Raw genomic sequence first — 57671 nt, forward strand, 5'->3', positions numbered from 1 at the left:
TGATCGTTGACCAGTGCAAAAATGGACCTGCTTACCGATACCCTGGGTTCCCGCAGGTGCCCTGCTTTTTTCCATGCTTCCCTGTACAGCCGGATCTGCTCCGCCTGCTGTACATGAAAAGGCTTTCCGCTTTCATCATATTTCAAAGTGGAACTCTGAAGGTGCATTCCGTTTTCTGCCGCCCAGACAGCAGTGGCATTTGAAGCAGCTCCCCACCAGATACGCTCCCGCAACCCCTCGGAGTGTGGTTCCAGGCGCAGCATACCCGGCGGGTTCGGAAACATGGGGTATGGATTGGGCTGTGCAAACCCGACGCCTTTCAGCTTATCGAGGAACTCAAGTGCTTTGCGGCGGCCCATGTCTGCATCTGTTTCGCCTTCGGCAGGTTCATAACCGAAATAACGCCATCCATCGATTACCTGTTCCGGTGAGCCTCTGCTGATCCCCAGCTGCAACCTTCCGCCGGAAATCAGATCAGCCGCACCCGCGTCTTCCACCATATATAATGGATTTTCATAACGCATGTCAATTACACCGGTTCCTATTTCGATTTTGCTTGTCCTGGCGCCGATAGCTGAAAGCAATGGAAACGGAGAGGCCAGCTGGGCCGCAAAATGATGTACCCGGAAATAGGCACCATCCAGACCAATCTCTTCAGCAGCGACAGCCAGCTCGATAGACTGAAGTAAGGTATTGGCTGCTGTCCGCGTACGATAAGCGGGGTGGTCGGACCAGTGTCCAAACGATAAAAAACCTATTTTTTTCATAAATCCTTTTTCAGGTTGCTGTGTTCCAAATTACGTAATAAAATCCTGAAGATAAATGAATGGATGGAAGTGAGAATTCAAGAAAATTTTGTCTGCAAATGCTTGTATTTAAATTTTCAAAATTAAGTTTCGAATTGTAAGCCGTTCACTGCAATTTTAACGTTAAACGCCTAAGGGCCTGGACTTCTGCCGGTGATGAACGAATTTAGCAGCAATCAATAAACCGCTGTAACGTTCAATGAAAGAACTAAGAGTAGATAAGTCGATCAGCAATCGTGACCACGATAGCCTTAAAGGTTATTTCAACGATATCAATAAATTTCCGCTGCTGAGCGCCGAAGATGAAGTATTGCTTGCTGTGAAAATTAAGGAAGGCGACCGGTCGGCATTTAATAAACTTGTCAATTCCAACCTGAGGTTTGTGGTATCGGTTGCAAAAAAGTATGAGGGAAATGGCATTCTGCTCACAGATCTTATCGCTGAGGGGAATATAGGGCTGATGAAGGCTGCGGAAAAATTTGACCCTACCAGAGGCTTTAAATTTATCTCATTTGCGGTCTGGTGGATGAGGCAGGCGATGATGCAGGCCATCAATGATCACAAGCGACTGGTGAGGCTGCCCGGCCACCGCATCCGCAACCAGCACGATGTATGGAATGCCGAATCGGTATTGGAACAGGTCTATGAAAGACCGGCTACTCATGAAGAAATTGCAGAATACCTGGAATTGCCACTGGAGCACGTAAAAGACACTTATATGGACAGTATGCACTCGACATCTCTTGATGACTATGACCCGGACCGGGATCAGCGCGGCCTGCTCGAGGTAATGGCACAAACCATGTTCAGTCCTGCAGACGCTGAGCTCATTGCAGAAAACATAAATACCGAACTGCATGCAATACTGATGAGCCTTCCCGAAAGGCAAAAACTGATATTACAGATGCAGTTTGGATTACGAGATGATTATACGATGTCTCTGGATGATATAGCGAGTCGTCTAGAAGTTTCGCAGCAATGTGTCAGTATAAACAAGAAAAAGGCAATAACGACGCTTGGGGAAAGTAGACGCATAAAAGCCCTGTTATACTGAAAAAGCCGGCTCTTTGGCCGGCTTCTTTTTAAAACACAAATTGTTTATTTGCTGTTTTTCTTTTCTGTGATCTCTGTACGGATTTCTTGCGCCAGTACTTTAATATCCTGAAGCGCCTTCCTTACACGTGTACCGGCAGCACCGTTTCCTGAATTGTAGAATTTACCGGCATCAGCTTCTGTAGCGGCAACAAGTTCCTTGAGTTTAGAAAATTTTTCCATATGGTTTGATATTAAATTAGTTGCAGTCTTCAGTATATCGAATATAGGTTAATTGACAGGAATTAAAATAGATAATTATCAAAAATGTGGAAAAAAAGCCAACTTGTTGACAATGAGCGGCTATTTTATTAAATGTTTATTTCCTTAACTTAGGGAAGCAGTTTATGGTTAGCTTCAAACAGAAAAAAATATGAACACGTTGACACCTAAACTCATCCTTCATTGGTTATTGTCTTTTATCGGGCTGTTCATCATATGGGCAGCGGGATACTTCTTTCTGGCATGGTATGTCATCAGCCAGATGGCCAGGTTCCGGAACAGCGGAAAGGGTTTTTGGGACTCTGTGGTTGCAGCAGATGTTTTCTGGCTGATACTTGCGCTGGGAGGTACATCACTTGTCATTTATTTTTTAAAATGGGTTGCCGGGAGATCACCTGCTCCAAATGCTGCCGTTATTGCATTTAGTTTACTGGTGACCGCCGTCACTTGTTATCTGGTGAGTTCACTGAGCTTCTCCGATTTTTCCTACAATGTAATTCCTCACCTGGCCATTAACCTGGCGATTGTACTCGGACTAAACATTGTGCATTTTTACAGTCGGGTAACGGATAATAATGATGAATAACCAACAAATATACGGTACAATTATTGCTGTAAATGGTGAGGAGGATTTTGCAATGAGCGAACCAAACGCTAACCCTGAAAAAAAGATAAAAAAACCACATCGATTCCCCGTAAGCCGTTATAGTCTTAGCGGAAAGCTCCTGGAAACCTATCAGAATGCAAGGGTGGCAGCAGAGGCCATGAACGGTTGTCATATGCATTTGTCGCTGGCTGCCAGGAATACACCAAAAATGCTCACAGCCTATGGCTATATCTGGCGCAGGAGCTCGGAGCCTGAAATAGATATCAATGTGCTTATCAAGAAAAAAGCACTGCCATCTTCTACCCCATTGTCTAAATTTCAGCCAAAAATCGGACAATATGACCTGGAAGGAAACCTGGTTGGAACTTTTTTAAACGCCAAACAGGCTGCAAAGGCTGTCGGCGTGCATTATCAGGGAATCCGGCAGGTTACAAGAGGCGAGCTATATACTTACGGAGGCTTTATCTGGAGCCGTACCATTAAACAGAAGATCAAGGTAGACCCTAAAGTGACCTATTTAAAAAGTGTGATCTCGCAGTATGACCTCGACGGACGCTGGATACGTTCGTTTAAAACGGGACTGGAAGCGATGAAGGTAACAGGTGTAGGCAACGAGCACATCTCGCAGGTGGTCCGCGGACAGTTGCTTACCGCAGGTGGCTTTCTCTGGCGGAAAGGACAGCAATTGAGGATCAATGTGAACGAACTTCGTAAGCACCCTTTATTTGAGACTTCTAAATTGCAGCACCACCTGAACCGCAAACGGAAAAATGCGAAGCAGAAACTGAAAGAGCAGGCAAACCATACAGAACAGTCTGTAAATAATCCTGATAATTTAACATCGGGTTAACAATGGCAGCTTACCTTTGCGCTGTAAATATTTGGTTAGTATTTATAAGTTTAGGTTTAGTTGATAAAAAAAGCCATGATGGATTTCATGGCTTTTTTAATTAAATGTCTTTATCATTTTTACTTACTTTTGCGGCAACTAACGGATTACAACTAGAAACTGATGCGGATCATTGCCAATTTTTTGCTGGGCGAGTACTTTACTGATGCCCTTCGCAACACGCTGTGTATCCTATTACCAATCGCTTTATTCTTTTTTTATGGAAAGGAAGATGCCGCAATCGGAACAGGCATAGGCGCCTTACTGATCAGTTTAACGGACCTGCCAGGCAACCGCAGCAACAAACAGCGTACTGCACTGCAGAGTATTGCGGTATTCTCAGTGACTGCACTGGTATTTTCTGTAAGCATGGGCGATGAATGGCTATTGGCTGGAGTCTTTTTTCTGATGACTTTCCTGCTATCGATGTTGTCTGTATTTGGTGGCAGAACCGGTCTTATTGGTACAATGGCAATTATCTTGAGTACTTTTATCCTGGGCCTGAAACCCGTATCGCCATGGAATTTCAGCTTCTATATCTTTGCAGGGAGTTGCTGGTACTATATAATAAGCCTTACTCAGACCGCGCTATCCCCCTACCGTTCCCTGAGGCATGCCATTTTCGAGTGCCTTAAAGTGACCGCAGCACTTTTGCGTTCAAAGGCGAAATGCTATGATCCCGATATACCGCTGGAGGACTGCTACCGCGAAAACATTGCTTTGCACATCCGGGTAAGCGAAAAACAGGAACTGGTGCGCAGCCTGCTGCTGAGTGACCGCAAGGCACTGAAACCGGGCAACAAAAAGGGCGGCCACATGTTAAACCTGGCCAGACGGGTCATTGAACTGTACGAACAGATCACGGCGATACATTATGACTATACCCTGGTACGCAAGGTTCTTGGTGAGAACGGGGCCTTGCCAGCGATCCGGACGCTGATCATCCTGCTTGCTGAAGAAACCGATGCCCTTAGCCGGTCCTTCCTGCTGCTACCAGGCGGCAAATGGAAGACAAAGGAAAAACAAACAGATAAACAGATCGAAAGGCTAAAGGACATTGCTGCCGGATCAGGAGAAACGGCTAAAGAAATACTGATACCGGTCATCAGAAATGCAGAAGAGATTCGGGATGAGGTATTTAACCTTAAGTCGGTCCACAGGAACATAGGGTTCGGGCAGTCCATTGATGCGGCGGCCTATCTGCCCTTTTTGGAACAGCCGGTTCTCAACTACGCTACCGTGAGGCAGCACCTTTCCCTGGGCGCTCCGGTTTTCCGGTTTTCGCTGAGACTGGCACTTTCACTGCTGGTGGCCTATCTGATTACGCTCCTGTTGCCTTCTGAAAAATATAGCTACTGGTTGCTGCTGACCGTGGTAATTGTGGCCAGGCCCCGTTTCGGCATTACCTGGAAGCGCAACAAAGAGCGTCTTTCGGGTACACTGATGGGGGTCGCACTGGGCTTTGTAATCTTGCTGCTCATTAAGCAGACCTTTATACTGCTCATCATTTCAGCAGTTTTGCTGCTGGGCTTTTTTGCTTTCAACAGGCCTAATTATACGTTAAGTGTAATGTGCATTACTCCTGCTGTTATTATTAGCCTGGGTCTGTATCAAAGCCATACGGAAACCATTCTGCTGGAAAGGGCTTTATTTACCATAGCCGGATGTCTGATCGCATTCCTCAGTCTTTATCTTTTCCCGATATGGGAATCGGGCCATCTGCAGTCGCAAATGGATATGGCCCTGCAAGCCAATACCAGCTATATGGAAGTAGTATCTGCCCGCCGGGAAGGCCGGCCGCTGGCACCCAGTACCATAGGACTTGCCAGAAAGCGCGCTTATTCAGCATTGGCCAGACTTTCAGAGACATTGCAGTTTATCGCTGCAGAACCCAGGAAGAACCGGTCGGATATTGAACAGGCTTATGTTCTTCAACAGGAAATCTACAGGGAAAACGCAAGGATAACGGCTGTACTGCTGACGGCACCGGATATAAAAAAGAGGCTGTCCGGAAAAACCGTATCCTGCAATGACAGGACGTTCTTTCCGGACAGCCTCCAATAAACCAAATGGCCTTTACTAAACCGCTTCGTTAACTCCTGACATGGCGATCTCTGTCAGTAATGAATCGGTACTTTTCTCTTCATCGAGCGTTTGCTGCAATAACGTTTCTGCTTCTTCATGCTCCATTAATTTCGCATACGTAACCAGACAGCCATAGCTCGCAATTTCATAATGTTCTACTTTTTGCGCGGCGGAGATCAATGCGGCATCCAGTACTTCACTGTCTTCAAAGCTGTCAATGATTTCGTCTGCTTCTCCAAGCAGGCCCTCCATCGCTTTACATTTCTTTGCACGGGCACGCATGCCCAAAGACTCAAAGGCCCCTTTTAAGCGTTCGATTTGTCCTTCTGTCTGTGTATAGTGCTCCTGGAATGCCTGTTTCAGCTTATCGTTGGTAGCCGCAGCAACCATTTTCTTAAGACCACTTAGCAATTGTTTTTCCGCCCCTAAAATATCACGCAGTTCGTCTACGAACAGCTCATGCAGGTGTGCATTGGGCATTTCCTGATTGTTCTTTATTGATGTTTTCATAGTTTGATGTTTATTTACTTGCTTAACCGATTACCCGGTAATTGGTTTGTGTAAATTCATCAACACGTATTTACCGCATCAATGGCCGAAGGTAATACCGTAGGAAATGGTCATCCGTTCGATAAGACGCGCGATATACTCGGGCGGAGGAGGCCCCTGCGGAGGGATAATGACCGGTTCGCCCATTGCGGGGGTACTGAATTCCATAAAGTAGTTCCATAATCTGCCTGGTGATATCATGGTAATAAAACGTGCTTCGCTGGTCAGTATCCTGAAAAGATGCGGTACCATTCTGACAGCAAAGACAGCGTCACCTGGTCCGGCTTCAAATTCTTCATCACCTATCTGAAAGTGCATCCTCCCCTCCAGCAGGTAAAAAGTCTCGTCTTCATTTGCGTGTGTATGCAACGGCGGCTCAACTCCCTGGGGAAGCGCCATTTCGATTAAAGCCAGTGCGCCGTCAGACTGTTCTGGCGAGATCAGGGTCTTAAAATACCCACCATGATAATTACGGTATTCGTTCATCTTGTAATTGAATTTTCCCCCTAAATTCCAGTTGGAAACCGGGGGATACAATTACTGTCGACATATACGCCTTTATGTCGACAAAAAGCCGGATAACGAAGGACTAATGTAGTTGTTAACTTACCTTATTTACAGATACTGCCCTGAACCCTTTTTCTGATTTTTCCCTTTCAAAGGTAACCTGATCGCGGTCTTTTACCGGACTTGAAAGCGCGCTGCCGTGTACGAATAATTTTTCGCCGGTTTTGGCATCTGTAATGAAACCATAGCCTTTGGTATCATCGTAGAACAATACTGTTCCTTTGCGGACGGTGTCCTCGGGAGCGATCGGCGTAGCGCCAAGTAAAATGTCGTCGGGATTGATCTCTTTTCTTTTGGTAGCTACCGGTGGTTGGTCTGTAAGATTTCCGTCCTCATCGACATAGGCCAACATATCGTCAAGTGATTTTGAAGCCGGATCAGCGTTTCTGCGCTCCATGATCTTTCTGATCTTTTCCTGCTTTTTCTGTGCTTTTTGTTTTGTTTTCTCTTTCTTGGAATAGGATTCCGCCATAGTTTATCTTAATAATTATAGAATACCTGCCAATTGTATGGCTTTGTTATACATGAAGCAATTTGCTGAAATTTGGAGCTGTAAGTGCGAAGACTAAAAAAGGAGAAGCTGCTCCAGCTAGATCATGTCCAACAAAGATACAAAAAATTACGTGATTTTTTAGTCCTTATATAACCTTGCCTGCCGCATGACGATCATTGAGGCCTGGCACTGGTTTCACTGGTAAGACTTTGACACTATATTTCCGGCTATCGCTGTTCGATTTCCTTCAGACTATCCATTTTCTTGTAGGCCAGAAAGCCTTTGATGTCTTCGAAGTGTTCCCTGACGCGCTTATTGCCAAATTCGAATACCTTCGTCACCAGCCCGTCTAAAAAGTCCCTGTCATGGGACACAAGGATCAGGGTGCCATCGAAATCTCTAAGCGCATCCTTGATAATGTCTTTAGTTTTCATATCCAGGTGGTTTGTGGGCTCATCGAGGATGAGTACGTTTACCGGTTCCAGCAGCAATTTGATCATGGCCAGACGGGTCCGCTCGCCACCGGAAAGCACCTTAACTTTCTTGGTTGTATCGTCGCCGCTGAACATAAATGCGCCCAGAAGGTCTTTAATCTTGATCGTACCGTCGCTTAACGGAATTTGATCTATCGTCTCAAATACGGTGAGGTTCTCGTCAAGCAATGCGGCCTGGTTCTGGGCAAAATACCCGATCCTGGCATTATGGCCTACTTTCAGGCTTCCTTCAAAATCAATCTCACCCATGATCGCTTTGATCATGGTTGACTTACCTTCGCCGTTTTTACCAACGAAAGCCACTTTCTCTCCCCGCTCGATTACCATTGATGCTTTTTCAAAAACCGTATGCTCGCCGTACCGCTTGGTGAGGTCTTCAACCATTACCGGGTATTGCCCCGAACGTGGTGATGGCGGAAACTTCAGTCTCAGCGCCGAAGTATCGACCTCGTCAATCTCGATAATTTCAAGCTTCTCAAGCATTTTTACCCGCGATTGCACCTGTAAGGTTTTGGAATAAGTTCCCCTGAACCGGTCAATAAATTCCTGGTTATCGGCGATGAAGCGCTGCTGTTCCTCGTAAGCTTTCAGCTGGTGCACGCGCCGCTCGGCACGTAACTGAAGATAATGACTGTATTTGGCCTTGTAGTCATATATTCTTCCCATGGTCACCTCAATCGTACGGTTGGTAATATTATCTACAAAAGCGCGGTCGTGCGAGATTACCATAACGGCCTTAGCCGAGTTGATCAGAAAATCTTCCAGCCATTGGATGCTCTCGATATCCATGTGGTTCGTCGGCTCATCCAACAAAATAAGATCCGGATTCTTTAACAGGATCTTGGCCAGCTCAATGCGCATACGCCATCCGCCTGAAAACTCAGAAGTCTGGCGATTGAAATCGCTCCGCACAAAACCCAGCCCCTTCAGCACCTTTTCCACTTCCGCATCATAATTGACCTCTTCTATCGAATAGAATTTCTCACTTAATTCTGATACCCGTTCTATCAGCTTCATGTAGTCGTCACTATCGTAATCTGTCCGGATGGTGAGTTGCTCGTTAAGCTCATCCAGCTCCTTTTTCATCAGATTGACTTCTTCGAAAGCCTTCATGGTTTCCTCAAAAACGGTCACTTTATCCTGTGTCAGCAAATGCTGCGGCAGATAAGCGACCACGGCGTCCTTCGGACCGGTGACGTTGCCGGACGTCGGTTTGGCAACGTCGGCGATGATCTTAAGAAGGGTTGACTTGCCTGCGCCGTTCTTGCCCATCAGCGCGATCTTATCGTTTTCGTTGATTGAGAAGGTAACATCGCTGAACAAGGTAGTTCCGCCAAAGGAAACCGAAATGTTATTTACATTAATCACAATATGTATTGTTAAAATTATCCGGAATTAAATAAAAAGCCCCTGATTCCCATCAGAGGCTTCTGTAAATGACAAAATTAAGGTTTACCTTGAACATATGCAACGATGAATTTGTCAACCCTTAACCGCGGCTGTGCGGATTCAGGATTTTCCGCCGAAAAATCCAGTCGGTGCATCTAATAGCAGGTCGATCATCATCTTAAGGTGGGATTGATTTTCTGCGCCAATCATAAAATCACTGAAAACGATGCGTCCGGTCTGATCAATCAAGAAATTTGTCGGTGCGGTTCCATAATTTTCGAGATTGCCTTTATCCCTTCCTTTAACCTCGGCCAACGGCGTAAAGCTGAAACCACTTGAGTTGTGAAAAGGAATGACATAGTCATCTTGCTCGGCGACAATATTGATCCCTACGTAAGCCAGCTGTGTATTTTGGTACTGCTTAACCACATTTTCAAAAAAAGGCATCTCGGCCCGGCATGGACCACATCCCGGAAACCAATAAGTTAAGAGTAATATTTTTCCCTTGTAATCGGATAACGACGCATTCCCTTCGCCAATGTATTTTCTCAGACTGAATGGTGTTGCCGGCTTGGCTTTCATTAAAAGATGCTGGTAGATGTCTGCTTTTACCGCAGCCTGATCTTTACCCAATTTAGAACCGTAGCTATATAATGCGGTTTGCAGCGCCGGCGAGGGATCAGCTGAGAACACCTTCATCAATAGTCCGTAAGCTGAAGCGTGATCACCTGTTTGATCAGTTGCTTCCGCTTTTAAGAACAAAAGATTTTCCCGCACAAATCGTGAATACTTCGGCAGTTTTATCTTGTTTAAAACAGTGAGTGCCTGTGCAGGCTGACGCTTATCGAGCAATTCCTTTCCCTGGATATAAAGATTGGCCTGGGCTAAAAGTTCAGTCCAGTTATCATCTTCAGCGAACTTGCTGGCTTTCATTTCAACGGCAAGGGCTCTGGCTTTCTGAGAATCTGTTGGCAAGAGGGCATCAAAATAAGAACTCATGTAGAATCCAACTTTTTCTGCCGGAAAATTGTCGTGAAGCATCTGATAACATTTTATGACATCCTCGGCGCTTGCAGACTGGCTGGCCAGATAACCTAATGCTCTGACCGCGTATTCAGACTCTGGAAAATCCTCTGCAAGCTTGAAACTTAATGCGGTGAATTTTTCCTGGTCCAGCCCCATGAATGATGTGGCATACCTGTACTGATATAAAGGATTTTTAGGGTCTGCAGCAATGGCCTTCTTTATATATTCCCACCCTTCCTCAAAACGCCCCCAGCGCTGAGCATCGACCCACAGGTTATACCAGGCCAGCGCGAACTGAGGGTCGGCTTGCACTGCTTTCAACAGGTAAGGCTTCGCTTTAGGGCTTTCCTTTTCAATATAGGCCTTCGCAAGTGCAAACGGTATGTTTGCATTTTCCGGAAATGCTTTCATCAAATCATCATACCGGGCGGCTATATCAGGATTGTCCGGGCCAATGGCTTCTATATAAGCCACGTGCCTGCTCATGCTGTCTGGTGCAGCTTCAACGGCCGCTTTCAAACGACCGAGCACATTCTTGTCATTCGTACGGGCGGCCAATTTAGCAGCGCGCTTAAGGTATACAGGAAAATACGGGTTTGATGGAAACTGCTTTACCCAGGTTTGCATCTGTAGTTTCAACTGTTTTTCGCTTCCTGGATTGGCCTCCAGGAATGCATCGTAGTAAATCTGGATGGCATTGATGTCGTCAGGATGGTTGACGACATCATTTTTCAGTTTTGCCAGCGACGGTTTGGCATTGACGCCTGTTCGTTTGGATTGCGCAGAAATATGCGTAAGCTGCGCACTTACTAATGCAGCAATAATGGCTGCCCGGTATATGATTTTTATCACAATCATTTATATTTTGATAACAATGATTAATAGTTGTTTTGCTCAATCTGTCCACGGCCTGCAGAGATTTCAACACCGTTTATGGGGATGGCATATCGCAGACTTTTAACCGGCAAGGTGTACGTTTGAACTGTGTTTAGATCAACAGAACCTGTGCCTACCTTAAAAAAGGTCCGGGTAATGGTCACGTCATCGCCAGGTGTTTCATTGACGCTGAACCGGCGGATGTCAAACCATCGAAAACTGAATGGCAGTTCGCGGCGGCGCTCCCTTAATACCTGAGTGAGCGCCTCTTCTGCGCTTCCGGCTGTAAGCGCAGTATAGGTCTTCAGCCTTTTGGCACGTAAAGTATTGGCGGCATTTAACGCATCAGCGACATCTCCCTTACGGGCCAGAGCCTCGGCTTTATTCAGCAACACTTCTGCTACCGTGGGTCCGGCAGGCAGATAACTCCCGTCGTCGAAGTACGTATACCTGTATTGCGCCGGAGTGATGACATTGGCTCTTCGTCCACCATTTTCAATCATCAGCAACCGGTAACGCAGGTCTTCGTTACGATCGTATAGTGCCAGTAAGCTGGTACTGGGAATAAACCACTGGGAAGTGGCGGTGGTGAAACGTGTGTAAAAAAACTCATCCCAGGCGAAATAGGTAGTTGGCCCATAATCATTTAGCGCCGAATACCTTAGGATAGCCGAGGGGTTGGAATAATTGGCGGAATTGCCTGGAGGAATGGTGTTAAAATCGACAAGTTTCGCTGTCTGCGAGATCAGTGCGCTGTTGGAATGGTCAACAGATTTAGCATATTCCCCGGTAAACAAATAATACCTGCTCAAAAAGGCATCTATAGCGGGTTTGCTCACCCTCCACCTGAACGTAGCCGGCACATCCTGATAGTTGACAAGAGATTGTGCTTGCCTGATATCCTCCAAAATAAAACTGTAGGTGTCCCTTAGGTTAGCTCGTTGCAGAGATTCTGCATAGTCAGTTGTCCTTTTCAAAGGCAAACCCTTTGATTGCAGATTTGCTTCTGAGTAAGGCAGACAATAATAATTAACTAAGGTCCAGTAACTGTAAGCTCTGATAAAATAGGCATCTGCCTTAACCTGTTTCCTGATGACCTCATCTCCCCTGACGTTGTCAATGTTTGCAAGAACGACGTTGGCATTGAATATTTTCCTGAACTCATTGTTCCATAACGGATCCGTCGATGCACCAACAATATTGTCAACATCAAATACATAATAGTATAGATTCGCAAGCAGCACTGCGTTGGGATTGGCTTTATAAAAATCGGTCGAAATTTCAGTATCGTCTGTTGAATAGGTCGCGGTGGCGTTGTGGCCCTCGTACCCGAACGCAACCGGCGGGTTGAAACTGTAGGTGTCTCCTTCCTCACCGATCACATTGTCTAATAAGGCCCGTAACTGATCTACCGTTTCTATATCGGTTTGTATCTTATTGGGCTTGTCCAGGTACTTTTTGCATGAACCTAGCGAAATGGCCGCGAGGATCAATATGATGGTATTTAGTTTTTTCATTAGTTTTTGCTTTTAAGATTAAAACCCAAAGTTGATTCCAAATGTGCAAGTGCCCAGCGGACGATCGGTACCCGGTAACCAGTCTGGGTTATAGCGCTTATTGTTGGCCGCCCAAACCAATCCGAGGTCCCTTAACTGAGCAAAAACTTCGACATTGCGGAGCCGGGCCTTGTCCGCTATCGATGCGGGCAAGTTATAGTTAAGCATCACCTCTTTACATTCGATGTAGGATGAACTTTCAACCAGGCCGCTCAGGTAAGGGACATAACGGTCCCACAAGTATAGATTACTTTCATTGGGGTTTGGAAACGGGGGGATGTCGGTGCGGCCGGCATAGACATCGGATATGTATTTATTGGCAATGGTCTTCCTTGAGCCTACATAGGCAAAATTATAGTTATAGGTATCGTTCCGGTACACCCCGCCGAATTTGCCGATGAACAGTACGGATAAGCTTAAATTACGATAGCCGAATGTGCTGTACCAGCCAGCAGTATGCGGCGGAATTGCAGTGCCTTCATAATTCAGGAACTGCGCACCCAAACCATTAAGAAGCGCTACGTTATTGAATGTGCTCGGCTGGCCGTTCGGTCCCGCCACCTGTGGCACCCCTGATATGGTACCTGCGTAAGTGAATGAATATACCGGATTAATAGGCTGTCCCTCTACGACTGCGTTGGGAATGTCCAGCATTTGTGCAGCGGTCAGGGAAGGATAATATAAATTATTAACTACATTCTTATTATAGGCATAGTTGAGTGAGGTGTTATAGGTAACGGGTATGCCGGGTAATTTTACTTGCGTTCCCAATTCCACTTCAATACCCCGGTTAGTTATACCTGCGTTATTGAATTTCTGACTGGTGGTGCCGGTTGCACCGGGCAACGCAATAAAACCGGTAATGTCTTTGCCTGTTTTGTTGTACAAGTCTATTTTACCGTAAAGTTTTCCTTTTAACAAGACATGGTCTATTCCGATGTTGGTGGTAGTCGTTTTTTCCCATCGCAACGTAGGGTTGCCGTTGTCAGCTATGAATGCTGTTATGGTACCGGTAGTGGAGCTGGGAACTGTGGAGACGGTTAGCAAGGTATTGGTTGAGGTAGTTCTTTCGACATTACCATTACGGCCATGGGTTACACGCAGGCTCAAACGGTCTAACCAGCCAATATTTTCCGCGAAACGCTCTCCCTTGATGTTCCATAAGCCACCTACTGACCATAACGGGGCCCATCTCAGAGAGGGTATGCGGGTGATGTAATTGGAAGCGTCGGTCCGGATGCTTCCGGAAATGGTGTATTTACGGTCATAGGTATAAGCTGCATTGCCGTAGTAGGATACGTAGCGTTCCAATCCGTAACCAAGCACCGTCGAACCGCCGGGCAAGGTTGTTTCCCAACCGTCAAGACCGACAAACTGTTCCGCTGCGCTTCCATAGCCGTATTGGGGTACCCTCGTCTGCAATTTCTCCGGATAATAGCCAAACAACCAGGGATTGGCCCGGGTATCGGTCCGGTATTGCGAAATTTCCATACCGCCTATCGCATTGATGCTGTGCCTGCTGCCAAAATCTTTTACAAAGGTCAGCTGATTACGGAATACATAACTGGCTGAATTTGCAATGTTGTTCTGACTGATACCGCCTTTGGGTAGGAATTGTCTCCCGACCGTCTCTGTATCTGAAAAATACTCTACATTTTGGTTTACCAGGTTCCTCGCATAAAAGGTATCGTCACTGTTGTAATTGTCAGTTTCTGTCTTGCCACGCTCATACTGTAATTTGGTATTCAGGTTTAACCCAGGAATGATACGAATGTTGAACCCAGCCTGTATCCTGGCATTATAATCCTGAGTACTGAACCTCCGGCCCCGGACCTCCCGCAATAAGTTATAACTTAAATCTTCGTATGGAAAGTCGGCTAAAGGCAATTGGGATAAAACTGCTCTGTTGTAGGTATTCAGATTGACTGCGTAGCTTCCGTCCGGTTTCAACAGTGTTTCGTAAGGTGAAAGGCTTTTCAACTCTGCGGGTGTCGCACCACTGTTGTTCTGTTCCTTATATTGAAGATACAAGCCAAAATTCATGGTCAGAAAATTTGCAAGCTTATATTCATTACTGAAATTCATACCGTAACGATGGTAATCTGTACCTTGATAACGCGTTTTGTTATCTTCAAATAAGAGTGAAGCATAGGATCTTGACTTTTCACCTATCATTGAAAAATCGACATTATACTGGCTCAGTACAGCCCTGCGCAATAACAGGTCTGCGATTTGACCGTGGTTATTTATCCTGCTCAAACTATCCAAGCCTGCATTCATCGCTGCAGTGCTTAGCGTACCATTCTTATTGGCGTAAAGCAATTCCTGGCCCAGTGTCAGGGGTTTGGTCAGGTCGTTGGGAAAGGAACCGGCTGTTTCTCTGAATACCCACCTGTTCAGGAAGGCTGTACGCTCGAGATTGATTTGCTCGGCAGATGTCGCCTGTGGCACCAATTGGTTTAAGTCTGTAAGTTGTGAGATGCGTGTAAAAGCATTTGCACTGATATTCAGCCCTGATTTTCCGCCGTTTGATTTTTTGGTGACGATAACAATGACGCCGTTTGCAGCACGTGCACCCCAAATCGACGCAGCTGCAGCATCTTTTAGTACGGTCACAGATTCGATATCATTCGGGTTAATGGTCGAAAAATCGTTTTTGGCTACGGGAAATCCGTCTACGACGACCAATGGAGACCGGTCAGCGTAAATCGAACTGCTTCCCCTGATCAGAAATGATACTGAACCATCGGCATTTTCCTTGCTTTGCATGCCGGCCACCAAGCCCTGCAATGCTGTAGAAGGATTTGATACCGGCCGGTTGTTCAGTACATCACGTCCTATCTGATCATAAGCGCCCGGAGCCCGCTCTTTCAATAAACTTTGATAACCGGTGGTTACAGTAACTTCATTTAAAGCGTTATTTACAGCAAGCATAGTGATGGTTCCCTTAACCTCCGAAGCAATCATTTCAACAGACTGGAAACCAATAAAACTGATCACTATTGTGGCTTCAGGATCAACCTGGGCCAACCGGAATCCGCCAAATTCATCCGTTGTTGTTGTCGAGGTGCCATCTTTCACCTTTACCGTTGCACCAGCCAGGGGCCTGCCCTGCTCGTCTTTTACTGTTCCGGTCACCTCTATTGCCTGAAAAAAATCGATCAACTTATCTGCCAGCGACTTTTCCTTCAATTTGACGGTTACCGTTTTATCGGCGATTTCATACTCGAGGGGCTGTCCCTTGAAGCAAGCCTTCAGTGCGGCTTCTATCGAAGCGTTCTTTAAATTGATGATGCCCGTTTTCAATTTTTTTAAGTCGGCGGTGGTGTACAGAAAGTCATAGCCACTTTGTTTGCTCACCGATTTAAGTACGGCCTGAAGTGGCGCGCCCTTGGCGTACAAATAGACCTGGGCTTTGGTGGCTGCACTGACTTGTAACAGGCAAACGATCATCAGTAGCATGGTTAGTTTCATCACGCGCAGTATTTGCCTGGGCACGGCCGTGAGGTGCCCGCCCAGAGATTTTCCATTAATTATCATTAAGTTTGAGTGTTTGGTTTAAAGTTGATGTCAATTCGAAAATAAATTCAGCCGGACACCAGACATAGAAGCGAGAGTAGGTCGAAGCACTCTCGCTTACTTTTTAGTATGGCTCCGGTCAGCACAGCAGCACTATTTCATAACCGTAACCCTCCTTCCTTCCATCTTAAAGTGTACATTATTCGTGTAGGACAATTTGTCCAGTATTTTGCTGATATGATCAAATCGGCTGATCGAGGCCGTAAAGGTTTTGGTTGGCGGAGTACCTTCATAAGTCACCTCCACATTGTACCAGCGTGCCAATTTGCGCATGATATCTTCAATATTTTCGTCCAGGAACATGAACTTGCCATTTTTCCAGGCCACCGCTTCGTCAACATCCACATGACTGACACTCATTTTACCGGCCGCTAATATGGTAGCCTGTTCGCCAGGTTTCAATACGGTTTGACCGTTCAATTGAACTGAACCCTCGAGTAACGTAGTTTTTATGCTTGGTTCATCCGGGTAACTGCTGATGTTAAAGCGGGTGCCCAGGACCTTTACCTGTTGCCCCGGGCTTTCGACTACGAATGGGTGGTGCTTGTCTTTTGTGATCTCAAAATAGGCCTCTCCGCTTAACTTCACGCTTCGTACACCACCTTCGATGAGGTTAGCGGCATAGGTTAAACTTGAGGCTGCGTTCAGCCAAACCTGTGAGCCGTCGGGCAATCGCAGCTGGTACGTTTCCCCTTTTAAAGTCGACAGCATATTTACTGCCTGCAAATCCGTTCTTGTATCTGCTGATGGCCTTAGTTCGTAAACCAGTTGCCCGTTTGCCAATTTACTGACTTTGACACCAGCCTGTATGGCAAGCTGACCATTTGCAGCACCTCCAAGCCGGATCTGCTTTCCATTGGATAAAGTGAGCGTAGCGCCAGGTTTACCAGGTGCCACATCGTGACTGACGATGGATGCACTCTCGGTTATCTCCTTACCGTTCTGCTTAAAATAAAACAGCCCTGCACCAAACACGACCATCGCAATGGCAGCAGCCCCATAAATGACAGGCCACAGTCTTGCTTTTTGAGGAGACTCAGTCTTCTCTGAAAAAATTTCAGCTTTTAATTTGGCAAACACCCGCTGACCGGCTGAGACTTCCGAAGGCTGGTAAATCTCAGGCAATTCACCATACTCCAGTTCCTGCGCAATCATCGCCTCGGGTTCACCTGATTCACCAGCCTCGAAATAATCCAGTAGTGCATCCAGCTCCTGATCGGAAATTTTCCTGGATACCAGTTTGGCATATAATGCCTTTAGTTGATTTTGATTCACTTTTTCAAGATTCTGATCATAAATACGCTGGGTTTTCAAAAGTGTCTACAAAAAAAACCGAAAATTTTAAAAATTTTTATCTCAGACACGCATTAAGCGTGTTTAACAAACTTCTTATTCCAAAATTCTGTATCTTGGTCAGGTAGGATAATAGCCAACCGGACATGAGAAGCGCCGACCAGCAACTGTCAGAAATCAGGTTACTAGCTAAATTAAAAGCAGGCGACCACGTGGCGTTTGAACATTTCTATAAGCAGTATCATCTTCAGCTGTATCATAAAATCCTCAATCTGGTCGGCCAGGAAATTGTTGCAGAGGAGCTGCTGCAGGACTTGTTCTTAAAAGTATGGGACAAGCGGCACCTGATCGATCCGGAAAGATCGTTCATTTCTTATCTGCACCGGATTGCTAAAAACCTGATTGCTGACCACTACAGGAATCTTGCCCGGCAAATCAGGATCGAACGGTCTGCGGATATCAGGGAACTTCATCTGGAAGACAATCTTGATGAAACTTTTCCAAAGGACCTTGCCCTTAAAGCCATTAAAGAGGCGACTGATACCTTATCAGAACAGCAGCGGGCGGTTTTTACGCTTAGCAAGATAGAAGGTAAAAGTTATGAAGAGATATCCAGACAACTCAACATCTCCAACGCTACTATTCACACCCATATGTCACGGGCAGTTAAACAAATCAGGGAGTATATCCGCACACATCACAGTTCGGCGCTGAACTTAGCGCTGGCGACCACGCTGATCTATCTTACCCGTCAAACAGGTTGACAGGTGAGCAGAGCTGTTAATAACACCAGAACAGTTTCAAATTGACGGTATGGGTATTATAATTGCAGTAATTTTGAACAATGAAAGAATTGCCTGCAAAATATCAGACTATGACACCTGCCCAACGATTTTTCAGCCTGCTCAAGCTTGACAGGAAAGACATTTCGCAAATCTTTTTCTATGCGCTGTTCGCCGGATTGATCAGTTTATCGCTTCCGCTCGGCATTCAGGCGATCATCAACTTTATTCAAAGCGGCAAGGTAAGCGTTTCCTGGATCGTATTGGTAGTGATCGTGGTTGGCGGGGTGGCGCTGGTGGGCCTGTTGTCTTTAATGCAGTTGCGGATCACTGAAAACCTCCAGCAAAAGATCTTCGTCCGCTCTTCATTTGAATTTGCTTATCGCCTGCCGAAGATCCGGTTTGACGAGCTGTACAATAACTTTTATCCGCCGGAGGTGGCCAACCGTTTCTTTGATACCATGACCATACAAAAAGGGGTATCAAAGCTGCTGATCGACTTTGCAGCGGCATTTCTGCAGATTTGCTTCGGCATCATCCTGTTATCGTTTTATCATCCGTTCTTTATCCTCTTTGGTTTGCTGCTGGTAGGACTGCTTTACCTGATTTTTAAATTTTCGTATGCACCGGGCCTGGAAACCAGTCTTACCGAATCGAAATATAAGTACCGTGCCGCAGACTGGCTTCAGGAAATCGCCCGCAACAACTCTTCTTTCGGAGCCAAGCTCAACTTCAATTTTGCCCTGTCGAAAACCGATCAGATCGTGGGCGGTTACCTAAACTACCGCGAAAAACATTTCGGGATCATCAGGCGACAGTTTATCCAGCTGATCGTATTCAAGATCATCACGACTGCGGGCCTTTTACTGATCGGCGGTCTTCTGGTGCTGAACCAGCAGATGAACATCGGCCAGTTCGTGGCGGCAGAAATTATCATCCTTTTGGTGATCAATTCCGTGGAGAAGATTATCCTTGGGCTGGAAAGCTTTTACGATGTACTTACTGCTGTGGAAAAGATTGGCCAGGTAGCTGACCTGGACATAGAGGATGACACGCAACCGGTGGGGACCACTCATGATACAGCGATAACCATCAAAGCAGATGCAATACGGTTCCGCTATCCGGGCGCTGAAAAGGACACACTTAAAAACATTTCACTTACCATATCCCCTGGCGAAAAGATTCTGCTTAAGGGTAACAACGGAGTGGGGAAAACTACGCTGATCCGCATCCTCTCCGGTTTGCTCCAACCAACTTCAGGCACGCTGACCATGAACGACAATACTTTTATCAAGATAGACAGTGAGTCCTACAGGGCAAAAATTGGCCGGATCATTCAGGGTGAGACTCCATTTGAGGGGACTATACTCGAAAACATCACTTTCAATGATCCGGCAATAACGTCTGACGACCTGAAGTGGGCGCTGGATGCGGTACAGCTTACGCAGTTTATCAAATCACTGCCTGACGGATTGAACACGAAGATATTTCCTGAAGGCAAGCAACTATCGTCGTCCAACGCGCAGAAAATTCTTCTGGCCCGGAGTATTGTGCACAGGCCCTCCATCCTTTTCTTTGAGGACCCTACCGATCGAATGGATAAGGAAGCCGCCACCGCACTGATTGATTTTATTTTCGCGCCGGAAAATCCCTGGACGGTTATCGTTTCTTCCGCAAATGTGCACTGGCAGGTCAGGGCAACAAGACAGATTATGATGGAAAACGGAAAGATATTGAACGACACAAAACAGTAAGCCATGCTAAATATATCCAACAACAAGAAAGCCCGGCTTGAAACTTTACAGCACTTCAACACCATACGTCAGCTGTCTGACAAGCCGCACTACAAGATTTTGAACAGGATCATACTTGGGCTCTGCTTGCTGGGGTTACTGATCTTATTCCTTCCCTGGACTCAAAACATTTCAGGTACGGGTGCTGTGACTACGCTGAAACCAGACCAAAGACCCCAGACGATACATACTGCAATTGCCGGAAGGATAGAAAAGTGGTATGTCAAAGAAGGCGATTATGTAAAAAAGGGCGATACGATATTGTTTATCTCTGAAACGAAGGAGGACTATTTCGACCCTAACCTGGTAAACAACACCAGGGACCAGGTAGAGGCCAAAAAGAATGCGCTTAAATCGTATGACAGTAAGGTGCAGTCGCTGGAAGGTCAGATGAAGGCTTTATCCAATGAGCAGCGTCTGAAGATACAGCAGGCGAACAACAAGATAAGTCAGGCGCTGCTGAAAATTAAAAGCGACAGCATGGACCTGGAAGCAATAAAAACACAGCTGAAAATCGCGACTACACAATTTGACAGGGCGGTGCAACTGAATAAGGAGGGCCTGAAGCCGCTTACCGATGTGGAAGAAAAGCGGTTGAAGCTCCAGGATGCTCAGGCAAAAATCCTGACGCAGGAAAACAAGCTGCTTGCAGCTCAGAACGACCTCATTAATGCAAAGGTGGAGATTGGACGGATCAATGCTGAATACAGTGAAAAGATTGCAAAATCAAGTAGCGACAAATTTACTGCTCTGAGCAGCCAGTACGACACGGAGGCGCAGCTGAATAAACTGGAAAATCAGTATGTGAACTATCAGATCCGGAACGGCATGTATTATATAAAGGCTCCTCAGAGCGGCTATGTGAACCGGGCACTCCAATCTGGAATTGGCGAAACGATCAAGGAGGGCACGCCGGTAGTGAGTATTATGCCTGCACGTTACGAAATCGCTGTGGAAACTTACGTGCGGCCGATAGACCTTCCGCTCCTGAAGAAAGGCGATGAGGTCAGGGTGTGGTTTGATGGTTGGCCAACTATTGTGTTTTCAGGATGGCCGGGGATGTCATACGGTACTTTTGGTGGCCGGATTGTGGCCATCGAGAACTTCATCAGTATCAATGGAAAATACAGGGTACTTATTGCCCCGGACAGTAAAGATGTGTCATGGCCAAAGCAGCTGAGCATAGGCGCAGGAGCGCAGACAATAGCCTTATTAGAAACCGTCCCGGTTTGGTTTGAGATATGGCGTACACTGAACGGCTTCCCGCCTAACTACTACCAGGGTTCACAGGAAAAAGAAACTGCAAAAGAAAAATGAAACACGTAATATATACCGTTTTATGTGTGATCTGCTGGAGCAATTTGAAGGCACAGGAGCAGTTATCCGGACAGCTGAGCTTTGCGGAGTACTTAGGCTACGTTAAAAAATATCACCCGCTAACCCGGCAGGCTAATCTGTCGATCAGCCGTGCAGAAGCCGAACTGATGTCTGCGCGCGGCGGCTTTGATCCTAAGATTGAGGTAGATTATGACAAAAAGGAATTTAAGGGAACAGCATATTATTCTTTGCTGAACAGCAGCTTTAAGATCCCTACCTGGTACGGTATTGAAATTAAGGCTGCCTTTGACGACAATAATGGCAAATATTTAAATCCTCAGAATTCCACGCCAAATGGCGGACTTGCTTCGCTCGGCATCACGGTTCCCCTTGCTCAGGGCCTGCTGATCAACAGACGGATGGCTGACCTGCGCACGGCTAAGGTACTGGTGCGGATGAGTATTGCCGAGCGGAAGCTTCAGGCAACAGAGGCAATTTATGCTGCTTCTCTTGCCTATTTCGGCTGGAAGCGCGCATTTGACGAAGTAAAACTCTACGAGACTTATCTTGAATATGCCAGGGTCAGGTATAGCGGGGTGATAAAACTGATTCGGGCAGGTGATAAACCAGCTATTGACAGTGTTGAGGCTGGGATAACTGTAAAAACACGGCGGCTGAGCCTTGCAGATGCACAACTGAAGCTGATCAAGGCCCGCCTCGAATTGTCAAACTATCTCTGGGTTGAGGATGTACCGGTAGAGCTGGGTGAAAATATGGTTCCACAGGAGAATCCGGCGAAAGACGCCGCAGCAAGTTTAAATCTTGCGGACGCCACAGTGGTGCCGCTGCACGTGGAGCAGCATCCTAAATTGCAGACCTTACAGGGTAAGGTCGACCTTCTGGAGATAGAAAGGAGGTATAAGGCAAACTTATTGCTGCCGAAAATCAACCTAAGCTATAATTATTTATCCGAGCCGGCATATTTTGACAATTACCGGTTTGAGGATTATAAGCTGGGCGTCAGCTTCAGTATTCCACTGTTCCTCAGGAAGGAGCGCGGGGGCCTGCGACTGGCAAAACTCAAAATCCAGGAGAGTTTACTTGATCTCGACCTGACACGGGTCGCTTTGAAAAACAAGATCCTTGCGCAACAGGCAGAAATCCGCACGCTTGAAGATCAACAGAAGACAGCGTCTGAACTTGTACGGGATTATTCAACGATGCTTACCTCTGAGGAACGCTTGTTTTCCCTTGGGGAGAGTTCACTTTTCGTGATTAATTCCAGGGAAAATAATGTGGTCAGCAGCAGACTCTCTGAAATTACTATTGAGAACCGGTTGCTGAATTCAATTGCAGATTTGTTCAGAGTGATTAGTGACCCACAGTAGCCGCGATGTATCTCTGATCTGAGTCAATGACTGTATATTTTCCTGCCGGGCAATACTGAAGCGAGCAAGGCAAACCGTCTATCTCCGGGATTTCAGCATAATGTAATCTGCAAGCTTACCGATATCCTGCGGGCTGATCGCACCATTCCAGGCTGGCATACCTTTTTCTGCAATTCCTTTCGTAATACTGTTCACGATCGACTTTCTATCTGAGCCATACAGAAATTTAGTATTTAAAAATCCTTTCGCGGTTGCGGTACCCTGCAATTTATCTCCATGACAAGAGGCGCAAAGCTGCTGAAATATTCCCTCTGCATCCATCTGAGGATTACCTTTTCCAGGTATATCTGAACTTATCTTTTTTGAACTGAGCGCGAGCGCTCCCGATGGCCGCATCCTTAAGATCATGTCGTCATGAGCATCGCGCGGATGTCCTTCACCAGGGTCATGCATGGATGTAGAAAAATAAATGTAACCGTCGGGGCCGGTAACCAGCGACCTGATCCTGCCGTACCGCTTCCTGAGCAATACCAGTTGCTCACTAATTTTTCCATCTTTTAAATCCAGGCATAAAACAGCTTCCCCCCGCAAACAGGCCACCAATAGTTTATTTCTCAATTCAGGAAACCGGCTGCCGTTGTAAAACATCGTTTCTCCGGGGCCAATTGAAGGTGTATACTGCACCAGCGGAGACTCCATGCCCACCCGCTGATCATCATGGTGTACGATCGGCCAGCCGTAGTTAGCACCTTTTTTGATGAGATTGATCTCATCTCCCCCAGTAGGGCCATGTTCTGAAGCATATAGCAATCCGGTGCCAGGCTGGAAGGCGATGCCCTGCGGATTACGGTGACCATATGACCAGATTTCCTTTCTTGCCGTATCATTGTTAACAAAAGGATTGTCCCCGGGAACGCTGCCGTCATCATTTAACCGCAGTATTTTACCGTTATATGCTTTCAGGTCCTGGGCTAACATGGGCTGATCTGCATCTCCGGTAGTAATGTATATTTTTTTGTCGGGGCCAAATACCAAACGACAACCGGTATGGTTCTGGTTAGCCGGAATATCTTTGATGATCACCAACGGCTTTGATAAAGTATCCTTTATCAGCTCATAACGAACGATCCGCAACTTCATGCTCCCGGCCAGCAGGTAATTACTGGCCAGGTAGACCTGCCGGTTCTTGCTGAATTCCGGGTGCGGGCAGAGCCCGAGTGCTCCGGATTTATTTCGTAATACGATATCGTTCAGGTTCAATAAAGGCTTTGCAATCAACCGGTCATTCCGGATGATCCTTACCCTTCCCTCGCGTTCTGTGAACAAAATACTCCTGTCCGGCAAAAATACGATCTGCCAAGGTACCCTGAGGTTTTCCGCTATGGTGTCGATCTGGAATCCCTCCTGCTCCACTTCATCATGTACATACCGGTCCATAAAAGCTGTCCCGGTAAGTCCGCAAAACAGGATTGAGGCCACTAAATATTTTCTCTTTAACATCATGGACAGGTTAACTAAGCCTAATTTAGTTAAAATACCTGGGTTAAAATAAAAGTCATATTTCCTGATGCCATTCAGACAATCTGACGGGTCGATCTGGACACTGAAAACACGTATTTACTCTTGAAAACGGGTAATTTTTCTTGTTATTCAGGCATAGTAGTTGCAATGCTCGGTTATCATGAAATCTATCGAACTCCTTGGCCTCGTAGCCGGCCTGTGCACCTCAACTTCGGTTTTGCCACAACTGATTAAATCCATAAAGACAAAAGAGGTAAAAGATGTTTCTATTTTTATGTTCATCGTATTGATGACCGGTAACGCGCTTTGGGTATTTTACGGAAGCAAACAGTCCGACGTACCGGTCATCGCAACCAATTGCCTTGCCCTGTTACTAAACATCGCTATGCTTTTGTTGAAGCTCAGATACCAAAAAAAAGACTGATTTAGCGTTTTATCTCGTGCTGAAGACAGACTACCCCAGATTCAAATACCTGGGCTTTCAGCAGCTTTAGCACCTGCTTTTCCTTAATGCCCTTAAACACCGGAATACCTTCGCCCAATAATACCGGGTTCACAAAAAGCCAGCATTCATCGATCAGATCCGCTGCCAGAAGACTGTGTGCAGCACCCGGACTTCCAAATAACAGGATTTCCCCCTCAGTTTCCTTTTTCAATTTCCCAATCTCCGCAGCGTAATCCTTTCCGATTACCCTGGTATTGGAGAATTCATCCTGGTTTAGGGTATTTGACAACACCACTTTACGCGCCTGCTGATACCAGGCGGCGTGGACCTTATCATGCCTGGATGCTCCCGGCTGATCCGCTGCCGTCGGCCAGTAACTTTCCATCATACCAAAAGTTACCTTACCATACAATGCCGTATCTGTTTTTGCGATCCGTTGTTCTACGAAATCGAAAATCTCCTGATCTACATGTACCCAATTAAGTTCTCCGGTCTTACTGGCTGCAAAACCGTCAAGCGATACATGCATGAATAATACTATCTTTCCCATACTGGTCCTTATTTGCTTTACACAAAGCTAAAGGGAATATCGGATATTGATTGGACAAAGACCGACAATTTGCGGGGGCGTTTACGACAAGTCCAATTGGCGTGAACGGAGCCCTTCTGAACTGATATTTAAATGGCGATTTCTATAATTTCCTGCTTGCGGATAAAAGAAAAAGAGCTATACTTACTAAGTAATAACAGCATTAGTAAATTTCATGTATAACGCACTACGCATCCCAACCATTGCAAGTTTTGTATTTGCACTTCTAACGTTCTCGATTACTGCCTTTGCCCAATCCAAAGAAAAACACTACCTGGTCAAAGCTGGTCAACTGTACGACTCCGAAAAAAATGAATTTCAGAGAAATAAACAGATACTGATCAAAGGAAATACGATCCTTAAAGTTGGCGATAAACTTGATGTGCCTTCCGGTACCATAGTTTTAGATTATAGCGATGCTACAGTAACACCCGGTTTGATTGATGCCCACACGCACGTGCTATTTCAGCAGGGCCCGACCGAAACCCTCGCCCATGACGGGATCATGAACTCTCCGGAAACAAGGGTGCTAAGAGGTGTTGGTATTTTAAGGAGCTATCTGAGTGCTGGTTTTACATCCATTCGTGACTTGGGAAATTCGGAACAATACCTGGACATTGAGCTCAGAAATGCGATTGAAAGAGGCGATTTTCCTGGTCCGAGAATGGCAGTTTCCGGACCGGCTATCAGTGCGATGGATGGCCAGCTGTATGGCATGCCGATTAAGGAATTTGGGAAGTATTCAGCTCAAGAGTATTCAATGATTAGTGGCGCTGAGGAGGCTACCAAAGCCGTAAAGGAGCATATTGCCCGGGGTGTTGATGTCATTAAAATAATGGCTATCGGAAACCGTCTGGTTTTAACTTTAGATGAAATGAAGGCGATCGTAAAAGCCGCGCACAGCGAAAGGGTGAAGGTCACAGCCCATTGCGAGCGCGATTGGGCGGTTCACGCGGCAATCGAAGCGGGCGTTGACGGATTGGAACACGGCTATGGCTTTACGAAATCTACCTTGGACACGATTGCAAAAAGAAAAATATACCTGGTCCCTACGGATGGCTCCCCCGATCTTCAGATAAAGTACCTGAAGGCACAAAATATGCCATATAATGAACAACAGATCCGAAAGAATTTCAAACCGTTACAGGACAGGATAAAAGCTGCGCACCAGGCCGGAGTCATGATCGTTGCAGGCGCTGATGCATACCTTAACTTAAATATGCCGAGAGGTGAGGTTGCCAAATACACCATTTCCGGCTTCCATGATGCGGGGCTGTCTGCGGCTGATGCCTTAAAAACGGCGACTTATAATGCTTCCATTGCATTGGGAATGGAGGGCCAGGTGGGTGTAATTAAAGAAAATACGATGGCAGACATAGCCGTTTTTAAAGGAGACATGCAAAAGGATTTTAAAAAGGCTCTTTTTGATGTTAAAATGGTCATGAAAAACGGAATGATCGAATATCAGAATTAACTTGGCCGCATGAAAAAGCAATTGACCCTTACTTTAATCGTCATTGTTTCGATCGGAGCCGTTTATGCCATGGCTAAGTTTATCAAGATGGATACCTTTCCTTTTGCGTGGGCGCTGAATTTCCTGTTGATGGGATGTGTGGGCTTTTTTTCGGATGCGCAGCAAAGCGACTTCAACTCTCCTTACTTTGATGAGAAGAAATGGGAAAGAGGAGGTGAGATATATGAGTATCTGGGTGTTAATGTTTTCCGGAGGCTTTTGGTCCTGGTGGGCTGGGAGAAGCTGACGAGGAAAGCGCTTCCTATTGGCAACGATACTGCGTCTTTATCAAAGCTATACGTCCAGACCAAAAAATCAGAACAGAACCACATCATCATCTTTATCATCGTGCTTGGGTTCAACGTTTATGTTGCACTTAAATTCGGTTTTACCAAGTCAGTATGGCTGTTAGTTTTGAATGTCCTCTTACATCTCTATCCAATATTGTTGCAGCGGTACAACCGCCCGCGAATCAAACGGATTTTAAGGCTGAGTGAGCGGAGGAATAGTTGCGACAACCGCGATCCTATCTAAGAATCCCTTATATTAGCCGCTATGCAAGAGATTTTGACGGGGAAATACATAAGGCTTGAGCCATTAGGCCGCGAACACTTAGCGCCGCTGGTAGAAGCAGCAAAAGGAAACGAAAACTTGTTCAAATGGACATTTGTCCCACAAGGGGAAGCAGCAATGGCGGCATACATCGATACGGCGCTACAGCAAAAGGCAGATGGCCAGGCCCTACCCTACGTAATTGCCAATATCCACGACGGCAGGGTACTGGGCAGCACCCGCTACTGGAATCTGCAGCATTGGGCATGGCCGGAAGGTCACCAAAGATACGGAAAGCAAACCCCTGATGTTTGCGAGATTGGTTACACCTGGCTAACCGCAGACGCCATTCGCACGCCGGTTAACACAGAAGCCAAGTTACTCCTACTCAGCAACGCCTTTACTGGCTGGCAGGCCCTGCGTGTCTGTTTCCAAACCGACGCCCGAAACGCCCGGTCCCGCGCAGCCATCGAGCGCATCGGCGGACGCTACGAAGGCATCATACGCGCCGAACGCTTAGCCTCCGACAACACCATCCGGGATACTGCCCGCTTCTCCATCATCGCCGAAGAGTGGCCTGCTATTGCCCAAAGACTTAAAGTCAAGCTCTATACGGGAGCTGAATAACTTATGAAGATCAACCCTTTCTAAGCTAATGAGCCGGTTTAGGCGTCCATCGCTCATGGACCTGGATGACCTGGCGAATGCTGTCCAGTAGCGGCAAATCCAGCTTGCAGTGCTCCGCCTTACAGCTGGAATGATCATCTTGATCCAAGGTTAATCTGCCTAAATATATTCCGTGGTCATACAGTTCATACCACTGGAAATTTCTTCGTCCTGATCTGAAGTATCTGTATCGTCTTTTTCCGATTCATCCGGTATGCCCAGCAGACCATTGGACTCATCCGAAGTCGACGCTGAGTAGTTCGACTTTTCATTTTCGTTCTGACCTTTCGGCTCCATTTGTTGATCCTGTAAAATTTCCATAATTGTATTATTTGATTAGGGATGATGTACCTTATTCTTTGTGATTAACAAGAATCAGCAGGTTGTTCAGCTTAACTCCAAACCTTCAAGATCATGAAGCGACTAAACCAAGCTAAAAACAAATCCCGGAACATTTTGACAACATGATCGAGTGAAATCCGTACCGTACAACGTCTTGCCATCATTAAGGGGGAGCACTTCGAGCATACTCGGCCAATCCAACACTTAAAATAAGTAATTATTCACTTCTTCTTTCTTTAAATTAAATAGATGTCCAGTCACCCAGGCTTGAATGGGGATGGTTATTGTTATAGTTCTGCGTCCACGAGTAAGCAAGTACAGCGCTCTAGTTTCGCAGTGTTTGTGGTTACCTGATCAACTTTGATCTCCCCAGCCAGAATGCCTTGTTGGATTTTGCGCATTACGGATTTTGGTCAACGGTGCTACTGATCCGGAATCTTCTTGGCTGTCATTTCACTGTTTTGTATTTTGGTAACGCTGGTGACGTTTCCTGACTGATCCAGGTTGAAGATCAGCGTGGCATCCAGGTCGTAGGCATAAAATTTGTGTTTTTCAAAAGCAATGAGCTCCTTCTGGTCTCTGCCAACTTTACCGAAAAGCTGGCCTCCTTCCAATACCACTTCAAAAACCATATTCGGTTCAAACAGATACTTCCCGGTATAGCTTTGTAGTATTTTTGCTGGAAGTTTCAGCTTTTTGGTCTTTGGAAGTACCATGACTTTTGTCCAGCCAGAGGCTATCCCTGTGCCTGTGTACTGGTAGCCTGTTATCGAACCGTGATCGTCCCTTTGGAAGCTTAGGCTGTTCAGGCTGTTTTCCAGCAGAAACAGGTCTTTGCCGTAAGGGATGAGTCTGGTTTTACCGCCGCCCCTGAAATAATACATCAACACGCCATCCTGGTTGCTGATGTAACGCTGCCCGTCGTAGGGATTGTCATATACTGCCTGGTATTGCTGGAGATTTTCCGATGTCACTGCCACCGGGCTGAAGGTATAGGGTTTGCCTGCGGCAATCGCAGCCAGTTTCGCGGCTGGAATATCCAGGTCTCCAACATTTTCATAATTGGACAAGACCGTCACCAGTATCTGCTGCTCGGGCAGGTAAATCACATCGGCAAAAAAACCGTTGACCAACCCATTGTGCATGACCGACTTGCTTCCCTGTATGTTCCCAACAGCCCAACCAAATCCGTAACCAGTCTCTTTCCCGTTTGGCAGTTTATGGGAAGTCTGCGCCTTTTCCAGACTGGCCCGACTGATCACCCTTCCCGCTGCCAGTCCATCATACCATTTCAGCAGATCACCTGTAGTGGATAGCAATGAACCGGCCGCGTAAGGCAGGGTCATGCTCAGAAATTCAGAATTTTCATAACGGTCACTGCCTTTACGATAGCCGGAAATCCTTCCCGGAATCACTTCTGTGCGCTGGTCGTAATAGGAGCTATTCATACCCAGGGGCTTGAAGATGTTTTCCTGCACATACTCCCCATAGCTTTTACCGCTGAGCTTTTCGATGATATATCCCAGTAAGATGTAGCCTGAATTGCTGTACCGGTTATTGCTTCCCGGATCGAAGTCCAGGGGCTGGTCTTTAAACAGTTTGATCAGTTCCTGCGGGCTCAGGTCCTGGCGCTTCAGGTTTTCGTTGAAAACTGGTAAGCCGGTGTAGTTTTTTACGCCTGAAGTGTGGGAGAGCAATTGGGCGATGGTGATATTTTTGCCCATTACCGGATAATCAGGAATAAACCTGGTCAGCTCATCTTCCAGCGACAACTTGCCTTCTTCAGCCAATTTGAGGATGCAGACTGCAGTAAATTGTTTGGTCACCGAACCCAGCCTGAAGACCTTATCTGTGGTCATCGGTACGTTGAGTTCCAAATTGGCCATGCCGAAGGCTTTCTGATACAGCACCTGCCCAGCCTTTGAAATCATCACGGCACCTCCGGGGCCATCTTTTGGAAAAACGGACTGGAGCAGGGAGTCATATGGTGCCGGGTCTCTCTGAGCTGAAACCGAAAACGGTATGATTATGCTAAAAATAAGGCATAGCAATAACCTGAGTGATGTTTTCATCGCTTAAATATTGAATTAAATAATAACTTGTAGAATTGGCCGTCTCAGCCGCGGTCCTTATGGCTTTGGGACTTTAAAATAAAATAGCACAGGATCAAGCTGATCCCCAGGAAAATCATGATGCTGGCGGTCATCACCCAAATTCCTTGTATTAGCATGTAGGATGCCAGTAACGCCCCTGCCAGTACACCCATTGCAATGCCAATAGAAATTATACCGAAGCTGAGCAGCATGTAGTGCCACTGGCTCTGTTTTTTAAATATATCCGGTGGTGCCCCGCTTTCCAGTATCGCCATCCTTTCTTTGTGGCGCGTAGTGAAATAATAATAGGCGATCCCGAATACGACCAGCGAGATGGATATGAGCAGTGCGGCTGAAGTGATTTGCATGATTAAATTGTTTTATTTGCCAATAAGACTGTTGCAAACCGAAATCGGTCACATTTATTTTTTATTGTTTCTGTTATTTTTTTGAAAATGTCTGGTGACCGGATCATCTTTACGGGAGTCTAAGCTACAGATGCTATTTAAAAACAGAAATCCGGAAGATCAATACCTGGAACAAGCCATCCGCGGAGAGCGTGCGGGACTGGAATACCTGGTGAATACCTACCGGGATATGGCTTATTCGATAGCGATCCGGGTTACTGGGAATCATGAAGATGCGGAGGAGGTGGTTCAGGACGGCTTCCTGAAAGCTTTCAAAAACTTGGCTGAATTTAAAAGGGCATCCAAGTTTTCGACCTGGCTCTACCGGATCATCTACAATACTGCGCTAAGCAAGGCAAGCTCCGGAAAAAACTTTACAATGGAACTCCAGGAGGATAACCAATACCAGCAGTACATTGAACCGAATGCTGTCATGCAGCAAATGGCCGGGGCTGACCGCAGGAAATACCTCAATATGGCCATGCAAAAACTCAAAGCCCAGGATCAACTCATCCTATCCCTACATTACATCGCCGAAAAAAGTATCACTGAAATTACTGAAATATTGGGCATGAAATCCTCTGCCATAAAAATGCGTCTATTCAGGAGTCGTAAACAACTCCTGGAAGAATTGCAGCGCCTGTTACCAAATGAATTTAAAGACTTATGAAATCAACAGAAAAATATAACGATCCGCTCGGACAATTACTCCGGGAACATGGATCTGTCAAACCTGACGAGGGCTTTTCCCGAAGATTACTCCATACAGTGGTCAACAGCTACAAGTTAAGCTACAAGACGGTTTACCGGAAAGAAGAACGCATGGGAAAATGGATCATCGGTGTATTGATTGCATCTGCCTTGCTGATCTTCTATGAGCTGCACCCTGGCCCTGCGGTCATCGAAATTTTGCTCCCAGTGATGTTTCTTGTCCTCGGTTTAATTGCGATAGTTTTGATGCTAAAAAGCAGCCATCCAGCTAATCCCCGATTACATCGGACAGATTTCAGACATGAGCAAAAAGAGATACCCTCGAGTTGAGGCGATTTTTAATTCCGTCACCTTTATGCGCAATCATCAGCTCAAACGAGTACAAAGAAATCAAAAATCAGACAGAAGAAATGAACGTCAGGCTGGAAGCGGAACTGGCTGCACTGGATGAAAAAATCAAGTTAGACCGAAATATCTTCGACGTATTGGACGAATCACTAGAAAGCCTTAAAAACCTGTCTAAATTGTATTCTGAGGCTGATATTGAAGGAAGGCATTATATCATAGGTTCGATCTTCCCTGAAAAATTCGTTTTTGATGGAACAATAGATCGAACCGCTAAAATGAACTTAGCCTTCAAGCTTATCTACCACATTAACAACAGATTAGAGCGAAAAAGAAATGGAGTTAGCTCTAAAAAAAGAACTAACTCCATCCAAGTACCCAGGGCCGGGATCGAACCGGCACGGTTTCCCACTGGTGTTTGAGACCAGCGCGTCTACCAATTCCGCCACCTGGGCATTTCTGTTAAACGGGACGCAAATCTATTAATTGCATCCAATATTACCAAGTTTTATTTAGAATAATCTTCCTTTAGTTTTTTATCTACCCAAAATGGCGCAAAAGGGAGCAAGGACGCGCCTCCGATCAGAAAAGCCTTTTTAAAGTTCCACTTATATTCTTGCCAGGCCATCACCAGCAAGACCATATACAGCACGAACAACAATCCATGTGCCCATCCTGTATACTTTACTGCCAGCGGCATATCTGCAAAATACTTTAACGGCATCGCAATAAAGATCAGCAGAATATAAGAAACGCCCTCTGCCACGGCAATCTTTCTGAATAAAGACAATGTATTGTTCATATTTTCCCTAAATTTCCTTTATATCCCTTAAATCTCCTGTCCAAACCCTGATCCGCCTTACGCGCTTAAACACCAGCCTTAGCCAAGCCCGCTCTGATCCTCACCAGATATTTGCTCCGGTAATACAGATCCTTCAACTCCCTTAAGACTTTTTCCTGCCTGGCTTCATTCAGTTCCTCAAATCCTGCGGACAACGCTGCAATACGAGTAGCAATGCCTTTCTCAACCTCTTCGACTTCTCTGGTCAGATTTGACAGTTTATCTGCATCCGGGTCAAACTGCAGATCCATCAGCGCCTCGTTCACCTCCATCATTTCCATCAGGAAGTCTTGCGGGAGCATATAATGCTCTCCTTCAGTTAAGACACCCTTAAGTTCAAGCACATAAGGCAGCAACCTGCCCGGATCGCTCAATACCTGGTAAGCCTTGTTGTTCAAAGTACTTAGCTCAAGCACCTCGAGCTGCTTCTCCTCGCTTTCGTTGATGTAAAAATCCGGATGATATTGTTTGCTCAGCGCATAGAACTTCTGCTTCACAGCCAAAGGGTCAGGGCTGAAACTCACCGGGAGTCCGTAAAAAGCAAAATAGTCCCTCATTGTCAATGCATCACTGCCTTAAAAATATCATTCCCCAGTACAAATACCATCAGCGACAACAACAGCACAAAACCAACAATCTGCGCCCGTTCCATAAACTTATCGCCAAGCGGCTTGCCTTTGATCATCTCTACGATCAGGAACACGACGTGTCCGCCATCAAGCGCCGGGATAGGCAACAGGTTCATAAATGCCAGTGCAATTGAAATGAAGCCGGTGGAGGCCCAGAATCTGGCCCATATCCATTCTCCCCCATATACTTTACGTGCAATTTCGACAGGGCCGGAAAATGCCTTATTCGGCTTGATCTTTCCGGTAAGCACCTTCCAGATTCCCTTTCCGTTGTCGCTGAATATCTTCCAGGCCTGAGATGCGCCTACAGGAAGCGACTCAATGAATCCATAACGGATGGTTTCCTCTTTTAGCTCATTGCGGTAATTAAATCCTACGCCGATGGTACCTGCAGTATCCACCGGAATGTTCAGCCCGACAACTTCAGTGCCGCGCTTTACACTAAAATCAATAGTGCGGCCCTTGTTTTTGAGCAGCTCGTCCCTTACATCTGCATCATATTTTACCGGAACACCAGCGATAGCGACAACAACATCGCCTTTCTTTACGCCCGCCTTAGCAGCCGCACGTCCGGGTATAATACTGTCCAGCCTGGTAGAGATCAGCGGCACCTTGCTCACAAATTCCTCAATGCCCAGGTCAGATACCTTATTCAGGATATTGTCCGGCACCTTAATGTCCTTCGCCTTGCCATCCCTCATAATGGTCAGTGTGGTATTTCCAAGCAACACCTGGGAACTCATTAGTTCATCAAACTGGATCACTTTTTTACCATTTACTGCTACCACCTTATCGCCTTTCTGCAAGCCGATCTCCTTCCCGATCACCCCAGGATTAATTCCCCGTACCGAGCTGTTCGGAATATAAGTTTCACCATAGCTGAAAGTCAGCATCCAGTAAATGAAGATACCCACAACGATATTCACGATCACGCCACCCAGCATCACGATCAGACGCTGCCAGGCAGGTTTAGAGCGAAACTCCCAGGGTTTTGCAGGCTGTGCCATTTGCTCGGTATCCATAGATTCATCTATCATACCTGAAATCTTCACATAGCCACCCAGCGGTAGCCAGCCAATCCCGTATTCACAATCTCCCCTTTTGAAGCTGAACAACTTTACACCCCAGGCATCAAAAAACAGGTAAAACTTCTCCACCTTTATCCCGAAGGCCCTGGCAGCCAGAAAGTGTCCCAATTCATGTAAAATTACCAGTATCGATAATCCCAGAAGCAACTGGGCCGCCATAATCAATCCACTCATAAATAGCTTTAGTCTTAATATTTTATATTTTGATGTTGATAAACTTGTTTTGTTACCAGTTCGCCGGCAAATATACGCGTCTCCCTGTCCGTTTCTAAATAATTCTCCAGGCTGGCCGAAGCAATAAACCCGATTTCCTCCATACAACGCGCAATGACGTCACTCATTTGTAAAAAGCCGATCCTGCCCTTCAGAAAGGCTTCAACCACAACCTCATTGGCAGCATTCACGATACAAGGCAGGTTCCCTCCTGAACGCAGCGCCCTGTAGGCCAGGTCAAGATTACGGAAAGTATCCATATCTGCCCTGGCAAAGGTCAGTTCCGGATAATCCATGAAACTGAAACGTGGAAAAGCACTCTTTATTCTTCCCGGATAGGCTAGCGCATAGTGAATGGGCAGTTTCATATCCGGCAAGCCCATTTGTGCTTTCATAGAACCATCGTTGAATTGTACAATAGAATGGACGATCGACTGGGGATGCACCACCACATCAATCTGCTCTGGTTTAAGGCCAAACAGCCATTTGGCCTCAATCACCTCAAGTCCCTTGTTCATCAGTGAAGCCGAATCGATGGTGATCTTTGCCCCCATGTTCCAGTTGGGGTGCTTCAATGCCTCAGCCGGACCAATACCCTGTAAAAAGGCACGGTCCCTGCCCCTGAACGGACCACCAGAAGCTGTGAGGTAGATTTTTTCGATCTCCTGGTAATGCTCACCTACCAGGCACTGAAATATCGCCGAATGTTCAGAATCGACCGGAATGATGTTCACACCATGCTCCTTTGCCATTGCCGTAATCAGGTCACCGGCGACAACCAGCGTTTCCTTATTGGCCAGTGCAATATCCTTCCCGGCCCGGATAGCAGCTACAGTGGGCTTAAGGCCAGCCGCCCCCACAAGTGCCGTCAATACCAGTTCTACTCCATCCAAAGCAGCAGCCTCACAAAGTGCCTCCTCACCCGCAAGCACGCGGATACCAGTACCTGAAAGTACAGACTTCAGTTCTGCATATTTATCCGGATCACCGATCACGGCCAGCTCCGGTCTGAACTTCAGCGCCTGTTCGGCAAGTAAAGCCACGTTACGCTGGGCAGTCAGGGCCTGCACCTGGTACAGGCCAGGATTGGCCGCTACTACATCCAGCGCCTGTGTTCCTATAGAGCCGGTAGACCCTAAAATTGATATGTATTTCAAATTATAAACTCCTTTAGTCCATCCGCTATCTTCCTGTCATTCGAGAGCCTGGGCACCTTGTTCTGCCCGCCCAGCTTTCCCTGAGACTTCATATAGCTTACAAAAGCATCCTTTTTCAATGGCCTTATGACCAAAGGCTGCAATATCTTTCCTTCAATCAGGTCAAAATAGTAAATATTCTTTTTCTGCAAAGCCTCATCTACCTTTTTCGCAAAAGCCGCGAGATCGGCAGGCGCCTCGGCAAACTCGATAAACCATTCGTGGTAAGGCAGTTCCCCCTGGCGGGCGACCACCTGCGGTGCCACGGTAAATTCCGTAATACCGATCCCTGCTTCATTGGCGACAGTAAGCAAGGCATATTCCACCTCTTCACCGATCACATGCTCTCCAAAGGCAGAGATGAAATGCTTGATCCTGCCGGTCACCACGATTTTATAAGGATCAAGGGACACAAATTTCACCGTGTCACCAATGCTATAACCCCATAGCCCCGCATTCGTATTCAGGATCAGTGCATAATTTCGGTCCAGCTCTACCTCGGCAAGGTTAAGCCGTGTGGGTCTGTCATTATAGAATTCTTCTGCAGGAATGAACTCATAGAACATCCCGGCGTCAGCAAGCAACAGCAGTCCCTTTTCCGATTGCGAATCCTGATAGGCAATAAAGCCCTCAGATGCAGGGTAGGTCTCAATGGTGTCTACCTTACGTCCTATACTCGCTTCAATTTTTGCCCGGTAAGGCTCATAGTTAACCCCTCCATAAACATACAGGCTGAAATTTTTGAAAATCTCCCCTACCGGCTTCCCCCCGGCCTTTGCGCTCAACCGGTCGAAATACATTTGTACCCAGGGTGGTATTCCCGAGATCAGCGTCATATCCTCATGGAAAGTTTCCTCAACAATGGCATCCACCTTTTCCTCCCAGTCTTCAATACAATTCGTCTGATAAGAGGGCAAGCGGTTCTTCTGCAGGTATCCCGGCACCAGGTGCGCCACAATCCCCGAAAGCCTGCCGATATTTATACCATTCTTCTTTTTCAGGATGGGGCTTCCCTGCAAAAAGATCATTTTCCCATTGACAAAACCTGCCTTACCTGTTTCGTGGATATAGGTAAGCAAAGCATTTCTTGCCGCCCTGATGTGTTCCGGCATCGACTCCTTAGAGATTGGAATATATTTCACGCCAGAGGTCGTGCCCGATGTCTTTGCAAAATACCGAGGCTTTCCCGGCCACAGCACATCTTCCTCTCCATCAACTACCCGCTCTATATAAGTCCTCAGTTCCTCATAGTCACGTACCGGCACGCGTTGCTTAAAATCTTCGTAGGAACGTATACCTGCAAAATCGTGATCCCTGCCAAAAGCAGTAGAAGAAGCCTGATCCACCAGATGATGCATCATACGTTGCTGCACCCTGACTGCGTCCTTTTTCCATTTACCGATCCCGCGTACCACGAAGGCAGCAAAAGGCTTGCTTAAAGCTGCTTTTAATCCCATGACGAAGACTATACGATGTTGTGGATGATGTCCGGCTCAGCCTCCCCTTTGTATTCGCTCATCATTTTACGATAGGCAATGGTCAGTGCCACACTGGAAAGCGGAATGATGATGAAAGAACTCAGCACATTAGTGAAGAAAGCCACTATTGGCCATTGTATGAATCCAAAGAAAAGACATAACATATAGAAGCTGCCCAGTACCAGCAGCAGCATAAATATCTTGGTAAAATTACCTTTGGTCGTTGCCAGGCTATATTTAATAGAAGCAAAAGGCCCCAGGTTCCTGTCAATAATGAAAAACGGGAAAAAAGAGATCCTGATCCAGGTAATGAAGATGGCCACAAGACCAACCGGAACCGCCACATTGGTTACCCTGTTGATATCGATCCCGGCATACACAAAAGGCAATCCGATCACCATCACGATCACATAAACCCCAAGGATACAGAGGATAAAATACACAGTGGCCACCAGGAAACGGATAATCTGCTGGCGGGTAGGTATCGTGCTGACGATACTCACGTCGTGTTCCTCGTCATCCAGCAGGTGAAAGATATACCTGAACAGCGACAGATTGATCGTGAAGTAAAAGAGGATGAAGATAAATGCCATCAGGATATTCAGCCACTTGCTCACATCCTTCAGGAAAAACGCCATCAGCCCCGAAGCATTGGAAGTAATGAACATCAGGAAGCAAAGCGTGGCAATGGAAAAATAATTCCGTTTGGTAACCATCCAGGCTTTGGTGATCACTTCATTCACCGTGAACGTGCTCTCCTTTAAAAATTCTATCATCGCTTAAACACTACTCTTTTAATAAAATCCTGCATAAAGCCGAGCCCATAGGCTGTGAGCTGAATAAAGGCCGCAATTATGCTCAAAAATGCAACTTTTAAAGACTTGTTGACCTGCCAGGAATGAAAAAATATCAACATAAAATAGATCAGCAGCAAAAAGTTGACTACAAAGGCAAGCGGCCACCAGAACAAATTGATTAAAACCGCCGCAATAAGCCCACAGGTGAACATCGCAGGAAAAAAATGCACCAGTTTGAGCTCCTTCGGAAAATGTTTATAAATATTGATCCTGGCCCTGCCGAAAAAATGCAGCTGCTTATAAAACTGGAAAAAGCTTGTCCTTCGCTTATGGTATACCTTTGCATCCGGGATCAGTCCGATCTTAAATCCAGCCTCATGGATCCTGATACTGTATTCAATATCTTCACCAAGCCGGGTCAGGGTAAAACCACCTACCGTTTCCCATACCTTCCTGGAAACCCCCATATTAAAACTACGGGGATGGAACTGCCCGATATGTTTCCTGTTTCCCCTTATACCCCCCGTCGTAAAGGGTGAGGTCATCGCATAACTGATCGCTTTCTGCACTGGGGTAAAGCTTCCATGCGCGGCATCCGGGCCCCCATAGGCATCCAGTTTGTGTTCATACAAATAATCGCTGACCGTTTGCAGGTAATCCTCCGGGATCAGGCAATCTGAGTCAAAGATCACGAAATAATCTCCCCTGGCCCGCTCAAATCCAAAATTCCGGCTAAAGCCCTGACCCGAATTGGTTTTTACGTAATAATGGAGATCCAGTTGCCCGGCATAACGCTCCACAATTGCCTTTGCATCCTTTACGGAACCATCTTCGATCACCAGAACTTCAAACTGCAGGTACGTTTGCTTCGTGAGGGAGTGCAGTAATTCGTCTATCTCCTGCGGACGGTTATACAACGGGATTATAATGGAAAAAAACATGGCTTAGTCAAGCTCCTTTTCAATCTGGTAGTGGTTACGCTCTGGTGCGCTTCTCGACACCAGCTCCGCTACAAAGCCTGTCAGGAACAATTGTGAGCCCAGGATAATGGCCACAAGGGCAATATAAAATAAAGGCTGGTCAGTGACGTCACGCTTGTAGGGAATATTTGCGGAAATGTGATAGAGTTTCACCCCAATCAGCCACAGGGCCATGAACGTACCGATCAGAAAACTGAGTACACCCATCGTCCCGAAAAAATGCATCGGCCGTTTGCCAAACTTACCCACAAAGAAGATCGACAACAGGTCAAGCAACCCATTGATGAACCTGCTCATGCCAAATTTGGTTACCCCATATTTTCTGGCCCGGTGCTCCACCACCTGCTCTCCGATCTTTATAAAACCTGCCCACTTGGCAATCACCGGGATATACCGGTGCATTTCTCCATAGACCTCTATATTCTTTACCACTTCATTCCTGTAGGCCTTCAGCCCGCAGTTAAAGTCATGCAGATTGTGGATACCCGACATACGCCTGGTCGCCGCATTATAAATCTTTGTCGGCAGGGTTTTGCTCAGCGGGTCATAACGCTTCTTCTTCCAGCCAGATACCAGGTCGTACCCTTCTTCCTTCACCCTGCGGTAAAGTTCAGGTATCTCATCCGGGCTGTCCTGCAGGTCGGCATCCATGGTAATCACCACATCTCCCTTTGCCGCACCGAATGCAACATTGAGGCCTGCAGACTTCCCGTAATTCCTCCTGAACTTGATGGCACGCACAGCGGGATATTGCTGCTTTAGCGACTCGATCACCTTCCAGGAATTGTCTGTACTTCCGTCATCCACAAATACCACTTCATACGTGAAACCATGCTCACGCATTACCCTGGCAATCCACTCAGTTAATTCCGGAAGCGATTCATCTTCATTGTATAAGGGGATAACAACAGAAATATCCATGTATGCTTAAAGCGCTTTATTAACGTGCAAACATATATAAAATAAATCAGATAGCTGCTGCGATAAACCTATAAATAACCGCCCGTGGCATCACCAGCGTACTTGTTCTGCTGAAACGGGCAATGTTGATCCCGTTAAAGTCTCCCGAAAGATCGAATACCGGGCCACCGCATTCTTCCGGCCTGATCAGTGCATCGTGCGAAAACACACTGCTGAAACCATCCAGGCGCAAACTCTTTCCACCTGCAAACCGTTCAGCGGGATGATCTCCTTGTCCCGGCATCTTCCTCAGGCCAACCATCAGTTCATAGCGCTCCCCGTTTCGCATTCCCTGAATACTGATGGTATCTCCGGGGTTATATTTGATTAGTTCCTGCCCATAATGTTCAGGGCGGCTGATCGGAACACCATTGATTCCGATGATCCGGTCGCCAAGCTTTAATTTCGCTTCTTCTGCAGGACCACCGGGGGCCATTCTGGTCAAGATGATCTCTTCGTTGATAAAATTGGCGCCTGCGCCAAAAAAGCCGGCACTAAACTTCCTGGGCAAACTAAAGTTGGTACTGCTGAGTACGCTGGTTCGCTTATCTCCAGGCGCAACCGGGGAAATTAAAAAGCGTCCCAGGTCCGCTGTAGTCACCGCTGCCGTATCTGCGGGATTAAAAGAAAGCGCTTCCTTTAATAACATTCTGATTGCTCCGTTTTCAGGATCCGGCTTCAAACGCATTAGCACCAGATCGTTATCTGCATCACGTTTGATTACCTCCAGTCCAGCATGTTTCCCGCCGTACAGTACCAGCCCTGGCTCAGCCCCCACAAGCGATGATTTGCTGACCAGCAGGTATTCGGCCTTACCCTTCAACTTAAACAAAAACAATGTTCCCGATACAGAAACAGGATTGCCTTTTAACTTGCTTTCTACCTTCACTGCTCCGTCTCCATGCTTCAGGTTAATTTTACCCGAATGACTTTCCATATCAGCCAGACCCGGCATAGCCATCAGCTTGTCCTTCATCGGATCTGAAGCCACCTCATCAGCTTCCGCCGGCAACTCTGCATAATCTTCCGGCTTTTGCAGTGCCGTCCAGTATTTCCGGTACAGATCCACAGGTACCTCGAGGTTTACAGACTCAGAAATGTCAATCCTGCTGTGCAGTGCAACTACCCTACCCAGATAATCATATAAAGGGCCTCCCGAATCTCCAGGCTCCATCTTGCAGGTAGAGACTACAAATCCCCATTTGTTCATCGGTTCACTGATCCTGCCAAATCTTACCGAAGGCTGCTTTTGATTGAGCGTCTCGGGATAGGAAATACTGATACAGGGCTCGTTCTCCTTCAGGCTTCCTGACCATCCAAGTTCCGCATAGGGCCATTTACCTTCGCCCATCAGCTTCATCATCGCCACATCCGGCATGTTCTGCTTGTCCTTAAAACCGATCCGTCCCAGTGCTGTTGCCAGGCGCTCACTGCCATCGGTAAAGAATACCTTATAAACCTTACCCGGCACCACTGCGTGTGCTACCGTCAGGATATGGCCTTCGGCACTTACAACCACACCACTAAACTGAGCACTTGCCTGTTGCTGTTTGGCCGTATCGAAACCCCATATTCTCACACTGGACTGATAAGCCTTAACGGTGGCAGCCTTAGAAATCTGCTCCATTTTTTTGTAGTCAAAAGATTGCGCCCTGGCCACGGCCGTCAGCAACGCTGCTGCGGAGAACGCAACAATAAGAAGTTTTCTCATGAATTACTGTAAACCGCAAATCTAGCAGAATTGCCGGTATACTGTAAGCAGGAATGCCACCTTGTTTTGAAACTTTTTTGTGGCATAAGTGTTTAATGTGTAAATTAAGGATACCTATAAACCCTGTTAACTATATAACTATGTCTATTTACCTTGAATTCCCTTCAATCGAAGATTATCCGGTTTACGAACCGCAGACTGCAGCCTAGGGCTGCAGTTCATTAACTTCGTACAACGGCCTGTCCCTTTTGATGATGGCTGCACTGATCAGGCTGACGACAAGGCCGGTTAATGTGTAAGATACCGCCCCGCCAAATCCGATGAAAAATGCCATATAGGAACGTGTCATCTCTATTCCCTTGACCTGTTGCGCATCATTTCCTGCTTTCTGCAGTGCGAGATCGATCAGTGCCTCAAAAGCCTCCCGGTCAAGGAACTTATAATAAACGATCAGGACAAATCCTACAAATAGTCCGCTATATGCAGCTACCTTAAAACCAGCAGAAAAAGCCTTTCCAAAGGTAATGTATCCGCCAAGCTCCTTCTTAAAGTTAGTCTGTACATATAATATCGCAAGGATAAAAGGCACATAGGACAACGTAGAAGACACAATCTTTTCCACAGTGGTCATATTCGGATTGTTTTGATCTATACCCAGCATTTTGAATATATAGATCAGCATCAGGAAATAGACGGTGTAAACCAATGCACTTTTAAAGGCAAGTTTATTCGGGCTGTATTGAGGCGTAAAAGCAACGTTCTCTTCCATTATTATTCTTCTTTAAAATTTCAATTCACTTCATTAAAACTACTGATCAGGCTATATACTGCAAGGTCAAATTCCTTGTATTCATTGAAACGCTCCAGTTCTCCGAGCACTTCAGCATTGGTTCTTGGCTGATGAAAGAAAACCAGCATAGGCACAAACAAGTCTTCCAATTCCTCACCGACCTCCAGTTGCCGGGCAGTCTTACAGATCTCCTCTACACTGCTTTCTGCAAGTTGCTGGTTACTGATCAAAGCCTCATAGATATGAAATTCATCCTGAAACTCATCCTCTTCCACCAGCAGGAATTCTTTCAGAAAATCGCCCAGTTCCGGCTTTATACCTTCGTCATGGCATTCATTAATATACAACAGCAGGTTCAGCAATTCCGTACCGCGGTCTATCGTTTCCTCCTCAATATCCGCCCACTCATCAGAGTCCAGGTAATCTGCTTCCAGACGCTTCACATCGCTGGCAAAGAAGTTAATCATCAGCAAATCAAAGAAAACTTCCCTGAGCTGTTCAAAAGCAGGATACTCGTCGATCACCGAATCAAACGCTTCTACCTTTTCCAGGAAACCGGTCTCCAGCCCGAAGACATTAAAGAGTCCTTCCTTCAATGCAGCAACCTCAGCACCATTAGCACCGGGAAATTTATCCAGCGCAGCTGAAAGCGACTTTTTTACCTGATTATCCATACGCTTGTAGTTTTTTATGGTTACCCACCAGCATCACCTTTCCGGTCAGTACCTGGTTCAGTAACGGAGAATTAGAAGATTTAGAATAGTTACTGCCTGAATCATACATCCAGGTCTTTGCAGGGTCATAGACTACAAAATCAGCTTCCTCCCCCTCGGCAACAACCGGAACCTTAAGCCCCAGCAACCTGCGCGGGTTTACGGAAAGCTTGTCCGCAATCGTCACTGCATCAAGCCCCGCACTCAGCAATAAAGGCAGCACCGTCTGTAAACCAATGATGCCATAAGCAGCGATGTCAAATTCAACAACCTTTACTTCTTTTTCCTTCGGTCTGTGCTGCGATACCACGGCGTCTATAGTTCCGTCCGTCAATCCGGCCAGCAGGGCCTGTATGTCTGCACGTCCGCGAAGCGGCGGCTTTACTTTATAATTGCTGTCAAAATCATTCAGCAGATCCTCGGTAAAGACTAGGTGATGCGCAGCCACATCACAGCTTACTTTTACGCCTTCCTGCTTCGCCTTCCGGATCAGTTCAACTGCACCTGCCGTCGAAACCGTGCTGATATGCACTGGCGCATCATGGTAGCGCGCCAGGAAAATATCCCTGCTGATGTGCATTTCCTCTGCAAGGGCCGGGATGCCCTTCATTCCCAGCAGCACACTTGTACTGCTTTCATTCACCTGGCTCTTGCCTGCAATAGCGCTATTCTCAGGATAAGACATCAGCAGTCCGCCCAGACCCTGCGCATATTGCAGCGCCCTGCTCATGAAACCGTCATCGGCAACAGGTCTCCCCGCATCCGAAAAAGCCACCGCCCCGGCCTGCTTCATATCATACATTTCGGCCAGCTCCTTACCTCCCAGTCCCTGGCTCACTGCCCCTACAGGGTACACACTTACCAGCCCCCCCCTTACGCGGTTCAGGATATATTCAACCTGTGCTTTGCTCTGCACCGGAGGGTTCGTGTCCGGCAATACTGCCAGGCCGGTAAAGCCGCCCGCGGCAGCCGCCGCAACCGCAGTCGAAAGATCTTCCCGGATCTCATAGCCCGGATCACCCACTGCACAGTTCAGGTCAAAGAATCCCGGCGATAAGACTGCACCGGCTCCCTCAAACACCGGTTCACCGTCCCCTGCAGCAATTCCCTGGCCCAGGTCGAGGTCCGTCACTTCAGCAATCATGCCGTCCGTCACACGTACATCGCATTTCTTCTGATTAAGCGGACTGTTTGGATCTGCAATGGTAATACCCTTGATAAGAAGGTTCATGTTCCTTGTAAGTTTTTTGTTGGGTTAAAAAATCTGATCAATAATACTTCTGCGGACAAGAAAACTACAGCTAAAATTAGACAAAGTTTCCATAACTCCCCAGGGTTATTTTTTGCCGCCATATTGAGTGAAAGCGCATCGCGGCGCGAGTTGTAAACTTCTGCCTTCGCCTTGCCGAACAGCCCCTTAAGGTCACTTTCGCTGGCGTAGTGCATGTCCGATTCCCGTCTGTCTTCATTAAAGGCCACTATAGCAAGTAGCGAATCCTGCTTTTTAAGGTCATAGAAACCTCCCTTTCTGATCTGGTCAGCTACATAAAGTCGTGTTTTGCCCGGCAGCTGCCTCAGCTCAGGAATCACCTCCGAGCTGCCCGAAACCAGCCTCAGCACCTCATTGCCCAGCAGGTTCACTTTTTGAGTTTCTATCAGCTCGTCTCTTCCCGCAGTATAAGACAACGGACGTCCTTTGCCACTGCCAAAAGCCACCTTGTACATCAGCGGCACAAATACCGGGTGCCTGGATAGGCTGGCATCCTTTGGATCAAGGCTAACAGCGCTCAGGTAAAAATTACCTGACCCTCTGCCATAGCGCGCAAACATGGAACGGTTCAAAGGCAGCTTCAGCAGGTTTTCCCGGCCACTGCCGCTTGCGTCTGCATAACTGAAATACCTCACCGCAACAGGCAGGTCAACGTGATCCGGTACCTGGTCAAATATATCTCTGAACATCGGGTCCTTAAGGTCAATCTCAGCCGGTACAGGTTGTCCGCTCAACAGTTGCTGTACCGCAGGTAGTTTCAGGCCCGTCAGAAAAGAACTATAAATTTTCACATCTGTATCCAGATTGGGAAAGATCACTACCGTTCCTCCATTCTGCACATAGGTCTCCAGTTCCTGGGCAAGTCCCGAAGAAGGCTCCTTAAGGCCGTTTAGCACAATCAGGTCATACCTGGAAAATCCCGCATACCGTATATTAGATTCCGGCATATCCGTCAGTTTAAAATAATCTTCAGCTTTAAAAAGCGCATGGATATAGCTACCCTGTTCAGGGCCACTGATATTCAGTATATCCAACGAAGGACTTACCTCAAAGGCAAAATTCAATTCATCGTCAAAAGTCAGTGGATAATCCCTCACCGCCACAGTCGCCTTCTGCCAGCCAGCACCAAGCCCGCTTACCGAAAGTGTATCCATTACAGGTTTACCTGCGGGCACGTTTACATTGGAAAGGGCCTTTTGCTGCCCGTTCACCATCAGCTTCAGCGGAATACCCTCCGCATCCTCCTCACCATAATTCCTCAACCGTACGACAAACCGACTGGTCTCTCCCGGCTTATGTACCGGCGACAGGGTCCAGATACTGTCCGCAGCAATATTAGGCTGGTTGTTGGCGTTCAGCCTCAGTACATGGTAGGCCACGTCTCCCGACAACACCGAGGAATCCAACCGGTTACCGGCAAAACCCTGTTGAAAATCGGAGATCAGATAGACCACCTGCTCAGTTCCGGCATCCAGACCGGTTTTTAAACGGTTCAGCACCTGTTGCAGGCTACGGGAAGCTGATGATATCTTCACCTCATCCAGTAAAGTCAGGAATTCCTCCCTGTTCACCTGCCGCTGGTGTCTGCCCTCAAAATCATTGGTCAGCAACTGGAAACGGTCGCTGAGCGTATACGACGATACAATTTTCTTAGCCCTGCGCTTGGCCTCATCCAGCAGGCTGCCTTCCTTGTTCACCGTCTCCATGCTGTAGGAATTGTCTATATATATACTCACTGTCCTGTTCATCGCCAGACGCTCTCCATTTTCGGCAGGGAGAAATGGCCTGGCAAAGGCCAGCACCAGGAAAGCCAGGGCCAGACAGCGGCACAGCAGTACCAGCAGGTTCTTCAGACGTTCGCGCGACGCGTTCTGTTCCTGCAATTCCTTCAGGAACTGCACATTACTAAAATAAACCTTTTTGAATCTCCTGAAATTGAATAAATGAATGATGACCGGAACGGCTACAGCCAGAAGCGCAAAGAGAAAGCCTGGATATAGGAAATTCATCAAAGACCAAAGGTAAGCGTTTTAGGGCAGCCCTGCAACCGGCTAAATAAATTTCCTGACCGCTTCCCACAAAGCCTCGTCCAGCCCGTATACATCAGGCCGCAACTGCAAACCACCATTCTGCACCCAGGCCGTACGGTAATTGATCAGTATAGACACGTCCTTTTTTACCCCAAACCATTTGGGCTTTAGTGTATACACCTGCGTGGTATCTGCCTTTCGTGCCAGCTTCCTGCGGAACACCTCCATCCTGGTGGTGTCCACCGGTGGCAGGTTCACCTCCATGCGCAGGTCGTCATACTGGTAGTCGTCCCTCACCAGGTTCCGGGCAAAATCCAAAGGATCTTCCACCCTTACACATCCATGGCTGATGGCCCGGTTCGCTTTTTTAAAGGCACTCTTATTGTTCGTATCGTGCAGATAAATACTGGATCCACTCTCAAACACAAATTTAAACTTGCCCAGTGCGTTCCCCTCCCCGGAACCCTGCTTAAACTGAAAAGGCAGTTTCTCCCGTGGATAACGGCTCCATTCAATCGTATCCGGATCGGCCACCAGCCTGCCATTGTAGTATACCTGTATATTATTGTTCGAAAGATAAAACGGGTCTTTCAATGCCTGGTAGTAGATCTCGCTGCGCGCAATACTCACCGGGATGTTCCAGATGGGGTTTGCCTGTATCGAGTTGAACTTACTCAGCAGCACCGGTGTTTCATGATTCTTAGGCTTGTCATCCAGCTTCTTTGTTTCCATGTACAGCCTGATCTTCTCTGCGTAATCCGCTTCCCGCCTGCCGCCTACGCAGACCTTCATATGCGTTACGGTATCTTTTCCTTTAAACCAGGTCAGCGAAAAATCCGGAATGTTCACTTCCACGTATTCCTTTCCCAGATCAGGTATTTTCCACCTCGACCGTTCCATATTCACCAGCATGGCCTTGTACAGGGCACTGTCCCGTGGCTGTCCGTTCTTTATAAGCCCCGCAAGTTCCCGCTGAAAAAACGTGTAGTCCGCTCCCTTTGGCTGTATACGCTGCAATAGCTCCGGCAGGTCCTTTACATTCAGCAGTCTGGTCACTGAGGTACTATCCGGACGTTCTACCCTGACATAATACCTGCTAAAAAAACTCCTGGGGTTCACTGCGCCGTAGTATATATAGTTATGATACTTCGTCAATGCCTGTGCAGCGTTCAGTTCGAGGTCTGCTACCAGGGGATACACCTCGTCGATCTTCTTAAAATTATTGGCCTTCAATGCCTCAAGCACCTTCCCCAGCATCTTGTACCTGAACATATCGGCATTGAACCCATGACTGCCGCTTTTACCGATATAGCTTTCCAGCGTATCCAGCCCCCCGCCAACAAAAAACCTCGTCACCAGTACAGGCTGTAAGTCATTTGCCCTGTAAAAAGCCGCCGTAGCCTTAGGATAAGACAAGACCTTTCCAAAAGAATCCAGGTGCTTTAAAAAAACCGCATTATAGGCACCGGTATCAAAATCCTTATATAATTTGTTATTGAAATACTTTGAAAGTACCAGCCCCACTTCAGGCGTATCCTTAAACCAGTTACAGGAACTCATCAGGCTTATTGTACCGGCCAGTCCGGCAAAAGACAATACAGAAAGCAGTTTTTTCAAAATGACTAATTTAGAGGCAAATTTAGGTATTCTCATCGGCACAGCCTATACCAAATTCAGTGCCAACCCTAAAGATTCGACACCTGACTGAGCGCTCTGTCCACCCCTTGGCAGGAGCGATAGAGAACGTGTTTACCCCGTCGACAACCCTGCCGACGTTGTTTCCCGTTTTACCAACCAGGTGATAAAAGGGCCTCCTAACAATTTTCCCATCTTTTACGATTTTTAATGATGGTCAACATGTTTTACTCCCCCGGAGCACCACACTTACAGTACCCCGGAAAAAGATGCCTTAAAGGCAATTGAGCGCTAATACTTTAAGCAACACCTCGCAGCAATGCCCGCTAAATTGCTCCGGTTCTCCTTCCTAGCCGAATCGGTGCTTCAATGTCCCATCCGGTCTGAACTACCAGACAGAAAGCAGCGAATCGCCCGAACTACGTAACCCGATATCTATGATCCAGTTTCGCCGCCTGGGGCCTTGCACCTGCAACACCCCTTGCCGGAGCGCCATCGAAACACTACGGATATTGCGTTGCAAAGCTTTCACATCAAGCACATGAATCCTCAACCTCCGGTTACCAAAACAAAAGATAATGCTCCCGCTACATATGCTTCTTTGGATGCTGCTGCCATTCCTGTTGCCGGAACCCTCATTTCTGTAAGCGACACCGGCACTTACCATTTTCCGGACACTGCCCGCCTTGTCATTGCTGTTTATCTGGCCTGAATTCTTCCTGTAAATCCTTACCGAGAGGCCATCCCGGCCATTCATTTTTCTTTTTCTCATCCTGGGTGATCGTTTAATTAATCTTTGATAACACAAAATTAATCAGCGAAAAACCAGTCAAATACAATAAAACTATATCTACCTCCCTTTTTTTAAAAAGAATTATCTACAGACATCTTCATTTTGAAAACCCAAACCACTTAAAAATCACGGAAATTTTGCGTTTTTGTATCCGGATGATGTTTAAATTGCAAACCACTGCTTCTTTAAGCCTTAGGACACACTGTAACGTGAACTTCATGATGAATAATTTGATAAATAAAGTGCTTATCCTGGCCAGTATCGTGCTGGCGCTCCCTTTTTCGGGGTGCGTTGTCTATCACCAAAAGACGCTTGTTCCGGACCAACCATCTGCGGCCATGGACTATTTCTGTACATGGAATGTTCAAGGCTACGTGAGCAGTTTCGCTTCTACCCCCCAGCAGCGCAATGCCATGACCGAACAAAATCTTTTCGGAAATGGACGCTATGAAAACTGGACCGGGATGTATGAGAAAATACGCGGCGACCTTTATTTTGTTCTGGACGATGCCTGGGATATTCCTTTAAGCGGAGACCAAAACTATTACGGCAGTCTGATCCTTGATGCAGGTAGGTTTCCTTCCACCAGGAGAATGATGCCACAGAAACGGTTGAAATGGTTATCCGACAGCATAAAAAAGCGCGGATGGAGGGGTCTTGGGCTATGGATCTCGGCGCAGGAAGCTCCCCGCTATCAGATTACCGATACAGTCTCTTATTGGAGTGAACGATTGGCTTGGATGGATAAAGCAGATATCGGTTATTGGAAGGTAGATTGGGGCAAACATGATGCTGATGCTAACTGGCGCATGCGGTTGACCCGGCTTGGCAAACAGCTTGCCCCCGGCTTACACATCGAGCATGCTCTGTCTCCCGCCGCGGTTGCTTTTGCGGAAGTATATCGTACCTATGACGTGGAAAACATCATCGCTATACCGCATACCATTGACAGAATCGCAGCACTTTTGACCAATCCAGTTGGTAGCAGGCGAACTGCGGTTTTGAATTGCGAGGATGAGCCATATATCGCGGTGGGTACCGGCAGTGCAATTGGAATTATGCGTCACGAGTTCAATGGAAACTTGCCTGATGGGGTTCAGGACTTTGTTTTCCCGCCGCAGGGACGCGATCTGAAAAGCCGTTTGGATGAAGTGGTCAGGGCGGTACGGTGGCACCGGATCGCGGCGCCATTCGCAATCGACCAGACGCAGAATGTGGTGGACACCGTTAAACTGCGCGATTTCTGGGTCATGGGCGAGAAAGAGACTTGGGTAAATAGAGCGGTAGGTTCGGTGAACGAAAAATCTGCACCTGCAATCATTGCCCGTGGACTCGAAAAGCCCGAAGTTACCTTGGCCAACGGCGATATCCTGCAGCCGTATATTTTGGCCTCTAAATATCCAAACGGAGCCGTCGCGGTGGCTTCGATAGGCAGGACGATTAAAAGGAGCTACCTCACCCCGCGCGCCAATGTGCTGGTTAAGATGGATCGCCATGATCAACCAATAGGTATCTTCGGGCGCTACAACCAGTTGACGTTTCAATTCAGCTCGCCTAAGCAAATCAAAACTGTACTCGCCCAGGACCTGGCCGGCGATGAGGTAGTAAATATTACCGGAACAGTTCGTATGCAGGATGATCAACTGATCATACCTGGTAAGGTGATCGACGAAATCGGCCTGATGAGTGCTACAAAAGGTGACCTATCAGAACCGGGCATGGTGCTTGTTATAAAATAACAATTCAGCTGCCATGGCGGGTGAATATCCTGGTAATCGCTTTAGATTACAGTAAGGTACTGGTGGCATCGGGATCTCTACCACCTGCGCTTAACGCTGCTTTTACATGGCGACCAAATGGCGTGTCCTTTATCTGGGCTTTGCAACCAGACCTGGAATATCAACACCTCAACAACCGTACGATGATCTTGCTGTATTTTCCTTCCGGCATAGACAACACTGGCAGACCTTATGCGGTCTGGGAGTTGAGCGGGGTCAGACGCTCAGAATGCGCAGATTTTTTCCATCTGGATGCGGCCTGCATAGGAAAGCCCTTTGAAGCGTACATTGCTTTTACGGGCTTGAAAAACGAGGTGAGTGACAGTGTCTGGATAGCTTAAACACGGCTTGCCTTTACTTTCTCTCAGGCTCAGAAACACCATACGCCCAATCAATGATTTGCAGCAGGGCCTTTTTGATCTCTGCCTCACCCTCGGCCTGCCGGAGATCAATACCGCAGAAGGGATGCTCCTGTATGCGGGCATGCAGCGTGAGGTAGTAAACTCCGCCCATCAAGATACCATAAATGGCCCTGAAATTCTTGTCACTGCCTGAAAAATGCGGGTCACAGACTTCCCTGAGCAAATATTCACCTGTATTTTCCCGTTTCAGGTCGAGCTCCTTCAAGGCTGGAATACGCTCACTGAGCCCCCAGGTAATGATCCTGCGCATTTCCTCGTTTCCCATCAGCGAATCAAACTGGTCCTGCAGCACAGCACTGGCCAGGCCCTTGCCGGCATCCGCTTTGCTTTCACAGACAATATGGTCAAGGTCGCCCGGGTCGATTTTCCAATAGTCATGGGTATTGAGGTAGGCTTTGACGACACCCTCAAGCCCCCCAAAGTAATCATAGATCAGTCTGCGGTCAATCCTGGCCTTAGCAGCAACTTTACTGATGTTCAGCCCCGAAAAGCCCTCTTTTTTTAAGATCTGCCCTACTGCAGTAATGACGTTCTTCTTTGTACGCTCCTTATTCCGGAGCGGGCCATCTGTAACTTTCCTTGCCATTGCTATCGCTTTGCTGCAAGTTGCGATTTTTTTTGATTATTGACGTGTCTGCGGATCAATCCTGGTACCGCAGCAAGCTTCTGAACTGGTTGAAGATACGCTCGATCAACCGGAGATCGGAGATCACTATATCTGCCTGGCCCGTAAGTTCGCGGTTGAAGGGCAGCCTGCGGTTATAGGATGTCTTCAGACCCTCCGGCAGCACAATGTCCACATAATAACTGCCCTTTTCATCGGGAATGACCGATAGGTTCTCTACCCTGGCGCGGACCAGGCCGTATTCCTGGTAGCGATAGTTGTCCAGCCTGATCAGCACCTTTGCACCTTTGTTGATCTTACCCGATCCGGCGGCAGGAACCATCATTCTTCCGGTAAGCGCATGAGGCTGCGCCGGAAGGATGGACAAAAGTGGGTTCCCCTTGTTGACAAATTGATTTTTTGTCAGGAATTGCTGAAAACTCACCGTACCCGGGCCTGAGGCCATAACCAGATAGTTCTGCTCCCATTCGCGCAGTGACCGGTTCAGTTGCTCGAACAACTGCCGGGTCTGGGCAGTATAGCTGATCTTATCCCGTTCTGCGCTGATGGCCGCACCGCTCCTGGTTTTGTAAAGGCCTGAAATCCCCTGCCGGACTTCTGCAAGCGTTATTTCCAGGCTTTCCAGACTTTGCCGGGCTTGAAGGTATTTGATCTGCTCGCTTTCAAACTCAGCACTGGAGATGACCTTTCTTTCAAAGAGCTGACGGACGCGCTCGTAGTTCTTTTTAATCAGATCAAGTTTTGTGGTCTCCAGTTCTTTCTGGTGTTGCAAAGTGGCTTCGCGTTTTTGGCTTGCGAGAATGCTCTCCGCAGAAGCAAGGTACTCAGGATCGTAGGGACGCAGCCGGTTGAACAGTTGTTCGTCCCGGGCGGCCTTTGCAAAACTGTTGAAGTCGGATTGCACTTCACCCAGCCTGTATTTGCTGAAGGTTTCCAGCGGCAACTGCTGGAGCTGGTCATGAGCGACTGTATCCAGGGCTTTTCTAAGTTTCAGGACATCCTGGTAATTGGCGGTAGATTGGAGGACCAGCAGGATCTGCCCGGCCCGGACCTTTTGTCCGTCCGTGACAAAGATCTTTTCTATACGCGAATCTATCCTGGCCTGAAGCCTTTCCGGCGGCATGCTCGAGCTTACCGTGACCGGTGCTGAGATCACTTCCGGGTATTTGATAAAACTGCTGATGGCGAGCAGCAGCAGGATTGCAGACAAAATGACGGCATTTCCCCAGCGGACCATCCAGCGTGGCGGTTCTGATAGTACATCCCTGACGGTTTCTGACCGCAGTTCGAGGTGATCGAGTAAGTCTTTTTCAGCTTCCAAGTTCCAGTTGATTTTTAATGAGACGATAGTATTCCCCTCTCAGGGCGACCAGGTCGTTGTGGGTGCCTTCTTCTACCACTCTGCCTTTGTCGAGCACTACGATCTTATCGGCATGCCTGACCGTAGACAACCGATGGGCAATCACCACCGCGGTACGGCCCTCAAAGAAACGCTCCAGATTTTCGATGATCACTTTTTCGTTATTGGCATCCAGTGCGCTGGTCGCTTCGTCGAAGAACAGGTAAGCCGGAGATTTATAAACCGCCCTGGCGATGAACAGTCTTTGCTTCTGGCCACCGCTCAGCCCTACCCCCTCCGCTCCGATGACGGTATTGTAGCTGAGCGGAAGGCTTTCTATGAAGTCCTTGAGGTTAGCGATCTCAACGGCTTGCCGGAGCTTGTCCTTATCGATCACGTCGGCCCCCACTGCGATATTGCTGGCTATGGTGTCGTTAAAGACATAGCCGTCCTGCATCACTACGCCGCAATGGTGCCGCCAGGTACCCGCGGCAAGGTTTTTCAGGTCTGTCGGTCCGATCTTTATCGTACCTTCGGACGGCGGATAAAACTTCATCAGCAGTTTCAGCAGCGTGGTCTTCCCGCTTCCGCTCGAACCGACGATCGCAGTCGTCTTGCGGTGAGGGATCACCAGGTCAAGCTGTTCGAATACCGGGCTTTCAGCCCCGGTATACCTGAATCCTACCTTGCTGAGCTGAATATCCTTTTCCGGGATCGTAGCAGCGTATTGCTGACCGGTACTGTCCTCATCTGCTTTGCTGTGGATCTCGCCAAGCCGCTCGAGTGAGATGCGTGCATCCTGGGCCTGCCGGATAAAGTCGATCAGCTGCACGAGGGGACTGTTCAGCTGACCGATGATATACTGCACAGAAACCATCATCCCAAGGGTCAGGTCACCGCTCAGCACCAGCCTGGCAGCGAGAAAACTGACCAGGATGTCTTTGATCTGGTTGATAAAGTTGCCGCCCACCGACTGCCATTGTTCCAATGACAGCGCCCTGACCTGTGTCCTGAACAACTTCACCTGGAGGAACTCCCAGCCCCATCGCTTCTGAGTCTCCGCGTTGTGCAGCTTGATCTCCTGCATGCCATTGATCAGTTCGATCACTTTACTTTGCTCTTCCGCGACCTGGGAAAACCTGCGGTAATCGAGGGCCTTGCGCTTCTTCAGGAAGAAAGTGATCCAGACCGCATAGCCGACGGCGCCAGCCAGGTAGACCAGAAACAGCCGGTAATCATAAACGAAAAGCACGGCACTGAAAATGATCAGGTTGACCATCGAAAACAGCGTACTCAGCGAGGAAGTGGTGAGCAATTGCTCGATCCGGTGATGGTCGTTTATCCTTTGCATGATGTCGCCCGTCATGCGTGTGTCGAAGAAGCTGATGGGTAATCTCATCAGCTTGATAAAGAAATCGGAGATGATGGAAATGTTGATCCTGGTCGAAAGATGCAGCAGTATCCAGCCCCGGATCACTTCAATTCCGGTGCGCCCGGCGAAGAGCATCAGCTGGGCAAGCAAGATGAGTGTGATGAAGTTCAGGTCCTGGTGCTGAATACCTACGTCCACGATGCTTTGGGTCAGGAACGGGAACACCAGTGCCAGCAGGCTGCCCGCTATGAGCCCGATGGCCAGTTGAATGACTAGTGAGCGGTAGGTAATCAGGTATCTGGCAAGGAACGACAGGCTGGCCCGTTTTTCCTGCCCCGCGAATTCCTGCTCGAAAAGTCCGGGGCCTGCCTCCAGGACAAGTGCGATTCCTTCCTCAGTTTGTGCATCTGCGTGCTCACCGATCCAGTTCCGGATAAATTCTTCCCTGGAGTAGCTGATCAGTCCGTATGCAGGATCGGAAAGGTAGACCTTGCCGTCTTTTCCGATCTTGTAGAGGACCACGAAATGGTTGCTGTTCCAATGCAGGATACAGGGCAGCGGCACCTCAGTTTTCAGTGTCTCAAAATCGATCTGAACGCCAAGTGTCCGGAAGCCCAGCGCTTCTGCGGCATTGCTGAGACCAAAAAGGCCGCTGCCTTCCCGGGTAGTCTCTGCGAGGTCTCTGATGTATTGCAACGGTACGGACTTGCCGTAGAATTTCGAGATGATCCGCAGGCAGGTAGGCCCGCAGTCCTTCGTATCAGGCTGTTTAAAAAATGGGAATGCTTTCATATTACGTCGACCAGGCCCTTTCAAACACCACCGACAAACGCTCCCGGTCTATCGTAAGTCCTTTTTCGTTTACCGTTACACCGCAATCACTCAGGCGGACATAACCAGGTTCATCGTCCCACTTGCTCAGGTACGGATTATAGGCACACTCGTCCGGGTGATACCAGCCCTGCTTGCCGCGAACGGGTACCCGGCTATCGACACACATGTACCGGAGTTCACAATCCGCGCAGACCAGGGTGTCATCCTTTCTGATGGTTCCCAATTTCCTGAAGTCCTCTGAACAGATGAGCTCAGAAAGCTGTGCCCCGCTCATCTGCGCAATGTGGCCAAAATGGTTGCTGCAGTTGAGTCCGTTCTTCAGATAGCCCTGCTCATCAATATAAACCTTCCCGTGATAATAAGTATGAAAGTGCAGCGCCTCCAGAAAATGTTCCTTGTTTATGACCAGCTTGTCATGGGTCAGCCTGAGCTTATAGGCACCAAATTCGAGGTCAAAAAAATTGTAATAGATATTGTCGTGGCACTCACTGGTGCGCGCTCCCGCCTGAAGGCCGAAAAAATTCACCGAAAAGACCAGGGGGTCGCCGCTCAGCAATTCACGAAGTGCAGTATAAGCGTCGGGGTCGAAATTTCTTATATATAAGTAGATGCTGTCCACTTCCAGGTGCCGTGCCTGGCTTAAAAGCTGCGACAGTTGATCGTCCGGCCGGTCTGCAATGACCGAAAGGTTCTGTAAATTGATATTGCCCAGAAACTCAGCCAGGTTCCGCCGGATATTTGAATGGACGACCATGTTACTGATGTGACTTGGTGATTCAAAATCAGTATTCAATGGTGGAAAGTGATTTTTGCGCTGAACGTCAGGAATACTGAAGATGATCTCCTCCTCTAAAAGAAAGTCGATATGTGCGGTTGTTTCGCCAGTCTCCCCCAGCCCACGAAAATCAATAATGTCGTTGGTATCGAGCGCCTGGTAAAGTTCGCGCGGAATCTGGTGATAGTCCTTCCGGGTAAGGTCGTAAATGACCGCCCGGTTGAAGCCGTCTGCCGGTATGCACAATTGGTTCCTTAAAAACAATGTGTTCATATCGGCGATTTGTAAAACAAGTCCAGTTGTAAGGCAGGTGTCCTGAATTTCCTTGAAGGCCTGGTTTTGACCAGGTATTGCGGCTTGTCCTTCCGGACCAGCGACTTCAGATGGACCGGTGCCTGTCCGGTGCGGATTTCATGAAGAATGGTCTCCATTTCTATAAGTTTAAAGCGATGATTTTTTCCAAATGATAATTGCAGGGGTCTGAGACCATTCCGAACTGTCCGATGGGATTGAGGTCAAGAAAGTAATATTCCTGGTCGTCAGCCGATACGACCACATCAAAAGAGGCACAGTTAAGCGGAATGGATTCCAGCATGAGTTTCAGTTTAGCTGTGTATTCAACGGGAAATCGGTAAGGCGTGACGCGGTTAGGCCTGGAAAAATCATAATTCCTGTAGTCAACCTGTGTTTTGGCATTTCCCTGGGAAAAAATAGCCATGGCATAAAATTCACCTTTGAGGTAAAAGGCACGGATTTCATACGCCTTAGCTACCTTTTGCTGAAATAAGGTCGGGACAAATTCGTCAGGCAAAGCAAGAACATCTTCTGCTGTGACTTCGGCAGTATAGGATAAGTGCGCATACTGGTCTTCATCGAACATGGTGAAAGGGGCATCTACGGGTTTAGAGATGATGTGCTGGTGACGCTCCATAAATCCGGAAAGTATCTTTTTGTTACCGGTGACGACAAATGCAGGGGCGGTGACGGAAAACTGACTGCAAAGTTCGAGCAGACGCAGTTTATTCATTTCCCTGGTCCCGAATTGATTGATCGAATCTATTTTATCCAGCATCTGATAAAAAAAGGCCTTGATACCCTCATGCTCCCCGGAAAGGTATTGCCGGAGCAACCGGCTGCTGAAATGCCTGTTGAAGTCAATATCTCCACGGCGGTACCAGATCCTGCTGATTTCTCCGCTGCGTACTTGGCGCCCGTCGATACTGATGACAAATTCAGCCGCATCGAGCGAAATGAGCCTGACGCTGGTGTCTTCGTTGATCCGGATAAATTCTTTTTTAAACGCATCCAGCCAATTGATCACTCTGCTGGTCGAGTAATCATCACTGACAGAAAAGATAATAATCATAGGTGGTTAGTGGCAGCAGTCTGGTTATACCGGAATTTTTAAGAATGGA

52 protein-coding genes and 1 tRNA gene (1 of these 53 running past the window's edge) are annotated in these 57671 nt (G+C 47.3%); 16 read left to right on the forward strand and 37 right to left on the reverse strand.

The window, feature by feature from the left end; all coding sequences use genetic code 11:
* On the reverse strand, positions 1–767 hold the 5' portion of the coding sequence (locus P2W84_RS01235; protein WP_276088275.1) for an LLM class flavin-dependent oxidoreductase. The gene continues 256 nt to the left of window position 1, outside the view; only the first 767 of its 1023 coding nucleotides appear in the window; the start codon lies at positions 765–767; the stop codon falls past the left edge of the window.
* A gap of 238 nt (positions 768–1005) precedes the next feature.
* Here P2W84_RS01235 and P2W84_RS01240 point away from each other — a divergent pair, with 238 nt between their 5' ends.
* The gene (locus tag P2W84_RS01240) at positions 1006–1860 is read left to right on the forward strand and encodes a sigma-70 family RNA polymerase sigma factor (RefSeq protein WP_276088276.1); all 855 of its coding nucleotides are present in this window, start codon (positions 1006–1008) and stop codon (positions 1858–1860) included.
* A gap of 44 nt (positions 1861–1904) precedes the next feature.
* On the opposite strand, the gene P2W84_RS01245 is transcribed toward P2W84_RS01240, so the two are convergent.
* Positions 1905–2081 carry a histone H1 gene (locus tag P2W84_RS01245; RefSeq protein WP_276088277.1) on the reverse strand — a complete coding sequence of 59 codons (177 nt, stop codon included), beginning with the start codon at positions 2079–2081 and terminating at the stop codon, positions 1905–1907.
* Between the two features lie 190 nt (positions 2082–2271).
* Between P2W84_RS01245 and P2W84_RS01250 the strand changes: the two genes are divergently transcribed.
* The 3 genes from P2W84_RS01250 to P2W84_RS01260 all read left to right on the forward strand — a co-directional run bounded on the left by P2W84_RS01250 (position 2272) and on the right by P2W84_RS01260 (position 5680).
* A complete protein-coding gene (locus tag P2W84_RS01250; RefSeq protein ID WP_276088278.1) occupies positions 2272–2706 on the forward strand; it encodes a hypothetical protein in 435 nt (144 codons plus the stop codon).
* The gene (locus P2W84_RS01255) at positions 2699–3577 is read left to right on the forward strand and encodes an NUMOD1 domain-containing DNA-binding protein (protein WP_276088279.1); all 879 of its coding nucleotides are present in this window, start codon (positions 2699–2701) and stop codon (positions 3575–3577) included. The genes P2W84_RS01250 and P2W84_RS01255 overlap by 8 nt, the downstream gene beginning before the upstream one ends.
* 162 nt (positions 3578–3739) lie before the next feature.
* Positions 3740–5680: an FUSC family membrane protein gene (locus tag P2W84_RS01260; RefSeq protein WP_276088280.1), complete on the forward strand. Its 1941-nt coding sequence runs from the start codon at positions 3740–3742 to the stop codon at positions 5678–5680.
* Between the two features lie 15 nt (positions 5681–5695).
* On the opposite strand, the gene P2W84_RS01265 is transcribed toward P2W84_RS01260, so the two are convergent.
* The 8 genes from P2W84_RS01265 to P2W84_RS01300 form a co-directional block, all read right to left on the reverse strand.
* Positions 5696–6211, reverse strand: coding sequence for a ferritin-like domain-containing protein (locus tag P2W84_RS01265; RefSeq protein WP_276088281.1), 516 nt, complete (start codon positions 6209–6211; stop codon positions 5696–5698).
* 78 nt (positions 6212–6289) lie between these two features.
* Positions 6290–6736: a cupin domain-containing protein gene (locus P2W84_RS01270; protein WP_276088282.1), complete on the reverse strand. Its 447-nt coding sequence runs from the start codon at positions 6734–6736 to the stop codon at positions 6290–6292.
* Positions 6737–6851: 115 nt separating this feature from the next.
* The gene (locus tag P2W84_RS01275; protein ID WP_276088283.1) at positions 6852–7289 is read right to left on the reverse strand and encodes a cold shock domain-containing protein; all 438 of its coding nucleotides are present in this window, start codon (positions 7287–7289) and stop codon (positions 6852–6854) included.
* A 248-nt stretch (positions 7290–7537) separates the two neighbouring features.
* Entirely contained in the window at positions 7538–9172 is a 1635-nt protein-coding gene (locus P2W84_RS01280; RefSeq protein WP_276088284.1) for an ABC-F family ATP-binding cassette domain-containing protein, read from the reverse strand.
* A gap of 141 nt (positions 9173–9313) precedes the next feature.
* On the reverse strand, positions 9314–11071 hold the full coding sequence (locus P2W84_RS01285; RefSeq protein ID WP_276088285.1) for a redoxin domain-containing protein: 1758 nt from the start codon (positions 11069–11071) through the stop codon (positions 9314–9316).
* A gap of 26 nt (positions 11072–11097) precedes the next feature.
* A complete protein-coding gene (locus tag P2W84_RS01290) occupies positions 11098–12612 on the reverse strand; it encodes a RagB/SusD family nutrient uptake outer membrane protein (RefSeq protein WP_276088286.1) in 1515 nt (504 codons plus the stop codon).
* A gap of 18 nt (positions 12613–12630) precedes the next feature.
* Positions 12631–16191, reverse strand: a complete 3561-nt coding sequence (locus tag P2W84_RS01295; protein WP_276088287.1) for a SusC/RagA family TonB-linked outer membrane protein — start codon at positions 16189–16191, stop codon at positions 12631–12633.
* A 132-nt stretch (positions 16192–16323) separates the two neighbouring features.
* Positions 16324–17505, reverse strand: a complete 1182-nt coding sequence (locus P2W84_RS01300; protein WP_276088288.1) for a FecR family protein — start codon at positions 17503–17505, stop codon at positions 16324–16326.
* Positions 17506–17669: 164 nt separating this feature from the next.
* Here P2W84_RS01300 and P2W84_RS01305 point away from each other — a divergent pair, with 164 nt between their 5' ends.
* The 4 genes from P2W84_RS01305 (at position 17670) to P2W84_RS01320 (ending at position 22803) form a co-directional block, all read left to right on the forward strand.
* Positions 17670–18287 (forward strand): sigma-70 family RNA polymerase sigma factor, encoded by a 618-nt coding sequence (locus P2W84_RS01305; RefSeq protein WP_276088289.1) that lies wholly within the window; start codon positions 17670–17672, stop codon positions 18285–18287.
* A gap of 110 nt (positions 18288–18397) precedes the next feature.
* A complete protein-coding gene (locus tag P2W84_RS01310; protein ID WP_276088290.1) occupies positions 18398–20059 on the forward strand; it encodes an ATP-binding cassette domain-containing protein in 1662 nt (553 codons plus the stop codon).
* A gap of 3 nt (positions 20060–20062) precedes the next feature.
* On the forward strand, positions 20063–21415 hold the full coding sequence (locus P2W84_RS01315) for a biotin/lipoyl-binding protein (RefSeq protein WP_276088291.1): 1353 nt from the start codon (positions 20063–20065) through the stop codon (positions 21413–21415).
* Positions 21412–22803 (forward strand): TolC family protein, encoded by a 1392-nt coding sequence (locus tag P2W84_RS01320; RefSeq protein WP_276088292.1) that lies wholly within the window; start codon positions 21412–21414, stop codon positions 22801–22803. The genes P2W84_RS01315 and P2W84_RS01320 overlap by 4 nt, the downstream gene beginning before the upstream one ends.
* A 78-nt stretch (positions 22804–22881) precedes the next feature.
* Here the strand turns inward: P2W84_RS01320 and P2W84_RS01325 are convergent, their stop codons facing one another.
* Complete coding sequence (locus P2W84_RS01325) at positions 22882–24303, reverse strand: PQQ-dependent sugar dehydrogenase (RefSeq protein WP_276088293.1); 1422 nt, start codon at positions 24301–24303, stop codon at positions 22882–22884.
* A 181-nt stretch (positions 24304–24484) separates the two neighbouring features.
* Here P2W84_RS01325 and P2W84_RS01330 point away from each other — a divergent pair, with 181 nt between their 5' ends.
* A complete protein-coding gene (locus tag P2W84_RS01330; protein WP_276088294.1) occupies positions 24485–24748 on the forward strand; it encodes a SemiSWEET transporter in 264 nt (87 codons plus the stop codon).
* A gap of 1 nt (position 24749) precedes the next feature.
* On the opposite strand, the gene P2W84_RS01335 is transcribed toward P2W84_RS01330, so the two are convergent.
* The gene (locus P2W84_RS01335) at positions 24750–25319 is read right to left on the reverse strand and encodes a dihydrofolate reductase family protein (RefSeq protein ID WP_276088295.1); all 570 of its coding nucleotides are present in this window, start codon (positions 25317–25319) and stop codon (positions 24750–24752) included.
* Positions 25320–25533: 214 nt separating this feature from the next.
* Here P2W84_RS01335 and P2W84_RS01340 point away from each other — a divergent pair, with 214 nt between their 5' ends.
* From P2W84_RS01340 to P2W84_RS01350, 3 genes are read left to right on the forward strand one after another with little or no spacing between them, the layout of a single operon-like run.
* Positions 25534–26832 carry an amidohydrolase family protein gene (locus tag P2W84_RS01340; protein WP_276088296.1) on the forward strand — a complete coding sequence of 433 codons (1299 nt, stop codon included), beginning with the start codon at positions 25534–25536 and terminating at the stop codon, positions 26830–26832.
* Between the two features lie 9 nt (positions 26833–26841).
* Complete coding sequence (locus tag P2W84_RS01345) at positions 26842–27405, forward strand: hypothetical protein (protein ID WP_276088297.1); 564 nt, start codon at positions 26842–26844, stop codon at positions 27403–27405.
* A 21-nt stretch (positions 27406–27426) separates the two neighbouring features.
* Positions 27427–28050, forward strand: coding sequence for a GNAT family protein (locus P2W84_RS01350; protein ID WP_276088298.1), 624 nt, complete (start codon positions 27427–27429; stop codon positions 28048–28050).
* A gap of 159 nt (positions 28051–28209) precedes the next feature.
* Here P2W84_RS01350 and P2W84_RS01355 read toward each other — a convergent pair whose 3' ends face one another.
* The 3 genes from P2W84_RS01355 to P2W84_RS01365 all read right to left on the reverse strand — a co-directional run bounded on the left by P2W84_RS01355 (position 28210) and on the right by P2W84_RS01365 (position 30892).
* Positions 28210–28410, reverse strand: coding sequence for a hypothetical protein (locus P2W84_RS01355; protein ID WP_276088299.1), 201 nt, complete (start codon positions 28408–28410; stop codon positions 28210–28212).
* 443 nt (positions 28411–28853) lie between these two features.
* A complete protein-coding gene (locus P2W84_RS01360) occupies positions 28854–30503 on the reverse strand; it encodes a serine hydrolase (RefSeq protein WP_276088300.1) in 1650 nt (549 codons plus the stop codon).
* A 44-nt stretch (positions 30504–30547) separates the two neighbouring features.
* Positions 30548–30892, reverse strand: coding sequence for a DUF6249 domain-containing protein (locus P2W84_RS01365; RefSeq protein WP_276088301.1), 345 nt, complete (start codon positions 30890–30892; stop codon positions 30548–30550).
* Positions 30893–31022: 130 nt separating this feature from the next.
* Here P2W84_RS01365 and P2W84_RS01370 point away from each other — a divergent pair, with 130 nt between their 5' ends.
* Together P2W84_RS01370 and P2W84_RS01375 are read left to right on the forward strand one after the other, a co-directional pair.
* Complete coding sequence (locus P2W84_RS01370; RefSeq protein WP_276088302.1) at positions 31023–31601, forward strand: sigma-70 family RNA polymerase sigma factor; 579 nt, start codon at positions 31023–31025, stop codon at positions 31599–31601.
* Positions 31598–31972 carry a hypothetical protein gene (locus tag P2W84_RS01375; RefSeq protein WP_276088303.1) on the forward strand — a complete coding sequence of 125 codons (375 nt, stop codon included), beginning with the start codon at positions 31598–31600 and terminating at the stop codon, positions 31970–31972. The genes P2W84_RS01370 and P2W84_RS01375 overlap by 4 nt, the downstream gene beginning before the upstream one ends.
* 390 nt (positions 31973–32362) lie before the next feature.
* Here P2W84_RS01375 and P2W84_RS01380 read toward each other — a convergent pair.
* From P2W84_RS01380 to P2W84_RS01455, 16 genes are all read right to left on the reverse strand, one after another.
* Positions 32363–32442 (reverse strand) — tRNA-Leu (locus P2W84_RS01380).
* Positions 32443–32495: 53 nt separating this feature from the next.
* Positions 32496–32789: a DUF3817 domain-containing protein gene (locus P2W84_RS01385; RefSeq protein WP_276088304.1), complete on the reverse strand. Its 294-nt coding sequence runs from the start codon at positions 32787–32789 to the stop codon at positions 32496–32498.
* 65 nt (positions 32790–32854) lie between these two features.
* The gene (hscB, locus tag P2W84_RS01390) at positions 32855–33385 is read right to left on the reverse strand and encodes a Fe-S protein assembly co-chaperone HscB (RefSeq protein ID WP_276088305.1); all 531 of its coding nucleotides are present in this window, start codon (positions 33383–33385) and stop codon (positions 32855–32857) included.
* A 2-nt stretch (positions 33386–33387) separates the two neighbouring features.
* The gene (gene rseP / locus P2W84_RS01395; RefSeq protein ID WP_276088306.1) at positions 33388–34719 is read right to left on the reverse strand and encodes an RIP metalloprotease RseP; all 1332 of its coding nucleotides are present in this window, start codon (positions 34717–34719) and stop codon (positions 33388–33390) included.
* Positions 34720–34733: 14 nt separating this feature from the next.
* Positions 34734–35915, reverse strand: coding sequence for a 1-deoxy-D-xylulose-5-phosphate reductoisomerase (locus P2W84_RS01400; RefSeq protein ID WP_276088307.1), 1182 nt, complete (start codon positions 35913–35915; stop codon positions 34734–34736).
* Positions 35912–37411 (reverse strand): GH3 auxin-responsive promoter family protein, encoded by a 1500-nt coding sequence (locus P2W84_RS01405; protein WP_276088308.1) that lies wholly within the window; start codon positions 37409–37411, stop codon positions 35912–35914. Before P2W84_RS01405 ends, P2W84_RS01400 begins: the two co-directional genes overlap by 4 nt.
* Before the next feature lie 8 nt (positions 37412–37419).
* Positions 37420–38208, reverse strand: coding sequence for a hypothetical protein (locus tag P2W84_RS01410; RefSeq protein WP_276088309.1), 789 nt, complete (start codon positions 38206–38208; stop codon positions 37420–37422).
* Positions 38205–39170: a glycosyltransferase gene (locus tag P2W84_RS01415; protein WP_276088310.1), complete on the reverse strand. Its 966-nt coding sequence runs from the start codon at positions 39168–39170 to the stop codon at positions 38205–38207. The genes P2W84_RS01410 and P2W84_RS01415 overlap by 4 nt, the downstream gene beginning before the upstream one ends.
* A gap of 3 nt (positions 39171–39173) precedes the next feature.
* Positions 39174–40130: a glycosyltransferase family 2 protein gene (locus P2W84_RS01420; RefSeq protein ID WP_276088311.1), complete on the reverse strand. Its 957-nt coding sequence runs from the start codon at positions 40128–40130 to the stop codon at positions 39174–39176.
* A gap of 46 nt (positions 40131–40176) precedes the next feature.
* Positions 40177–41880 (reverse strand): trypsin-like peptidase domain-containing protein, encoded by a 1704-nt coding sequence (locus P2W84_RS01425; RefSeq protein WP_276088312.1) that lies wholly within the window; start codon positions 41878–41880, stop codon positions 40177–40179.
* A 205-nt stretch (positions 41881–42085) separates the two neighbouring features.
* The gene (locus P2W84_RS01430; protein WP_276088313.1) at positions 42086–42649 is read right to left on the reverse strand and encodes a DUF4199 domain-containing protein; all 564 of its coding nucleotides are present in this window, start codon (positions 42647–42649) and stop codon (positions 42086–42088) included.
* Between the two features lie 20 nt (positions 42650–42669).
* Positions 42670–43344, reverse strand: a complete 675-nt coding sequence (locus P2W84_RS01435; RefSeq protein WP_276088314.1) for a hypothetical protein — start codon at positions 43342–43344, stop codon at positions 42670–42672.
* Positions 43337–44614: a dihydroorotase gene (locus tag P2W84_RS01440; protein ID WP_276088315.1), complete on the reverse strand. Its 1278-nt coding sequence runs from the start codon at positions 44612–44614 to the stop codon at positions 43337–43339. Before P2W84_RS01440 ends, P2W84_RS01435 begins: the two co-directional genes overlap by 8 nt.
* Positions 44611–46662, reverse strand: a complete 2052-nt coding sequence (locus tag P2W84_RS01445) for a BatA domain-containing protein (protein ID WP_276088316.1) — start codon at positions 46660–46662, stop codon at positions 44611–44613. Before P2W84_RS01445 ends, P2W84_RS01440 begins: the two co-directional genes overlap by 4 nt.
* Positions 46663–46704: 42 nt before the next feature.
* Positions 46705–48300 (reverse strand): L,D-transpeptidase family protein, encoded by a 1596-nt coding sequence (locus P2W84_RS01450; protein WP_276088317.1) that lies wholly within the window; start codon positions 48298–48300, stop codon positions 46705–46707.
* Between the two features lie 406 nt (positions 48301–48706).
* The gene (locus P2W84_RS01455) at positions 48707–49090 is read right to left on the reverse strand and encodes a hypothetical protein (RefSeq protein ID WP_276088318.1); all 384 of its coding nucleotides are present in this window, start codon (positions 49088–49090) and stop codon (positions 48707–48709) included.
* A gap of 239 nt (positions 49091–49329) precedes the next feature.
* Between P2W84_RS01455 and P2W84_RS01460 the strand changes: the two genes are divergently transcribed.
* Positions 49330–50850 (forward strand): hypothetical protein, encoded by a 1521-nt coding sequence (locus P2W84_RS01460; RefSeq protein WP_276088319.1) that lies wholly within the window; start codon positions 49330–49332, stop codon positions 50848–50850.
* Between the two features lie 20 nt (positions 50851–50870).
* Positions 50871–51230 (forward strand): DUF6266 family protein, encoded by a 360-nt coding sequence (locus P2W84_RS01465; protein WP_276088320.1) that lies wholly within the window; start codon positions 50871–50873, stop codon positions 51228–51230.
* A gap of 13 nt (positions 51231–51243) precedes the next feature.
* On the opposite strand, the gene P2W84_RS01470 is transcribed toward P2W84_RS01465, so the two are convergent.
* From P2W84_RS01470 to gwsG, 6 genes are read right to left on the reverse strand one after another with little or no spacing between them, the layout of a single operon-like run.
* Positions 51244–51897: a TetR/AcrR family transcriptional regulator gene (locus tag P2W84_RS01470; RefSeq protein WP_276088321.1), complete on the reverse strand. Its 654-nt coding sequence runs from the start codon at positions 51895–51897 to the stop codon at positions 51244–51246.
* A gap of 55 nt (positions 51898–51952) precedes the next feature.
* Entirely contained in the window at positions 51953–53257 is a 1305-nt protein-coding gene (locus tag P2W84_RS01475) for an HlyD family efflux transporter periplasmic adaptor subunit (RefSeq protein WP_276088322.1), read from the reverse strand.
* A complete protein-coding gene (locus P2W84_RS01480; RefSeq protein ID WP_276088323.1) occupies positions 53247–55439 on the reverse strand; it encodes a peptidase domain-containing ABC transporter in 2193 nt (730 codons plus the stop codon). The genes P2W84_RS01475 and P2W84_RS01480 overlap by 11 nt, the downstream gene beginning before the upstream one ends.
* Before the next feature lies 1 nt (position 55440).
* Entirely contained in the window at positions 55441–56529 is a 1089-nt protein-coding gene (locus P2W84_RS01485; protein WP_276088324.1) for a hypothetical protein, read from the reverse strand.
* Positions 56526–56687 (reverse strand): hypothetical protein, encoded by a 162-nt coding sequence (locus P2W84_RS01490; RefSeq protein WP_276088325.1) that lies wholly within the window; start codon positions 56685–56687, stop codon positions 56526–56528. Before P2W84_RS01490 ends, P2W84_RS01485 begins: the two co-directional genes overlap by 4 nt.
* Before the next feature lie 2 nt (positions 56688–56689).
* Positions 56690–57622 (reverse strand): grasp-with-spasm system ATP-grasp peptide maturase, encoded by a 933-nt coding sequence (gene gwsG, locus P2W84_RS01495; RefSeq protein ID WP_276088326.1) that lies wholly within the window; start codon positions 57620–57622, stop codon positions 56690–56692.
* Positions 57623–57671 lie beyond the last annotated feature (49 nt).

The sequence above is a fragment of the Pedobacter sp. JY14-1 genome (assembly GCF_029269825.1).
GTDB lineage: Bacteria > Bacteroidota > Bacteroidia > Sphingobacteriales > Sphingobacteriaceae > Pedobacter.

Bases quoted from the DNA above. Each gene is read 5' to 3' on its own strand.
- P2W84_RS01445 (WP_276088316.1), bottom strand. From the start codon at position 46,662: ATGAATTTCCTATATCCAGGCTTTCTCTTTGCGCTTCTGGCTGTAGCC.
- P2W84_RS01275 (WP_276088283.1), bottom strand. From the start codon at position 7,289: ATGGCGGAATCCTATTCCAAGAAAGAGAAAACAAAACAAAAAGCACAG.
- P2W84_RS01360 (WP_276088300.1), bottom strand. From the start codon at position 30,503: ATGAAAACATCACTCAGGTTATTGCTATGCCTTATTTTTAGCATAATC.
- P2W84_RS01310 (WP_276088290.1), top strand. From the start codon at position 18,398: ATGACACCTGCCCAACGATTTTTCAGCCTGCTCAAGCTTGACAGGAAA.
- P2W84_RS01350 (WP_276088298.1), top strand. From the start codon at position 27,427: ATGCAAGAGATTTTGACGGGGAAATACATAAGGCTTGAGCCATTAGGC.
- P2W84_RS01290 (WP_276088286.1), bottom strand. From the start codon at position 12,612: ATGAAAAAACTAAATACCATCATATTGATCCTCGCGGCCATTTCGCTA.
- P2W84_RS01245 (WP_276088277.1), bottom strand. From the start codon at position 2,081: ATGGAAAAATTTTCTAAACTCAAGGAACTTGTTGCCGCTACAGAAGCT.
- P2W84_RS01305 (WP_276088289.1), top strand. From the start codon at position 17,670: ATGAGAAGCGCCGACCAGCAACTGTCAGAAATCAGGTTACTAGCTAAA.
- P2W84_RS01455 (WP_276088318.1), bottom strand. From the start codon at position 49,090: ATGAGAAAAAGAAAAATGAATGGCCGGGATGGCCTCTCGGTAAGGATT.
- P2W84_RS01355 (WP_276088299.1), bottom strand. From the start codon at position 28,410: ATGGAAATTTTACAGGATCAACAAATGGAGCCGAAAGGTCAGAACGAA.
- P2W84_RS01490 (WP_276088325.1), bottom strand. From the start codon at position 56,687: ATGGAGACCATTCTTCATGAAATCCGCACCGGACAGGCACCGGTCCAT.
- P2W84_RS01250 (WP_276088278.1), top strand. From the start codon at position 2,272: ATGAACACGTTGACACCTAAACTCATCCTTCATTGGTTATTGTCTTTT.
- P2W84_RS01325 (WP_276088293.1), bottom strand. From the start codon at position 24,303: ATGTTAAAGAGAAAATATTTAGTGGCCTCAATCCTGTTTTGCGGACTT.
- gwsG (WP_276088326.1), bottom strand. From the start codon at position 57,622: ATGATTATTATCTTTTCTGTCAGTGATGATTACTCGACCAGCAGAGTG.
- P2W84_RS01255 (WP_276088279.1), top strand. From the start codon at position 2,699: ATGAATAACCAACAAATATACGGTACAATTATTGCTGTAAATGGTGAG.
- P2W84_RS01295 (WP_276088287.1), bottom strand. From the start codon at position 16,191: ATGATAATTAATGGAAAATCTCTGGGCGGGCACCTCACGGCCGTGCCC.
- P2W84_RS01440 (WP_276088315.1), bottom strand. From the start codon at position 44,614: ATGAACCTTCTTATCAAGGGTATTACCATTGCAGATCCAAACAGTCCG.
- P2W84_RS01335 (WP_276088295.1), bottom strand. From the start codon at position 25,319: ATGGGAAAGATAGTATTATTCATGCATGTATCGCTTGACGGTTTTGCA.
- P2W84_RS01375 (WP_276088303.1), top strand. From the start codon at position 31,598: ATGAAATCAACAGAAAAATATAACGATCCGCTCGGACAATTACTCCGG.
- P2W84_RS01265 (WP_276088281.1), bottom strand. From the start codon at position 6,211: ATGAAAACATCAATAAAGAACAATCAGGAAATGCCCAATGCACACCTG.
- P2W84_RS01370 (WP_276088302.1), top strand. From the start codon at position 31,023: ATGCTATTTAAAAACAGAAATCCGGAAGATCAATACCTGGAACAAGCC.
- P2W84_RS01345 (WP_276088297.1), top strand. From the start codon at position 26,842: ATGAAAAAGCAATTGACCCTTACTTTAATCGTCATTGTTTCGATCGGA.
- P2W84_RS01385 (WP_276088304.1), bottom strand. From the start codon at position 32,789: ATGAACAATACATTGTCTTTATTCAGAAAGATTGCCGTGGCAGAGGGC.
- P2W84_RS01485 (WP_276088324.1), bottom strand. From the start codon at position 56,529: ATGAACACATTGTTTTTAAGGAACCAATTGTGCATACCGGCAGACGGC.
- P2W84_RS01425 (WP_276088312.1), bottom strand. From the start codon at position 41,880: ATGAGAAAACTTCTTATTGTTGCGTTCTCCGCAGCAGCGTTGCTGACG.
- P2W84_RS01315 (WP_276088291.1), top strand. From the start codon at position 20,063: ATGCTAAATATATCCAACAACAAGAAAGCCCGGCTTGAAACTTTACAG.
- hscB (WP_276088305.1), bottom strand. From the start codon at position 33,385: ATGAGGGACTATTTTGCTTTTTACGGACTCCCGGTGAGTTTCAGCCCT.
- P2W84_RS01405 (WP_276088308.1), bottom strand. From the start codon at position 37,411: ATGGGATTAAAAGCAGCTTTAAGCAAGCCTTTTGCTGCCTTCGTGGTA.
- P2W84_RS01415 (WP_276088310.1), bottom strand. From the start codon at position 39,170: ATGTTTTTTTCCATTATAATCCCGTTGTATAACCGTCCGCAGGAGATA.
- P2W84_RS01365 (WP_276088301.1), bottom strand. From the start codon at position 30,892: ATGCAAATCACTTCAGCCGCACTGCTCATATCCATCTCGCTGGTCGTA.
- P2W84_RS01340 (WP_276088296.1), top strand. From the start codon at position 25,534: ATGTATAACGCACTACGCATCCCAACCATTGCAAGTTTTGTATTTGCA.
- P2W84_RS01410 (WP_276088309.1), bottom strand. From the start codon at position 38,208: ATGATAGAATTTTTAAAGGAGAGCACGTTCACGGTGAATGAAGTGATC.
- P2W84_RS01470 (WP_276088321.1), bottom strand. From the start codon at position 51,897: ATGGCAAGGAAAGTTACAGATGGCCCGCTCCGGAATAAGGAGCGTACA.
- P2W84_RS01270 (WP_276088282.1), bottom strand. From the start codon at position 6,736: ATGAACGAATACCGTAATTATCATGGTGGGTATTTTAAGACCCTGATC.
- P2W84_RS01320 (WP_276088292.1), top strand. From the start codon at position 21,412: ATGAAACACGTAATATATACCGTTTTATGTGTGATCTGCTGGAGCAAT.
- P2W84_RS01460 (WP_276088319.1), top strand. From the start codon at position 49,330: ATGATGAATAATTTGATAAATAAAGTGCTTATCCTGGCCAGTATCGTG.
- P2W84_RS01330 (WP_276088294.1), top strand. From the start codon at position 24,485: ATGAAATCTATCGAACTCCTTGGCCTCGTAGCCGGCCTGTGCACCTCA.
- rseP (WP_276088306.1), bottom strand. From the start codon at position 34,719: ATGAGTGGATTGATTATGGCGGCCCAGTTGCTTCTGGGATTATCGATA.
- P2W84_RS01480 (WP_276088323.1), bottom strand. From the start codon at position 55,439: ATGAAAGCATTCCCATTTTTTAAACAGCCTGATACGAAGGACTGCGGG.
- P2W84_RS01260 (WP_276088280.1), top strand. From the start codon at position 3,740: ATGCGGATCATTGCCAATTTTTTGCTGGGCGAGTACTTTACTGATGCC.
- P2W84_RS01240 (WP_276088276.1), top strand. From the start codon at position 1,006: ATGAAAGAACTAAGAGTAGATAAGTCGATCAGCAATCGTGACCACGAT.
- P2W84_RS01420 (WP_276088311.1), bottom strand. From the start codon at position 40,130: ATGGATATTTCTGTTGTTATCCCCTTATACAATGAAGATGAATCGCTT.
- P2W84_RS01430 (WP_276088313.1), bottom strand. From the start codon at position 42,649: ATGGAAGAGAACGTTGCTTTTACGCCTCAATACAGCCCGAATAAACTT.
- P2W84_RS01435 (WP_276088314.1), bottom strand. From the start codon at position 43,344: ATGGATAATCAGGTAAAAAAGTCGCTTTCAGCTGCGCTGGATAAATTT.